The organism is Granulicella sp. dw_53, assembly GCF_018449545.1.
Lineage (GTDB): Bacteria > Acidobacteriota > Terriglobia > Terriglobales > Acidobacteriaceae > Edaphobacter.
The window spans coordinates 287,593-345,263 of sequence record NZ_JAAVUR010000006.1 but is presented as its reverse complement, the minus strand read 5'-3'; the positions used below and the strand labels follow the sequence as shown (position 1 = coordinate 345,263).

Annotated in this window: 49 protein-coding genes (1 of these 49 running past the window's edge); 17 read left to right on the top strand and 32 right to left on the bottom strand. The window is 60.1% G+C overall.

The genetic code is table 11. The annotated features are described in order from the left end of the window. Positions 1–190: the 5' end (the start) of an FMN-binding negative transcriptional regulator gene (locus tag HB393_RS12025; protein ID WP_213805409.1), read on the bottom strand. The gene continues 440 nt to the left of window position 1, outside the view; 190 of the gene's 630 nt are visible here — the first part of the coding sequence; it begins with the start codon at positions 188–190; its stop codon lies off the left edge, out of view. A 15-nt stretch (positions 191–205) separates the two neighbouring features. Further along, the gene (locus tag HB393_RS12020) at positions 206–469 is read right to left on the bottom strand and encodes a hypothetical protein (protein ID WP_213805408.1); all 264 of its coding nucleotides are present in this window, start codon (positions 467–469) and stop codon (positions 206–208) included. Between the two features lie 83 nt (positions 470–552). Between HB393_RS12020 and HB393_RS12015 the strand changes: the two genes are divergently transcribed. Next, positions 553–2,751, top strand: a complete 2,199-nt coding sequence (locus HB393_RS12015) for an acetylxylan esterase (RefSeq protein ID WP_213805407.1) — start codon at positions 553–555, stop codon at positions 2,749–2,751. A 127-nt stretch (positions 2,752–2,878) separates the two neighbouring features. On the opposite strand, the gene HB393_RS12010 is transcribed toward HB393_RS12015, so the two are convergent. Next, positions 2,879–3,559 (bottom strand): HNH endonuclease, encoded by a 681-nt coding sequence (locus tag HB393_RS12010; protein WP_213805406.1) that lies wholly within the window; start codon positions 3,557–3,559, stop codon positions 2,879–2,881. Between the two features lie 52 nt (positions 3,560–3,611). Further along, positions 3,612–4,427: a ComF family protein gene (locus HB393_RS12005; protein WP_213805405.1), complete on the bottom strand. Its 816-nt coding sequence runs from the start codon at positions 4,425–4,427 to the stop codon at positions 3,612–3,614. 342 nt (positions 4,428–4,769) lie between these two features. Between HB393_RS12005 and HB393_RS12000 the strand changes: the two genes are divergently transcribed. The 3 genes from HB393_RS12000 to HB393_RS11990 all read left to right on the top strand — a co-directional run bounded on the left by HB393_RS12000 (position 4,770) and on the right by HB393_RS11990 (position 8,114). Continuing rightward, positions 4,770–5,432: a pentapeptide repeat-containing protein gene (locus HB393_RS12000; protein WP_213805404.1), complete on the top strand. Its 663-nt coding sequence runs from the start codon at positions 4,770–4,772 to the stop codon at positions 5,430–5,432. Between the two features lie 192 nt (positions 5,433–5,624). Next, on the top strand, positions 5,625–6,899 hold the full coding sequence (locus tag HB393_RS11995) for a class I SAM-dependent rRNA methyltransferase (RefSeq protein WP_213805403.1): 1,275 nt from the start codon (positions 5,625–5,627) through the stop codon (positions 6,897–6,899). A gap of 15 nt (positions 6,900–6,914) precedes the next feature. After that, complete coding sequence (locus tag HB393_RS11990; RefSeq protein ID WP_213805402.1) at positions 6,915–8,114, top strand: NAD(P)/FAD-dependent oxidoreductase; 1,200 nt, start codon at positions 6,915–6,917, stop codon at positions 8,112–8,114. A gap of 2 nt (positions 8,115–8,116) precedes the next feature. On the opposite strand, the gene HB393_RS11985 is transcribed toward HB393_RS11990, so the two are convergent. Beyond that, complete coding sequence (locus HB393_RS11985; protein WP_255551010.1) at positions 8,117–12,703, bottom strand: choice-of-anchor D domain-containing protein; 4,587 nt, start codon at positions 12,701–12,703, stop codon at positions 8,117–8,119. A 383-nt stretch (positions 12,704–13,086) separates the two neighbouring features. Between HB393_RS11985 and HB393_RS11980 the strand changes: the two genes are divergently transcribed. The 4 genes from HB393_RS11980 to HB393_RS11965 all read left to right on the top strand — a co-directional run bounded on the left by HB393_RS11980 (position 13,087) and on the right by HB393_RS11965 (position 17,745). Continuing rightward, a complete protein-coding gene (locus tag HB393_RS11980; protein WP_213805401.1) occupies positions 13,087–13,536 on the top strand; it encodes a VOC family protein in 450 nt (149 codons plus the stop codon). A 12-nt stretch (positions 13,537–13,548) separates the two neighbouring features. Continuing rightward, positions 13,549–15,453, top strand: coding sequence for an HAD-IIIC family phosphatase (locus HB393_RS11975; protein WP_213805400.1), 1,905 nt, complete (start codon positions 13,549–13,551; stop codon positions 15,451–15,453). 87 nt (positions 15,454–15,540) lie between these two features. Further along, the gene (locus HB393_RS11970; protein WP_255551009.1) at positions 15,541–16,701 is read left to right on the top strand and encodes a TIGR03435 family protein; all 1,161 of its coding nucleotides are present in this window, start codon (positions 15,541–15,543) and stop codon (positions 16,699–16,701) included. Positions 16,702–16,977: 276 nt separating this feature from the next. Continuing rightward, the gene (locus HB393_RS11965; RefSeq protein ID WP_345945163.1) at positions 16,978–17,745 is read left to right on the top strand and encodes an alpha/beta hydrolase; all 768 of its coding nucleotides are present in this window, start codon (positions 16,978–16,980) and stop codon (positions 17,743–17,745) included. A gap of 707 nt (positions 17,746–18,452) precedes the next feature. Here HB393_RS11965 and HB393_RS11960 read toward each other — a convergent pair. From HB393_RS11960 to HB393_RS11900, 13 genes are all read right to left on the bottom strand, one after another. Next, entirely contained in the window at positions 18,453–19,904 is a 1,452-nt protein-coding gene (locus HB393_RS11960; protein WP_213805397.1) for a deoxyribodipyrimidine photo-lyase, read from the bottom strand. 95 nt (positions 19,905–19,999) lie between these two features. Continuing rightward, the gene (locus tag HB393_RS11955; protein WP_213805396.1) at positions 20,000–20,338 is read right to left on the bottom strand and encodes a cytochrome C oxidase subunit IV family protein; all 339 of its coding nucleotides are present in this window, start codon (positions 20,336–20,338) and stop codon (positions 20,000–20,002) included. 40 nt (positions 20,339–20,378) lie between these two features. Next, on the bottom strand, positions 20,379–21,155 hold the full coding sequence (locus tag HB393_RS11950) for a cytochrome c oxidase subunit 3 (protein ID WP_213805395.1): 777 nt from the start codon (positions 21,153–21,155) through the stop codon (positions 20,379–20,381). Next, entirely contained in the window at positions 21,148–22,821 is a 1,674-nt protein-coding gene (locus HB393_RS11945) for a cbb3-type cytochrome c oxidase subunit I (protein WP_213805394.1), read from the bottom strand. The genes HB393_RS11950 and HB393_RS11945 overlap by 8 nt, the downstream gene beginning before the upstream one ends. Next, positions 22,818–23,861: a cytochrome c oxidase subunit II gene (gene coxB / locus HB393_RS11940; protein WP_213805393.1), complete on the bottom strand. Its 1,044-nt coding sequence runs from the start codon at positions 23,859–23,861 to the stop codon at positions 22,818–22,820. Before coxB ends, HB393_RS11945 begins: the two co-directional genes overlap by 4 nt. Before the next feature lie 9 nt (positions 23,862–23,870). After that, positions 23,871–24,770 carry an SCO family protein gene (locus HB393_RS11935; RefSeq protein ID WP_213805392.1) on the bottom strand — a complete coding sequence of 300 codons (900 nt, stop codon included), beginning with the start codon at positions 24,768–24,770 and terminating at the stop codon, positions 23,871–23,873. A 45-nt stretch (positions 24,771–24,815) separates the two neighbouring features. After that, a complete protein-coding gene (locus HB393_RS11930) occupies positions 24,816–25,481 on the bottom strand; it encodes a hypothetical protein (RefSeq protein ID WP_213805391.1) in 666 nt (221 codons plus the stop codon). Further along, entirely contained in the window at positions 25,471–26,802 is a 1,332-nt protein-coding gene (locus HB393_RS11925; RefSeq protein ID WP_213805390.1) for a hypothetical protein, read from the bottom strand. Before HB393_RS11925 ends, HB393_RS11930 begins: the two co-directional genes overlap by 11 nt. Positions 26,803–26,833: 31 nt before the next feature. Further along, positions 26,834–27,943, bottom strand: coding sequence for a c-type cytochrome (locus HB393_RS11920; protein ID WP_213805389.1), 1,110 nt, complete (start codon positions 27,941–27,943; stop codon positions 26,834–26,836). After that, complete coding sequence (locus tag HB393_RS11915) at positions 27,943–28,485, bottom strand: DUF3341 domain-containing protein (RefSeq protein ID WP_213805388.1); 543 nt, start codon at positions 28,483–28,485, stop codon at positions 27,943–27,945. The genes HB393_RS11920 and HB393_RS11915 overlap by 1 nt, the downstream gene beginning before the upstream one ends. Beyond that, entirely contained in the window at positions 28,485–29,915 is a 1,431-nt protein-coding gene (nrfD, locus tag HB393_RS11910) for an NrfD/PsrC family molybdoenzyme membrane anchor subunit (RefSeq protein WP_213805387.1), read from the bottom strand. The genes HB393_RS11915 and nrfD overlap by 1 nt, the downstream gene beginning before the upstream one ends. Further along, entirely contained in the window at positions 29,915–33,094 is a 3,180-nt protein-coding gene (locus HB393_RS11905) for a TAT-variant-translocated molybdopterin oxidoreductase (RefSeq protein ID WP_213805386.1), read from the bottom strand. Before HB393_RS11905 ends, nrfD begins: the two co-directional genes overlap by 1 nt. After that, a complete protein-coding gene (locus HB393_RS11900) occupies positions 33,091–34,008 on the bottom strand; it encodes a cytochrome c3 family protein (RefSeq protein WP_213805385.1) in 918 nt (305 codons plus the stop codon). Before HB393_RS11900 ends, HB393_RS11905 begins: the two co-directional genes overlap by 4 nt. Before the next feature lie 505 nt (positions 34,009–34,513). Between HB393_RS11900 and HB393_RS11895 the strand changes: the two genes are divergently transcribed. The 5 genes from HB393_RS11895 (at position 34,514) to HB393_RS11875 (ending at position 42,377) form a co-directional block, all read left to right on the top strand. After that, positions 34,514–35,233: a DNA-3-methyladenine glycosylase 2 family protein gene (locus tag HB393_RS11895; RefSeq protein WP_213805384.1), complete on the top strand. Its 720-nt coding sequence runs from the start codon at positions 34,514–34,516 to the stop codon at positions 35,231–35,233. A gap of 105 nt (positions 35,234–35,338) precedes the next feature. Further along, on the top strand, positions 35,339–38,134 hold the full coding sequence (locus HB393_RS11890; protein ID WP_213805383.1) for a DUF3536 domain-containing protein: 2,796 nt from the start codon (positions 35,339–35,341) through the stop codon (positions 38,132–38,134). Positions 38,135–38,314: 180 nt separating this feature from the next. Continuing rightward, positions 38,315–39,811, top strand: coding sequence for an ATP-binding protein (locus HB393_RS25675; RefSeq protein ID WP_345945160.1), 1,497 nt, complete (start codon positions 38,315–38,317; stop codon positions 39,809–39,811). Between the two features lie 123 nt (positions 39,812–39,934). After that, complete coding sequence (locus HB393_RS11880; protein WP_213805382.1) at positions 39,935–41,185, top strand: cytochrome P450; 1,251 nt, start codon at positions 39,935–39,937, stop codon at positions 41,183–41,185. 307 nt (positions 41,186–41,492) lie between these two features. Continuing rightward, complete coding sequence (locus HB393_RS11875) at positions 41,493–42,377, top strand: aldo/keto reductase (protein WP_213805381.1); 885 nt, start codon at positions 41,493–41,495, stop codon at positions 42,375–42,377. A gap of 94 nt (positions 42,378–42,471) precedes the next feature. On the opposite strand, the gene HB393_RS11870 is transcribed toward HB393_RS11875, so the two are convergent. Next, complete coding sequence (locus tag HB393_RS11870) at positions 42,472–43,107, bottom strand: CDP-alcohol phosphatidyltransferase family protein (protein WP_213805380.1); 636 nt, start codon at positions 43,105–43,107, stop codon at positions 42,472–42,474. Positions 43,108–43,122: 15 nt separating this feature from the next. Continuing rightward, complete coding sequence (gene greA, locus HB393_RS11865) at positions 43,123–43,656, bottom strand: transcription elongation factor GreA (protein ID WP_213805379.1); 534 nt, start codon at positions 43,654–43,656, stop codon at positions 43,123–43,125. A 536-nt stretch (positions 43,657–44,192) separates the two neighbouring features. On the opposite strand from greA, the gene mltG reads away from it, so the two are divergent. Together mltG and HB393_RS11855 are read left to right on the top strand one after the other, a co-directional pair. Beyond that, positions 44,193–45,230 carry an endolytic transglycosylase MltG gene (gene mltG, locus HB393_RS11860; protein ID WP_213805378.1) on the top strand — a complete coding sequence of 346 codons (1,038 nt, stop codon included), beginning with the start codon at positions 44,193–44,195 and terminating at the stop codon, positions 45,228–45,230. 186 nt (positions 45,231–45,416) lie between these two features. Continuing rightward, positions 45,417–46,301 carry a hypothetical protein gene (locus tag HB393_RS11855; protein ID WP_218623941.1) on the top strand — a complete coding sequence of 295 codons (885 nt, stop codon included), beginning with the start codon at positions 45,417–45,419 and terminating at the stop codon, positions 46,299–46,301. 27 nt (positions 46,302–46,328) lie between these two features. Here HB393_RS11855 and HB393_RS11850 read toward each other — a convergent pair whose 3' ends face one another. The 8 genes from HB393_RS11850 to HB393_RS11815 all read right to left on the bottom strand — a co-directional run bounded on the left by HB393_RS11850 (position 46,329) and on the right by HB393_RS11815 (position 53,234). Next, positions 46,329–47,369 (bottom strand): Gfo/Idh/MocA family oxidoreductase, encoded by a 1,041-nt coding sequence (locus HB393_RS11850; RefSeq protein ID WP_255551005.1) that lies wholly within the window; start codon positions 47,367–47,369, stop codon positions 46,329–46,331. A gap of 17 nt (positions 47,370–47,386) precedes the next feature. Beyond that, complete coding sequence (locus HB393_RS11845; RefSeq protein WP_213805377.1) at positions 47,387–47,605, bottom strand: hypothetical protein; 219 nt, start codon at positions 47,603–47,605, stop codon at positions 47,387–47,389. Between the two features lie 101 nt (positions 47,606–47,706). Next, positions 47,707–48,657 (bottom strand): NAD-dependent epimerase/dehydratase family protein, encoded by a 951-nt coding sequence (locus HB393_RS11840; RefSeq protein ID WP_213805376.1) that lies wholly within the window; start codon positions 48,655–48,657, stop codon positions 47,707–47,709. Positions 48,658–48,711: 54 nt separating this feature from the next. Beyond that, on the bottom strand, positions 48,712–49,917 hold the full coding sequence (gene alr, locus HB393_RS11835) for an alanine racemase (RefSeq protein ID WP_213805375.1): 1,206 nt from the start codon (positions 49,915–49,917) through the stop codon (positions 48,712–48,714). 123 nt (positions 49,918–50,040) lie between these two features. Next, positions 50,041–50,742: a YafY family protein gene (locus HB393_RS11830; protein WP_213805374.1), complete on the bottom strand. Its 702-nt coding sequence runs from the start codon at positions 50,740–50,742 to the stop codon at positions 50,041–50,043. Between the two features lie 9 nt (positions 50,743–50,751). Then, entirely contained in the window at positions 50,752–51,135 is a 384-nt protein-coding gene (locus tag HB393_RS11825) for a VOC family protein (RefSeq protein ID WP_213805373.1), read from the bottom strand. Positions 51,136–51,322: 187 nt separating this feature from the next. Next, positions 51,323–52,705 carry a replicative DNA helicase gene (gene dnaB / locus HB393_RS11820; RefSeq protein WP_213805372.1) on the bottom strand — a complete coding sequence of 461 codons (1,383 nt, stop codon included), beginning with the start codon at positions 52,703–52,705 and terminating at the stop codon, positions 51,323–51,325. Positions 52,706–52,928: 223 nt separating this feature from the next. After that, positions 52,929–53,234, bottom strand: coding sequence for a hypothetical protein (locus HB393_RS11815; RefSeq protein WP_213805371.1), 306 nt, complete (start codon positions 53,232–53,234; stop codon positions 52,929–52,931). On the opposite strand from HB393_RS11815, the gene HB393_RS11810 reads away from it, so the two are divergent. Further along, on the top strand, positions 53,233–53,532 hold the full coding sequence (locus HB393_RS11810; protein ID WP_213805370.1) for a DUF5076 domain-containing protein: 300 nt from the start codon (positions 53,233–53,235) through the stop codon (positions 53,530–53,532). The two genes, HB393_RS11815 and HB393_RS11810, sit on opposite strands and share 2 nt — an antisense overlap. A 51-nt stretch (positions 53,533–53,583) precedes the next feature. Here the strand turns inward: HB393_RS11810 and hpnI are convergent, their stop codons facing one another. Beyond that, positions 53,584–54,759 carry a bacteriohopanetetrol glucosamine biosynthesis glycosyltransferase HpnI gene (gene hpnI / locus HB393_RS11805; RefSeq protein WP_213805369.1) on the bottom strand — a complete coding sequence of 392 codons (1,176 nt, stop codon included), beginning with the start codon at positions 54,757–54,759 and terminating at the stop codon, positions 53,584–53,586. A 72-nt stretch (positions 54,760–54,831) separates the two neighbouring features. Beyond that, the gene (locus HB393_RS11800) at positions 54,832–55,674 is read right to left on the bottom strand and encodes an alpha/beta hydrolase (protein ID WP_213805368.1); all 843 of its coding nucleotides are present in this window, start codon (positions 55,672–55,674) and stop codon (positions 54,832–54,834) included. A 478-nt stretch (positions 55,675–56,152) separates the two neighbouring features. Here HB393_RS11800 and HB393_RS11795 point away from each other — a divergent pair, with 478 nt between their 5' ends. Further along, complete coding sequence (locus HB393_RS11795; protein WP_213805367.1) at positions 56,153–56,599, top strand: hypothetical protein; 447 nt, start codon at positions 56,153–56,155, stop codon at positions 56,597–56,599. Here HB393_RS11795 and HB393_RS11790 read toward each other — a convergent pair. Next, entirely contained in the window at positions 56,570–56,833 is a 264-nt protein-coding gene (locus HB393_RS11790; RefSeq protein WP_213805366.1) for a zf-HC2 domain-containing protein, read from the bottom strand. The two genes, HB393_RS11795 and HB393_RS11790, sit on opposite strands and share 30 nt — an antisense overlap. Continuing rightward, on the bottom strand, positions 56,824–57,447 hold the full coding sequence (locus HB393_RS11785; RefSeq protein WP_213805365.1) for a sigma-70 family RNA polymerase sigma factor: 624 nt from the start codon (positions 57,445–57,447) through the stop codon (positions 56,824–56,826). Before HB393_RS11785 ends, HB393_RS11790 begins: the two co-directional genes overlap by 10 nt. Positions 57,448–57,671 lie beyond the last annotated feature (224 nt).

Sequence of the window (57,671 nt, the reverse complement as noted above, 5' to 3'; positions counted from 1 at the left end):
GGGTATTCGCCCGCGAGATGTGCCCCTTCAACACGCCGAACTCCGACCCATCCCGATCCAGCACCATCGGAAGGTGCGACCCAAACAAACCCGAGACACCCAGCGAGATCAACGACGCAAACGGCTGCGCCTCGATCAACTCCTGCATCACCGGAACCCGCGTCTCTTCATTGACCCTGGGAATATACAAAGCCGCCTCCTTGCCTTACGTCGAGCAATGAGCATCCGGGTCCTCATGCTGCTCGCTCATCCACCGGTCCATCAGCGTTCCTGCACATCGCGCTCCGCACAGATGCTTCACCCCCGCGGAGTGCGCATGCTTCACCTGCCAGCGCGTCAGCTTGATCAGCGGTTGGTCCTCCTCCGGCTTCTCTCCCTGAAAGCAGTCCACCCAGGCCAGCCACCAATCTCCCACTTCACCCTTCTGATTCCCGCACACATCGCATGTGTAACTCTCGCTATAGGCCATACGGTCTCCTGACGGTGAGAATACAACACCCATACCACGGTCATCTTGACCCATCCCACCCCACAGTGTAAGAAGGCATAGCCATGCCAACCCGTCTCTCAGTCGCACTCCTCCTCGCCGCCGCAACCCTCCTGCCTGCCCAAACTCCCGCAACCCCCTCACCGGCCGACCCCCACAACCCCGCCAACGCTGGCCGCCTCGAGCTCAACAACTACCTCGACGACATCGCTGCCCGCAACACCGAGGCCCGCCGCACCGCCGTCGCCGCGATCACCACCCGTGTCCAGGCCGAAGGCCGCCAACTCAAGGTCCGCAAACAGATCCTCTCCCTCATCGGCCCCCTGCCCAAGAAGACTCCCCTCAACGCCAAGGTCATGGGCACCACCCAGGCCGAGGGCTTCCGCATCGAGAAGATCCTCTTCTACAGCCAGCCCAACTTCCCCGTCACCGCGCTCCTCTACCTCCCCGACAACCCCCAGAACAAAAAACTCCCCGCCATCCTCATCGCTCCCGGCCACGGACGCACCGGCAAGACCAGTGACTACCCCTTCGCCTCCACCTTCGCCCGCAACGGCTTCGCCGTCCTCTCCTACGACCCCCTCGGCCAGGGCGAGCGCCTCCAGTACCCTGACCCCGCCCACCCCGATACCTCGCTTGCCCGCCAGCCCACCGGTGAGCACGGCGAAGCCGGCCTCCAGCCCGTCCTCATCGGCGAAGCCGTCGCCAAGTACTTCCTCTGGGACGCCATCCGTGGCATCGACTACCTCACCTCCCGCCCCGAGATCGACCCCACCCGCATCGGCGCATTCGGCTGCTCCGGCGGAGGCGTCATGACCGCCCTCGTCGCCGCCCTCGACCCCCGCGTCGCCACCGCCGGCGTCGCCTGCTACATTACCTCCTTCGACACCCTCCTCCCCTCCATCGGCCCCCAGGACGGCGAACAGTCCATCCCCGGCTTCCTCACCGCCGGACCCTCCGGCCCCGCGCTAGACTTCCCCGACTGGATCGAACTCGCCGCACCACGCCCCTACGCCATCATCTCCACCACCTCCGACATGTTCCCCTTCAGCGGAGCCCAGAAATCCGAGTCCGAAGCCCGCGGCTTCTACAAACTCTTCAACGCCGACCAGAACCTCGCCTTCCTCACCGGCCCCGGAGGCCACGGCAACCTCCGCCCCATCGCGCCGCAGATCCTCAGCTTCTTCGTCCAACACCTCCAACCCGGAGCCGACCTCACCAAACTCGTCCCCTACCCACCCGCCCCAAACCCCGGAAGCTCCATCCCCCCTCAAGCCACCACCAACAACCCAAGCGCTTCCTCAAACAATGCGGGGGCTCCATCAAAGAGCCCGGGTGCCCCATCCTTGGCAGTCTCATCGCCAAGGGTGGGAGGTACACCGCCCGGGCTACCACCTGAAACCTTCCAGGTCACACCAACCGGACAGGTCTCCACCAGCTATCCCAACTCCGAGACCGTCTTCAGCCTCAACCTGAAACACGCCAACCAACTCCTCCACCACCCACCCAAAAACCTCACCCTAACCCAAACCCAACAAGCCATCCGCGAAGTCACCCACGCCACCGCCATCCCCGGAGCACCCTCACCCGCCAGCATCCCCTCCTTCCCCACCGACGCCGACCACATCCGCCATCGCCTCAAGCTCACCACCGAACCCGGCATCTCCGTCGACATGGAGTTCTACCGTCCCACCTCCGAAGGCAAACATCCGTGCCTCCTCATCCTTCGTGACAGCCTCGACGCCTCCCTCGAGCCGCAGCGCACCGAAGACATCCAACACCTGCGCAGCCTCGCCCAGCAGGGAACCGCCGTCATCCTCGTCGCCCCCCGCCCTTCGCCTCCCGGCAGCGAAGAGGTCAAAGCCCCCATCATCGGCGACTTCTACCTCACCGGCCTCCGCGCCGAACTCGTCGGCAAGACCATCCTCGGCATGCGCATCGACGACGTCATCCGCACCATCGACTTCTTCTCCACCGGCTTCACCGAAGACCCCAACAACATCACCGCCCAGGCCAGCGGCCACCTGGGCCTCGTTCTGCTCCACGCCGCCGTCCTCGACCCCCGCCTCAAACACATCACCGTCGACCACACCCTGGCCAGCTACGACAGCCTGTTAAAAGCCCCACTCCCGCGCAACGCCCCCGAAGACATCCTTCCCGGCGTCCTCCACCACTACGACATCGACGCGCTCACCCACACCTTGGGCTCCCGCCTCACCCTAACCAACCCACTCACAGCCACCGAATACCCAACCACCCCATAAACAACCAACCAAAAAATCAATCAGCTCTTATCAACAGTCATCCCAATCATCACCGTTACGCCTTAAATTCGGTGCCCTTAAAAATCGGTGTCATCCGTGAAGATCGGTGTTAAGCCGTCCTAAGCCGCTAAGCAGCAGCGTCCGACTCAAAGTAAAGATACTTCCTCCAGGCAGCATCCGCACTCCCGATCATCCGCATAATATGCCGCGAAGTATGCAGACTGAACGGCCTCGGCTCCCGCAGCAGCTTCATATCCGTCAGCTCGTGCAGCATCTGGTTGCCCTTCCGCCGATTGCAGTTATGGCAACAGGCCACAAGGTTCTCCCACGTCGAAAGCCCGCCCCGCGACCGTGGAATCACATGATCCAGCGTCAACTCCCCAGCCGTCAGAACCACATTGCAGTACTGGCAGGCGTTCCTGTCCCGCAGCAAAATATTTTTCCTGCTCAGCGCCCGTGTCTGGTGCGGAATCCGCCGGTACTCCAGCAGACGAATCACGCTCGGCATCGCCACCCGCATTCGAGCCGCATGCAGAATCGCACCCTGCTCCTCCTCCGTCCTCGCCACACCCTTCAACACCAGCACCAAAGCCCGCCGTGCGCCGCAGATGTTGATCGGCTCATAGCTTGCATTCAGCACCAGCACCGGAGTCTGCATCGCCGGCTGACGAAACACTCCCGCCCGCACATCCACCTCGGTCGTCGGAGCCGCAGCACGTCCCGCTGTTCCCTTGCCGCCATGCTGCGACCCATATCCCGCGTGTCGATTGCCACTCAGCCTCTGCTTCCGCATCTTCCCCGATTGCATCTCAAAACCCTCCGGTTCCAACTACTGTTGCAATGCCCGTCCGAACTGCTCTTCAATCGAAACTCGTTCCCCACCTCGCCACCATCTCTGGCTGAGCCCGCGTAGCCGTCGCCACCCAGACCTTCACCGCTCCGGCCCGCCGCAGCACCCGCGCACACTCCCGCGCCGTCGCTCCCGTCGTATAAATGTCATCCACCAACATCACCTCGCGCCCCACAATTGGCGCACCCTCCGCCACCGCAAACGCGCCACGCAGATTCACCCGCCGCTGCCTCGGCGTCAGCGAAAACTGGCTCTCCGTATCCTTCACCCGCCGCAACACATCCGAAGCCAGCCGCAGCCCCCACTCCGGCCTCGTCTCCTTCAACTCCCGCACCGCAACCTTCGCCATCAGCTCCGCCTGGTTATACCCACGAGCCCGTTCCTTCGCTGGAAACAGCGGCACCGGCACCACCAGCAACTCCTTCGCCGCCACCCCATGCAACATCGCCATCGCCGCAGCCAACTTGCTCCCCAACGGCCGCGCCACCCCGCGCACCCGCTCGTACTTCAGCAGATGCACCATCTCCCGCAGCTCGTCTTCATACAAGCCATACGCCACCGCCCGCGCAAACTCCGGAGGCACCCTCCTGCACTCCGCGCACAGCAGACCCTCCGCCGGAACCCGCGCCCCTACAAAGCGCAGACCCTCCATATCGAGCGCCTCGCCACAGCACCCGCACAAAGCCATCGCATCGACAGCGTCAGATTGTCCAGAGATTCGCGCGATACATGCATCGCAAAGAGGAGAAAAAACAGGACCGAAGCCAGCGCCCACCAGCGCCCCACCACAGCTCCGGCAGTCCGCCGGAAAAACCGTTGCAACCAAATCCCCTACTACTGTCCGCGTCCACCTGCCCACCACAGGTACTGGACTTCTCAGAACGCGCACAACCGCACGCCATTCCAATCTACCCCCTGGATCCATCCCAGGCGGCCCACCGGGCGGAGCACCCGTGGTTCCTCCGAGCGTATTGTCATTCAAGCATTCGCTGAAGACACACCTCACTCGCTGGCGCTCCAGGTCAATCAGACCGCGCCATGAGCGCAGTATAGCCCCACACCCGCCTCCAATGCTAATCAATCTCCCGCGACAATCCCGAAGAAACACCGCCCTTCCACGGCAAAACTCCCTTGCCAGGATTGCAACCGCCGATGATAGCTTGAACCAATGACCCCCAAACCCAAGAAAGCAGAGCGCTCCCGCGAACACCCCCGCCAACTGCCCTCTCCCGGCGACTCCTCCGACACCACCCTCGACGTACTCCTGGAAGGTACTCCACTCGAAGACTCCGCCTTCGCCGACCTCGACCTCTCCAACCGCCGAATTCCCTCCCTCGCCGGCAGCAACCTCATCTTCGAGCGCGTCTCCTTCGCACACTGCGAGATCGGCTCCCTGCGCCTCTTCGACGTCCGCCTCGTAGACTGCGATCTCTCCAACACCATGCTCCGCGCCTTCGAGGCCACCCGCGTCGAGTTCATCGACTGCAAGCTCGTCGGCATGAACGCACTCGGCTGCCAGTGGCAGGACGTCCTCCTCGACCACTGCGACGCCCGCTTCGCCCAACTCAGCGAAGCCCGCATCCGCCGCTGCGAGATCCGCTCCACCCAGCTCCGCGAAGCCGCCCTCAGCCGCATCGACCTCGAAGCAACGCAACTCATCGACGTAGTTCTGCGCAAAGCCGAACTAGGCGAGACCAGACTCGCCGGCGTCGACCTCACCTCCTGCGACATCGAAGAGATCGCACTCCGCGTTGAAGACCTGCGCGGAGCCATCGTCAGCGCCCCTCAAGCAATGGAACTAGCCCGATTCCTCGAAGTCATCATCAAATAGCCCCAGCCCAAATGAAGCAGCACATCGCGGGTGCCCCATCCTTTTTGCAGCTTCATCGCAAATAGGGTGGGGTATCGTGCGAACCGGGGTCCCCGACGAGCGCTTTTGCTCGTTGGGGTGGGGAAGCACGACCGCACTCCCATCCCAGCCCCAAACACCCGAGCGAGAAACCGCCTGTGCGACCATAGAAGCATGTTGAGCAGGGGCCCAGATCGAATTGGACCGAGAGTAGGAGCGGCGCAGCCCTTTGGACCTGCCGCTACCATCACCCGGCGAGCCGCGGATCGGCTGCGGACCGGACACCTCTGGGTATACCGCTCCGACGTCGAAACCTTCATTCCTTTCACCGGCAGCACCGGCGTAGCCGCAGGTTCGCTCCTCACCGTAATGGATGGCCGCGGCATCCCCCTGGGAACCGCCCTATACAGCGACACCTCGCAGATCGCCCTGCGCGTGGTCTCGCCGAAGTCCGGACTACCCCGTGCTGAGTACCTAGCCGAAGTACGCGAACGGATCGGCATCGCCCTCGCTCTACGCGCAGAACTAGCCCCCGTATCCGATCACGACAACTCCTCCCGCCTGATCTTCTCCGAGGCCGACGCTCTGCCCGGCATAGTCGCCGACCGCTACAACGACCTCGTCATCCTGCAACTCCTCACCCAGGGAACCGCTCAGGACGATCTCCGCGCGGTAGTGACCGAAGCTCTCGTAGAGGGTCTCGGCGAAGACGTCACCATCTGGGAGCGCCCCGACGCCCGCGTCCGAGAGTTGGAGCGCCTTCAAGCGCCAGAGCCCGGTCCCCGCTTCGGCACGCCCGAGAAGACCAGCAGCATCTTCACCATCAATGGCCTCCGCCTCCACTTCGACGCAAGTTCAGGACAAAAGACCGGCGCCTTCCTCGATCAGCGTCTGAACTACGCCGCAGCGGCCCGCTACGCCCACGGTACGGCGTTGGACATCTGCACCTACCAGGGAGGCTTCGCGCTACATCTCGCCCAAACCTGCACCCACGTCACTGGAGTAGACGCCAGCCGCGCAGCCCTCGAGGTCGCCGACCGCAACCGCGAACTCAACCCCCATCTCCCAGCCGAGGTCGACTGGATCGAAGCAGACGCCTTTGAACTCCTACGCGACTTCGAGACCTCCGCCAAGCACTACGACACCATCGTCCTCGATCCCCCCGCCTTCGCCAAGACCAAGCGCGCAGCAGAGGGAGCCATGCGCGGCTACAAGGAGCTGAACCTCCGCGCCATGAAGATGCTCCGCTCTGGCGGCACCTTGATCACCTGCTCCTGCTCCCACCACGTTCCTCTCGTCGAGTTCACCGACGTCGTCACCGCAGCCGCAAGCGACGCCGGACGCCGCGTGCAGGTCCTGGAGATACGCGGCGCAGCTCCAGACCATCCCGCCATCCTCACCCTCCCCGAGACCAGCTACCTCAAGTGCCTCATCCTGCGCGTCAGCTAGAGGAACAACCAGCACATGCAGACTCACACGTCGCACACCGACGTCATCATTCTGGGAGCAGGCGCAGCCGGACTCATGTGCGCCATCGAAGCCGGCCGCCGTGGACGCCGCGTCCTCCTCCTCGACCACGCCGAAAAGGCCGGAAAGAAGATCCTCATCTCCGGCGGAGGCCGCTGTAACTTCACCAACCTCCACACCCGCCCCGAAAACTTCCTCTCCCAGAACCCCCACTTCGCCAAGTCCGCCCTCGCCCGCTACACCCCCGCGGACTTCATCGCCCTCGTCCAGCAACACGCCATCCCCTTCCACGAGAAGACCCTCGGCCAGCTCTTCTGCGACCGCTCCGCCCACGACATCGTCACCATGCTTGAGCGCGAGTGCACCCAGGCCAACGTCCGCACCCTCCTCGGCGCGAACATCCTCTCCGTCACACGCGACACCCACTTCCGCGTCGAAACCTCCGCTGGAACCTTCCACGCAGACTCCCTCGTCATCGCCACCGGCGGCCTCTCCATCCCCAAGATGGGAGCCACCGGCCTCGGCTACACCCTCGCCGAACAGTTCGGCCTCCGCATCGTCCCCTGCCGCCCCGCCCTCGTCCCCCTCGTCCTCTCCCCCGAAGACCGCGAGCGCTGGTGCGACCTCGCCGGCCTCTCCGCCGAGGTCATCGCCACCGCCATCCCTCGCACGAAAACCCGCACTACCATCCCCGCCTTCCGCGAAAAGCTCCTCATCACCCATCGAGGACTCAGCGGCCCCGCCGTCCTTCAAGCCTCCTCCTACTGGCACCCCGGCGATCCCGTCCACTTCGACCTCGCCCCCGGCCTCGACGTCACCGAACCCCTCCGCACCCCCAACGCCCGCCGCGATCCCAACGCCGCCATCCAGTCCCTCCGCGCCTTCCTCCCCACCCGCCTCGCCGAGCGCTGGTTCGCCCTTCATCCCCCACCCGACTGGACCAACCCCGGCCTCGCCGCCTTCGAACAAAACCTCCACACCTGGACCATCACTCCCGCGGGCACCGAAGGCTACACCAAGGCCGAAGTCACCGCCGGAGGCGTAGACACCGCCGAGCTAGACGCCAAGACCATGCAATCCAAAAAGGTCCCCGGCCTCTACTTCATCGGCGAAGTAGTCGACGTCACCGGCTGGCTCGGCGGCTACAACTTCCAATGGGCATGGGCCTCCGCCGCCAGTGCCGGACGCGCCATCTAGCCCTACTGCACCACCAACGTAAGATTCACACTCCGCGTCAACCCCGCACACTCCGCCGAAACCACCACGGTATAACTCCCCCCAGGAGTCCCCGGCCCACTCGTACCCGCTCCACTCCCATCCGTAGGAATCTGCCGCCCCGCCCCGCATCCCGCTAGCAGACACAGCAAGCCCAACCCAGCCAGTCGCCTCCCCCGTCGCAACACCAACCCCACCGGCATCAACCAGACCAGCCACACCCACGGCCTTCGCCCCAATCCCAAACTACCCGTAGTCGCTGCCACGCCCGTATTCACCGTCACCGAAACAGTCGTCACGCCTCCCAGCGGCACACTCGCCGGAGAGGCAACACACGTCGCATTCGCCGGTATCCCCGTGCATTTGAAGTTCGCCGTACCCACGACATCGGCAGCCGAGCTAAGCAGCAGCGGAAACACAGCGTTCTTCCCACTCGCCGCCGTCACACTGGTGCTCCCATTCGCCGCCAGAGAAAAATCCACGCCCGAACCACGCAGCGCCAACGTCTGCGGCGAACTCGAAGCATCATCTGTAACCGTAAGAGTACCAATTCGAAGCCCTCCAACAGTCGGAGCAAAGCTAACCTGCAAACTACACGCCGCGCCCACCACCACCGTACTTCCACACGGAGCACCGCCATCGGCTACAACAAAATCCCCCGTCACCTCGATCTTCGCAATCCTCAGCTCAGCCTGGCTGTTGTTCGTCAGCGTAACGCTCTGCGCAACCGACCGCGTCCCCACCCCCGCAGCCCCAAACACCATCGTCCCAAAGGGAGCAAGCGAGACCCCCGCAGGCGCAACCCCCACCCCACTCAAAGCCACCGTCTGGCTCCGGAACTGGTCCGACACCGTTAGCACTCCGCTCCTCGCTCCTACATCCTTCGGAACGAACCGCACCACAATCGCGCACGAAGAGTGCGCATTCAACGAGTTTCCGCATCCATTCACGGCGGTAAAGTCCCCGCCCGTCTCAACCCCAATCAGCGTCAGCGCTACATCGCCCACATTGGTCAGCGTTACCTGCTGCGCCGCACTCGTCGTATTCAACGTCTGCGCCGCAAAGTTCAAACTCAAGGGGCTCAACCCATCCGTCGCCGGAGAGGTCCCCGTCCCGCTCAACGCCGCCGTCTGCGTACCAACGTCGTCGACCACCGTAAGAACCCCACTTCTCACTCCCGATGCCGTCGGACGAAACGCAATCCTCACCGTGCATCCACTCTCTATCCCAAGCGACGAACCACACGTATTCGCCGCCAACACAAAATCCCCACTCACCGAGATCGCGCCTAGCGCCAGCGGCACACCACTCACATTCGAGATCGTCACATCCTGCCCGGCGCTCGTAGCACCCACCGTCGTAGCCCCAAAGCTCAGCGTCACCGGATCCAGCACGATCGCCCCGGCAGCCGTCCCCTCCCCCGCAAGCGACACCGTAGCCTGCCCACCCGCAACGTTCCCATACACCGTCAGCACGCCGCTCCGAGCCCCGGTCGCACCAGGTTGAAAACTCACCTGCACCGCGCAAGTCCCGCCCACAGCCACCGAAGCTCCAACACAAGTATCCGTCGCATGGAAGTCACTCGCACCCAGTCCGTTCGTCGTCACCGCCACCCGGCTCACCTGCAACGCCGCACTGCCCGTATTTGTAACCGTCACAGTCTGCGCCGCACTCGCCGTCCCCACACCCTGCGCCGGAAAGCTCAACGAGCTGGGGGCAACGCTCATCGTCGTCTGCGCCAAAATAGCCGTCACCAGCGGAATCTGCCAGATCCCTCGTCCATAGGTACCCGCCCTCAACTCACCCGTCCCACCTCCGATCGGCATATTCACCGCGACCGCAAGCTGCGTCACCGGAGAGTTCGGCAACCCCACGCCAAACACACTCCAGCAGTTCGTCGTCGAGCAACTTGCAACCTGCGTCGTTACGTAAACGCCCGTATCCAACGCCACATACAAAGTGTTCGCATCGTTCGGATCCACCACCACGCTACTCGCCGGAGCATTCGGCAGATTGCTGCTGATATTCACCCAATGCGCCCCACCGTCCGTCGACTGATACAGATGCGGAGCCTTCTTCCCATTCCCCGAGAATCCCATCACCGTCGCATACACTGTCTTCCCCGTGGCATCATGCGAGTCCACCACCACCGACGACACATCGAACCCACCCGGATTGAACGGGCTTCCCGCATCATTCAACACCGGCGACCGCGCCAGATCCGTCCAGGCCGTCATCGCATCCGCCACCCCGCCCGTGGCCGTCGAATACAAATGCCCCCCGGCACTTCCTCCACCATCCATCGCCCCCGCCATCCCCGCATACAACACCTGCGAACCACCCGCACCGCTCCCAGAATCAGCGACCCCGCCCGCCCCCAGCGACCGCACCATCGCATCGCTCCCCATACACGCAGACCCCGTCGCGCCTGCCAGCTTCGGACTAATCGCACTCCCTGAAGACCACGTCCCGCCATCCGCAGCCGGCCCGCGCCACACCCTGCAGGTCCCCACCAGCATCTTCTCCGGAGCCAGCGGATCCAGCATCCACGGCGCATCGATCAGCGAAGCATCCCCACCCACCTGCGCCACTCCAATCGTCGCTGCCCCCGTAAAATCCGCAGCCGTACAAGCCGACCCACTCACGCACGCCTTTACACTCACCCCCGCCCCGGTAGACCCATACCACAGCATCGGGTTCGCAGGATCGATCGCCACCACCCCGCCCTCGCCCGCGCTCAACTGCGGCCACGCGCTCGAGCCTGCACTCCCCGTCCCCGCCATCCCATTCACCCCCAACCCCACCAGCAACTGCCCAGGATCAGTCGGATGCTGCGCGAAGCTCACCACCTCCGCCAGCGATCCCAGCCCTCCATTCAGATTCTCAAAGTGCGCCGCATCGTCCGCCGAACAATCCGTCCCCTGCACATTCACCCCATCCGGCGACCGCCAAAGCCCTCCATCGTTCCCCAAAAACACCACCGGCGATCCAGCCGCGGCAAGAACCGCAATCGCATGCTGCGCCGGAGCCACCTTCCCCAGCCCCGCACACCGGGCCACCGCGTCGGTCGCATTGGTCGTATTCCGCAACACGCACCCCGCAGCCAGCGAGCACCGATACAAATCCTCCGTCCCCACATACAGCTCCGTATTGGCCACACCTCCACCCGTAGCCGCCACACTCACCGCCGCCAGCGAGAGGTTATAGTCCCCCTGTAGGATCTCCGCACTACCGTTCCCCACCTCCAGCGCAGCACCCCCCAGCCTCGTTCCAAAGGCCACTGCCCCGGCACAGCCCCCTCCACCCTTCGCACAGACATCCTGCCAAAGCCCCTGATCCAGGTTGCTCCGATCGACCGTCAGAGCGAACGTATCCCCACCCACCGGCTCTACCGCCAGCGCCCCACGAAACATCGGACAACTCGTATTCCCCGAAAGACAAGCCGCGCCCGCCAACCCACTCCCCGGCTGCGCCGCCAGCCGCGTCCAGTTCACCCCATCCGCCGACTCGTAGTACCCGTGATACCGCAGCGCCCCAAAGAACCTCTTTCGCACCGGATTCCACACCACCGCCGTCGCCGCAATTCCTCCCCGCGTGTTCGTGAAGAGCGGCCCTTGAATCACCTGGCTCCCATCCATCACCGTCGCCATCTGCCACGTCACACCCGCATCCGTCGAGTAGTACAACCCCGTCACCTGGCTCGACGCCACCCCTGCATTCACCAGCGTCCCCTCCGCCGCCTGCGACACCGCCGCCACCGCCAGCCCCTGCGTCTCGCTACTCCATGCAAAACCCGCAAACCCCAGCCCCACAAACGTGTGGTTCCCTCCCGTCCCATCCCGCGAGCCATCGATCAGCGTCCACGTCTGCCCTCCATCCGCCGACCGCAGAATCCCGCCCCCGTAGTACGAGTCCGTCGCATCGTTCGCATCCCCCGTCCCCGCCAGCACCACGCCGTCCTGCACACTCAACGCCCCAATGCTCAGCGAGGGAATCGCCCCGGATCCCGCGTTCGCGCCAAACGCCGGCAGCGTATCCGTAATCGGAACAAAGCTCACTGCTCCAGCCGCACCCGCCGCATTGACCGACTTCCACACCCCGCCGCCTGTACTCCCCACATACACCGTATTGCCCGTAGCATCCGCCGGATCGAGTGCCACCGCCGTCACCCTTCCGCTCACCAGCCCGTACGCCAACGACCCCACCGACGCTGGCCCCACCGCCTGCCACGCCGCGCTCAAGGGCGAATCCACCAGCCCCAAACTCTGCCTCGCCGCCACCATCTCCGCATGCTGCCGCCGTGCAACTCCCATCGCCAACGCAGCCGATCCACCAGAAGAAGAACCAGACGTAGATCCAACTCCCCCGCCCACCTCAGCCTGCCCCCGAACCACACCCCTCCCACCCAAAAACCGCCGCGCCCTAACCTCGGAAACAGAGCGACCCCCATCCGCAGTCAAAGAAACCAGAGAAGAAGAGGCCGAAGAAAGATCCTCCACCTGCGCCGCAGCCCCCATCGCCGCAACCACAGCCACACCCAACACCATCACCCCGCGCAAGGCGAGGCTCATCCCGCGAACTCGAAGACCAGTCAGACCCATAAAGTTGCTCTGTGAGGGCGCGACGCTACTCTGACCTTTCTACAAACTTCGCTCAGCCCAACACCACGACAGACCTGAAGCACCCTCCCACACCGAGAAGAGCCGCACACAAACCCGCGGGCGCAAAGCCTCGCGCAACCCAAGCCTTAAATCGGCCCACAACACAGCCAATTCGACGACCTTACCTGCTTACAAAATTGAATATTTACAAAGTGCGCTCCCAGTTTGCCTACTTAATGTTGCAAACGCAACATCGCGCCCATGAACTTACGAAGATATCCCCCACGACGCCACAAAGATCCCGAAGCTACACTCATAGAGTCGAGCAGTTTCTTCACCCTCGCCCAAACACCATGTCCGCGCCCACCTCACCTACGCTTCTCTTCGACCACATCGGCCTCGTCGTTGCAGACATAGACGCAGCGCGAGCCCATCTAACCACCACGCTGCAGATGGATCGTTGGACACACATCACCCACGACGCAGGCCTGGGCGTCTCCGTCCAGTTTGGACTTGGAGAAAACGGCACACCCTGCTTTGAACTCATAGCGCCCCTCGGCGAAGCAAGTCCCATCGCCCGCACCCTCGCACAGGGCCGCACCATCCTCAACCACATCGCCTACCGCGTAGACGATCTCGCCGCCGCCGCCGAACATCTGCGCGCCCAGGGATGCTTCCCCACCGGAGACCCCGCACCGGCCCAGGCCTACGGTCGACGCAACGTGCAGTTCTTCCTCTCCCCCCTTCGCTTTATCATCGAGTTGATCGAGGCCCCCGGGCATCGTCATCTCTTTCAGGAGTAACCTTCCGGCCGCGTGTCTCTTCCCATCTCCAATCCGAGCCAACGTCTAACCTGGCTCCCAGCCGCACCCGGCAACTGGAAGCAGCAGCTCCTCGATCTCCGCACCTCCGCTGATCCGTGGTCCACCCTCCTCGCGCTCTCCAACTTCCAGCTCGACTTCATCGCGACCTCCAAACTGGATCGCGAACTCACGCGCCTCCTGCAGTCAGACATCGACGCACCCGCGCACCTCTCCCCTCTGCGCCTCGCCATTCTTGCCTCCTCAACAACGCATCACCTTCTACCGTCGCTGCGCATCTCCGCTCTCCGCCGCGGCATATTGCTGGAGGTCTACGAAGGCGGCTACGGCCAATACATGCAGGAGCTCGCGGACCGCACATCCCCCCTCCACGCCTTCCATCCGCAGCTCATCCTCTTCGCTCTCGATGCGCATCATCTGGTCGAAGTCGCCGCCGCCGGAACAGACCCCATCGACCGCACCCGTCAAGCCTGGCAGCTCGCCCGGCAGAACACCGCGGCCACCCTCCTCCAGCAGACCGCGCTTCCTCTCTTCCCGCCGATGCTCGGCTCAAACGAACACCGCCTGCCCAGCTCACCGCAGAGCGTCCTCACCCACTTCAACCAAGCCATCCCACTCGCAGCCGACGAAGCCCGCGTCCATCTCCTCGACATCACAACTCCCGCCGCGCACGACGGCCTATCCCTGTGGCACGACCCCGCCCTCTGGCTCCGCGCCAAGCAGGAGGTGCATCCCACCGCCGCGCCCCTCTACAGCGAAGCCCTCGCCCCTCTACTCGCCGCTCATCTCGGCCTCACACGCAAATGCCTCGTGCTCGATCTCGACAACACCCTCTGGGGAGGAGTGATCGGCGACGATGGTCTCGAAGGAATCCATCTCGGCCTCGGCCACGCCGCCGGCGAAGCCTTCTTGGACTTTCAAGGCTACTGCCTGCGTCTGCGCGACCGTGGCATCCTCCTCGCCGTCTGCTCCAAGAACGAAGAAAGCACCGCCCTCCTGCCCTTCACCCAACACCCCGGGACCCTCCTTCGCCGCGAACACTTCGCCGCCTTCTTCGCCAACTGGCAGGACAAGCCCGCGAACCTCCGAGCCATCGCAGCGCAACTAAACATCGGTCTCGACGCCCTCGTCTTCGCCGACGACAACCCCTTCGAACGCAACCTCGTTCGCCGCGAAGCTCCCGAAGCCGCCGTTCCCGAGTTACCCGAAGACCCCGCGCTCTTCGCCTCTACCATCGCCCGCGCAGGCTACTTCGAAGCGCTCGCGCTCACCCCAGAGGACGTAGCCCGCGCCGCGCAGTATCAAGCAAACGCCGCACGCACCAGCCAACTCTCCTCCGCAACCGATCTCGACAGCTATCTGCAATCACTTCGCATGCAACTGCGCCATCGCCCCTTCGACGAAGCGAACCTCACGCGCATCGCCCAGCTCATCGGAAAGACAAACCAGTTCAACGTAACCACCCGCCGCCGCCGCGCCGACGACCTTCGCCACCTCCTCGCCAAAGAAGCCAAAGAAGATGAAGACATAGTCACCCTGCAACTCGCACTAAGCGACTCCTTCGGAGACAGCGGCACTATCGCCGCCCTCATCGCACGCGCACAAGAGCACGATCTCGTCATCGACACCTGGCTCATGAGCTGCCGCGTCCTCGCCCGCCGCGTAGAAGAGGCAACCCTCGCCCTGCTCGTACAAGCAGCCCGCCAACGCGGCCTCACCCGCATCCTCGGCGAACTAATCCCCACCCCCAAAAACCTTCCAGTGCGAGACCTCTACATCCGCCTCGGCTTCACCCCCATCACCCCACCCAAAGACGCAGACCCAAACGCACAATGGTTCGCACTCGACCTCTCCACCTTCGAAGAAAAAGAACTCCCCTTCACACTGCTAGAAGGTTGAAAAAGAGACCAGAAGCTCAATCAAAGACCGAGAGACTCAGTCTTATCTCCTATAGACTTCCGTTACGGAAATTTTAGGGCACGACACATGCGGCGTTTATCTACGATCCTGGTTTGGACAACCGTGGTAACCACTCTCCACTCGCAAACGAGGGTGGGAGAAACAGCTCCCACCTTGTCGCTCCATAGGGTCGTGCAAGGAGAGCATCAACTTCCAAAGCCCGGCCATGCAGTGCTGATTGAGTTCTGGGCGACGTGGTGTGGTCCTTGTATCGAAAGCATGCCACGGTTGAACTCGCTCGCCGAACAGTTCCGAACTCGCAATATCGATTTCCTTTGGCTCAGCGCCGAACCGTTGGAGAAGATCAAACCTTTTCTCGCGCGCCATCCAATGAAGGGAACCGTAGCGCTCGATCGAGATGGGGCGTTGTGGAGAGCCTTCGGGGGCAATGGCCTGCCAACGACAGTTCTAATTGACAGCAGCGGCAAAGTCGCTGCGATCACGCGAGCTGAGTTTGTCAATGCAACCGTACTCACCGCACTCTCTGAGCAGAAGACACTTCCTCTCAAGCCGCTTGAGATCGACAATCGTCTCGTCAATCACACTTCCCTCACGGAAGAGAAGCTAAGCGATTCAGACGCAGGCACTCGGGTCGTTGTGAGGCGAGTAAACGAGGCCGGGCATTCGATAGTTAGCTCCGGACAAATCGATGCCAAAGGCAGCACATTGAAAGATCTGCTTGCGGATGCCTATGGTGTCTCTCCCAATTTGATCGACATCCCCACTTACCTTAATCAGATCTATGCTGTCCAAGCCTGGGTGCCATATGGTCGTCCTGAAACGCTCGGCCCATTGATGCAGGCAGCCTTGAGTTCGGCAGCGGGCGTCCATGTCTTTCACGAAAGACGAACGGCGCATGTGCTCGTACTGTCCGGACTATCCGGCCATCTTAGATCGGTACCAAACTCTAGGCTGGAGGAAGGAGGATCGCCGACACCTGGAACGATGGAGTGGAAGGCGGCCAGCGCCGAGACCATACGATCCTCGATTGAGCGAGCTGCCGGTCAACCTGTCGTTCTAGATCGACCAATCTCTGGCAAATTTATGTTTGTTCTCAAATGGGATTCATCGAAGCCCGCCTCTCTTAAAGAGGCGCTTGAGCAACAGGGGCTTACTCTCATTCCTCAGATTAAAACCGTGCCCACTCTAGTGATCGAGTCCTTGGAAAACAAACCGAAGCCGCAGTAGCTTGCCGCTCCTTGCGTAAACGTTCGTTTGTACAAGCCGAACAACCGTCTTCCAGTCACCCCATCACCCAAACTCCGCTAAGACGACTTGTCGTTACTAACGCAATTACCAATCCGTGTACGAGGAGGAGTTCTGGGACGGCCACGATATCGCTTATGGCTTAAAGTAGAAATCATGCGTCTTGGTCTTCTCACGGCTACTTTTATCCTCTTTTGCGGAACACTCTTGCACGCGCATCAAATCAAAGACGTTCATCCAGCAGAGAGCTTCTCTCGCGTGAACGGGGTGCCGTACACGCAAGGTAAGTCCGCTCCGTTATTGGCTAATATGTACGTCCCCAAGGGAGTGAGTATGGCCCCAGCCATCATCTTTATTCATGGCGGTGGTTGGACGGCGGGAACAAGGGATTTCTCGGACAAAGTGATTGTTCCACTCATTGAACATGGGTATGTCGGTATGACGATTGACTATGACCTGAGCCCTGGAGTCCGCTTTCCAATAGCGCTGGAAGAGTGCAAGGCAGCCGTACGCTGGCTTCGCGCTCATGCGGCCGAGTACCATGTCGATCCAGATCGTATTGCCGTGGCAGGGTATTCTGCGGGCGGTGAGCTCGCAGCGCTCGTTGCATTAACGGGCGACGACCCGCGCTACGACGGGATAGGCGATTTCACGACACTGAGCTCAAGAGTAAAAGCGGCAATCCTCTGGAGTTCAGATCTTGACCTGACGACCTTCTCTGAAAAGGATCAGTCCATCACTGCCTATCTTGGAGGTTCCTGTTCGGAGCATAAAGACCTCTGCTTGCAGGCGTCTCCTCAGCACAACCTTGGTGGCAAACTTCCGCCGATCTTCATCGGGCATGGCAATGCCGATGAAGATGTCCCTTACCCACAGTTCACAAACTTTGTTGCCGCCTATAAGCTAGCTCACGGGTCTATCACCACGTTCACAGCAGAACAAGGACAGCATGACTACGTGGTGCAACCTAAGTGGTTTCGAGCAAGTATGGACGCGACGCTGAATTTTCTTAAGAAGAACCTATGACAGGTGGCAACTGCGACGCCCGCAAGATTCCGCCCGGTTGATTGCACTCACCCGCTGGCAATCACTCACGCTTTGTGACAACTTAAGCCTGCCATGTACCGGGCTTTTCAGGCGGGCCACTTTCGAAATGGAGACAGCTTGGCGCCCGCCGGCGCAAGCGGTAGCAAGGCCTGAATGGTTAGCCCGAGTTGGACCTATCATCGACCAACTCGGTAAATCCAGTGGAGATTCCGATCCTGCCCACCGCATCCGCACTAACATGATCTCTATCTCAGCGGCATGCCACTAGTTACAACCTCCTATCGAAAATTTCCCAGTAAAACACGCTGTCAAGCCCCAAAACAACCTAACTCAAGCTCAGTCAACAAGATAAAAGTGGCACTGGAGTTATGGTCCACTTAGTAAAATAGAAGTAGAAGTAATAACTGGAAACACCAATCAACTCACCGCTCAGTGCGGAGAGAAACAAGGTCCTTGCCAACCCATAGCCCTCGGCCCGCCGACACGGAGAGCAGCGCACGCTTGTACTGCACCTTAAGACATCGTCTTCCAAAAGGTCTCCTACAAACGCCCCTCCAAAAGTCCAAGGCCAAACCAAATGAAAAGAAGATTTTGCGCAAAAAAGGGGGGGTCCAGCAAGGACCTACCTCAAGGGGTGCCCCAGGACCTACTAGACCCATGAGAACGGCCCCGACATAGGCAGCCCATTAGGTCTCCGGGAAGAGAGACTCCGTCTGGCCACCATCCGCCAACTCCCGCATCTGCCGGATATATCGCTTCGAATCGAACTTCTTCCCCGTCGAAGCCCCGGACATATACCGTATCTTCCCAAAGATAGGCCGCTCAAACCAAGCCCGGTCGAACTTGCCCAGCACCGCCCAGGCAATTCCGGCATATCCATTCGGGTCGCGCCCATCCAGAAAATACTTATCGTTCAGATAGACGCAATACTTCACGGCAGTAGCCGCATCCGGCGTCCACTCCAGGATCTTCTTGGCCCAATACATCCGGAGGTAGTTGTGCATCCACCCATGCTGCACCATCTGGATCTGCGCCGCATTCCAAAGCTCATCGTAAGTCGCGCCGCGCTCTAACTGCTTCAACGTATAAAGATGCTCGCGCTCATCCCGCGCATGCGCCGCAATCGTCAGCTTCGCCCACTTCTCCGCGCAGTCAGCCGTATCGTAGTTCGGCGTGGACTTCACGAAGTTCACCGCCAGCTCCCGCCACGCGATGAGCTCGTTGAAGTAACTCTCCCGGGCACTCTTCAGGCTGGGATCCTTCTTCACCGCCGCATCGACAGCCAGCGCAATCGTCATCGGCCCGACATGCCCATAATGTAGATAAGGCGACAGCGCCGAGGTGCCATCCACCTCCGGACGATTCCTCCGAACCTCATAACTCTTCAACATGCTCCCCGAGAACAGCTTCAACCGCGTCATCGCCACATGCGTCCCGCCCGTCCAGGCCTCCACCGGCCCAACGCTTCGGTCAAGGTCCTTCCACCCCCGCGTGATGTCCTCATGCACCGAATCCGACACGAACCCAGCCGGCCGCTTCCACTCATGCGCCGCCTTCAAATTCTCATAAGGATGTAAATACTCCGGCAGCAGCCGATAGAGTCGCGGACGAATCGTATACGCTCCATACTGCGCCTTCTCGATCAGCTTCGACGGAACCACCACATCCGTATCCACCGTCCAAAACGGAACCCGCAGACGCTCCGCCAACTCTCGCCGCCACCGCTCCGGCTCCCGCATCGGATTCTCGTCACCGATCACCATCGCCGCACCGACATCCGCAAACATCCGCTCGTGCGACTCCCGCGGGGCGCGCCGCATCACGAACGCAATATTCCGCTCCGCAAGATCCTCCTCCACATCCGGCAATCCCTGATTCAGGAAGACATAGTGCCGCAGATTCGCAGAAGGAAAGTTCGAGATCCCCGCAAAGTACACCACCAGCGGCAAACCCAATAGATTCGCGACCTTCACCCCAAGATCCACCGCATGATTGTCGACTCCACGCTGCGCCCGCTGCATCCAGTACACAACACAGCGCCCATCAGCGGCAGGCGCTCCACCTCGCCGAACCGTGACCCGCGCATCCTCCGCCAACTCGCGAAGCTCTTCCGGAGCCGCAGCGTCCTTCTCACTCATCCAGCAAGTGTACGGCGAGCTGTCAACTCACCTTCGCCCAACGAAAAATGCGGCCCGAAGGCCGCACTCTCGTCAAACACATTACCTTCCAGCCCTTACCAAAGACCCCAGGCGCGGCTCATGTAGTCGCTCAACGTCATCGTAATCAACACAATAAAGGTGAAGAACCCAGCGCCAACCGTCATCTTGATCAGCTTGGACTGATACTTCACATGCATGAAGAAGAGGATGACAATGACAGCCTTGGTACAGGCAATCCCAAGCGCAATCACAGGATTCAACACCCCGAGATCGATATCGGCAGCCAGCACCGTAACAAGCGTTCCGATCAACAGTGCGCCAAAGACCATGCAGTACTGAAGCGGCGTCACAATGTGATGGTCAGCGTGCTCCGGATTCGTTACGTTCGATGGATCGTGATATGCGTCAGACATTAACCTGGTCCTTCATGCCGCAGTAGCGGCTGGAATTCAGCTATTTCAGCGGGTGCCGATTGATAAGGTAGAGCAGCGGAAACAGAAATAGCCACACGATATCGACGAAATGCCAATACAGTCCGAAGTTCTCGATCGGCGCAACATATCCGCTCGAAAACTCACCGTAATAAGCTCGCCAAGTCAGCCAGAACAACAGCACAATGCCGATGATCATGTGGACAGCGTGCATTCCGGTCATAGCGAAGTACAGCGAGAAGAATACCTGCGTCTTCTGAGCCATATCAGGCGCTAGAGGCTTCTCTGAGGCCTTGCCGGTCTTCGCATCGATTGGAGGATTTACAAACTCCGAGATATCGAAGTGCTCGCCCGGAATGTGATGCTTCTCCCACTTCTCGTGGTACTCCACATACTTGATCCCGAGGAACGCGAATCCTAATACGGTTGTAAGCACGAGGAACAGAACCAGCAAACTCCGCTTCCGAACCTCTGCCGCCCAAACGCCCAGCGCCATAAAGAAGCCTGAGCCGATCAGGATGACCGTGTTGATCGCTCCCAGAGTAACGTTGAGCTGATTGGAAGCCGACACAAAGGCGTCGTAGTACCAGTTCCTATACAGCAGGTAGGCGAAGAAGAGCCCACCGAAGAACATGATTTCAGTCAACAGGAACAGCCACATGCCGAACGTACCGGCCTCGCGCTGCTGCTCTTCGGTCTCGAAGTGATGACGATGCTGCGGAAGCGCCACATGGTGGTGCTCCTCATGCACGGCCGTCTCGTGGGTGTGCGGATGCGTAACTACAACGGCGTTATCCAACGGTCGTCACCTCTTGTTGCGTCTTGTGAGCAAGCCACTCATAGTCGTACGCTTCATGGTCGACGATGGGGGTCTCGATAAAGTTTTCGGTCAGCGGTGGAGACTGAATCTGCCACTCCAGTCCCGTTGCCTGCCAAGGATTGTTGCCGGCGATCGCGCCATACCTCAGCGACCAAGTCAGGTACAGCAATGGCAGCAGGAAGCCGACACCAAGGACCGTTGCACCAGCAGTGGAGAGCACGTTCAACACCTGATATTCAGCCGGATACGCATGGTATCGTCGCGGCATCCCCAGATAACCGAGGATAAACTGAGGCATGAAGGTCAGGTTAAACCCGATAAAGCTGGTCACGGCCGAGAGCTTCGAGAACGACTCCGGATACATCCGGCCCGTCATCTTCGGCCACCAAAAGTGGATACCACCAAGAAATGCCATCAACATGCCGCCCACCATTACGTAGTGGAAGTGCGCCACGATGAAGTAGGTCTCGGTCAGATGAATGTCCATACCCAAAGCGCCCAGGAACACGCCCGTCATTCCGCCGATCGTAAACAGACCGAAGAAGGCAAAGGCGTAAAGCATCGGAGTCTCAAAGGTAATCGACCCCTTCTGCAACGTAAACGCCCAGTTGAAGATCTTGATCGCAGAAGGAACAGCGACCAGCATCGTCAGCAGCGAGAACACCAGCGCCGAGTAGTTGGACACGCCCATGATGAACATATGGTGCGCCCAAACGAAGAATCCGAACAGCGCGATCGCCACTGAAGAGAACGCCACCGCCGTATAGCCGAAGACACGCTTGCGGCTAAACGTACTGACGATCTCTGAGATCACTCCCATGCCAGGAAGAATCATGATGTAGACGGCAGGGTGCGAGTAGAACCAGAAGAGATGTTGAAATAGGAGAGGATCGCCGCCCTTGGTCGGATCGAAGACGCCGATGCCGATCGTCCTCTCCAGCGCAACCAGAACGATCGTGATCGCGAGAACCGGGGTTCCAAGAACCATCAATACAGAGGCAGCGTAGTGTGCCCAAACAAACAGCGGCATCCGGAACCAAGTCATGCCCGGTGCACGCATGCGGTGAATCGTCACGATAAAGTTCAAGCCCGTAAAGATCGACGAGAAACCCGCGATGAAGATCGCCGTCGCAGCCGTCACCACGTTCGTATTCAGATAGTGGGTCGACAACGGAGTTGTGAACGTCCAACCGGTATCGACACCGCCAAAGATCAGCGCGGCCAGCGTGAACGTTCCGCCTGCAAGATACAGGTACCAACTCAGCAGATTGATCTTCGGAAAGGCCAGATCCCTGGTACCCAGCATGATCGGAATCAGGAAGTTACCCAGCGTCGCAGGGACCGATGGAACCAGAAACAGGAAGATCATCACGATGCCGTGCATCGAGAACATCTTGTTGTAGGTATCCGAAGCCATCAAGTCTGGTTGAGGCGTCAGCAGCTCCAAGCGAATCAGACCAGCGAACACACCGCCGATAAAGAAGAAGAACGTAATCGAGATCAGGTACAGAATCGCGATCCGTTTGTGATCGCCTGTCAACAGCCAGCTCAGTAGCCCGTGCTCGTTGTTGAGGTAGTTCCGCTTCGGAAGCGTAGCAGTACGCTGGTCTGGCAGGTTGATGATTGTTGAACTGGTTGTACTCATGGCTTCACCATCCCCGGCGTTGTCGGCGCCACTTGGTTGGACTGTGATGTGGTCAGCGTCTGCTGCACACGGTAGTTAGTCTGTAGACCTTTGATGTATTCGACCAGGTCGATCAGGCCGTCTTCGCTTACCTGACCCTGGTAGGTCGGCATAATCGGCGCAAAGCCCGCCGTAACATGCTGTGACGGATTCAGAATCGCATCCCGCAGGTAGGCCTCGTTCACCAGAACCTCAGACCCGTTCGCGAGTTGAAGCTTCGAACCGTAGACCCCAGCGAGATTCGGGCCGCGAGCCGCCGCATTGCCCGAGTGGCACGAGTTGCAACCCATGCTCGCAAACAGCCGCTCGCCGTTCTGTGCCAGCGACATGCCGCTGGTCGAACCCTGCGTCCAGCGCTGGTAGTCATCGGGAGTCAAAACCGTGACCTCTCCGATCATCTCCGAGTGCTTCGTTCCACAGTACTGCGTGCAGAAGATGTGATAGGTCCCCGGCGTCGTTGCCTCGAACCAGACCGTCGTATAGCGTCCGGGAATTACCTCTCGCTTCACGCGGAAGTCCGGAATCGAGAAGCTGTGGAAGACGTCCTGCGAGATCATCGTCAACTGCACAGGCCGACCCATGGGAACGTGCAATGCATTGATCTCATGCTGGCCACCTGGGTGCTCGGCCTTCCACATCCACTGCTTGCCCACGACATAGATATTCATCGAATTGACCGGTGGATTGTAGATGCGGAAGTACAAAAGAGCGCCCCAGACAAAGACGACCAGAAATAGCGCCAGCGGAATGATCGTCCACGTCGCTTCCAGCAGCGTCGAGCCTTCGACCTGGATCGCGACTGGATGCCGCTCCTTGCGATAGCGGATCGAAAACCCAAAGACGAGAATCCCGACAATGACCATGCCCACCGCTGTGATTGTCAGCAGGAAGAAGTAAAGCGCGTCAGTGTAAGGCGCGATGGTCGATGCCTCGCTCGGGAAGAGCGCGGAAGCGTGGAGCCATTTCACCAAAAATTGCCACAGGACTGGACTGATATGCATCGTTACCCTTTATCCGTTATCTTTCTTCATCAGGTCGTGGTCGCGTCCCAGTTTGAGATCTCGCCGAAACATCAAAAACATAAATCCGCCTAGCCCAGCCATCGTTACCATCCCGCCAAACTGAACCACTCGAGCGACGATCAGAGAATGCTTGTTCGTCTCGGGATCGTAGTGATAGCAGTAGGTAAGAATGTTGGCAACCGGCGAACCGATCTTATTATTGGAAGCCTCGATCAACCCCAGAAGCATGTCCTTCGGCGAATACTCTACGCCCAGGTAGTACTGCGCCAGCTTTCCATCGGTCGTCACAATCTCCAACGAACTCGCATGAGCAAACTGCGTAAGCTTCCCATCCGGTCCCGGAACGCGGACATAGCCAAATCCAACAGCGTCCGTTACCGCATCGATAGCCGGCTTCTGGCCTGTAAGGTAATGCCAACCTGCCGCGGTCTCTGGCCGCCCGTAGCGCTTCAGGTAGAAAGCCTTCTTCTTCGCCGCCATCTCTGGGGTCTCGCTTGGGTCGATACTGATAATAATGACGTCGAAGTCCTTACCGGGGGTAAGCTTCACCATCTCCAGGGCACCGGTCATGCCATCGAGCTCCTCTGAGCACAACAGCGGGCACTCGTAATACACCAGGGAGAGCAGCGCCGGGTGCTTGCCGAAGTAGTCACCCAGCACTACCGACTTACCCGTCTCATCCACGAAAGCCGCATCCATCGGAAGCTTTTGGTTCAGATGTTGAGTGACGGCGACCTTCTGCAGCACCTTGGGAAGTTGATCCCCGGTATTTTCGCCGCCCTGTTTGTCCCCGTAACTCGAGACCTGCGCCAGACCTGTCGAACCAAGCAGAGCGCAGCAAAGAGCCGCCGCCTGCCATCCTGCCCGAATTGTCTTTCCGCTCGTCATCTCAGTTCACCTGATACTTATCTTAAATCCCGCTGCGCCCTGCTGTTACTTCGCGGCACCCGGCTCCTCGTGGGTGCCGGCTTCTGCCTTAGCAAAGCTCATCTTCTGCTTGCGTGCTTCAATCACATCCAACTCGTAACCAGTACGCGCAAAACCTGTCGTTAGAGGAGCTTGCACCTCGGGCTTCACATCGCCCGCAAGCTGAGGCGAGGCCGTGGATGCGGCATTCACCGGTAAGCCACGTTGTGCGATTAGCTCCATCGCCCGGGTAATCGGAATTCGGATCTCTCCGGTCGAGCCCGCCACGCTGTAGTGATCCAGGAAGAGATCTTCGCGCGCATGCAGGTCTGCGGTTGCCTGGTTGCCGTCGTCGATGTCGAGGCGCGGCGAAGGAAAGCTGTTCGTGATCTTCTGCAGCTCCCTCTGTTGCATCTCCGGGTTGCTGGCGAGATTCTCGCGCTGGCCCTTCGCGACCGGACCGCCGTTCCACTTGGTCGGTTCTCCGTCCTGCTTCGTGATCTGGTTGTTAATAACGCGGCCCAGAAAGAAGCAGACACCAAAGAAGATAAGGACGAACCCAAACAGGCCTGCGAGAAACACCGCAACGCCGCCGACGTTGGCGTCGGTCGTCTCGTAGCCGGGAGAATCGGCGTTGCGCTCATGAGAAACGGGCTTCGGATGTTGGCTTGCCAGATCGTCATTAGTGGGCATGTTCAGGCTCCAGAATCTCTTCGAGGTGCGGGTCGTTCACGACGACCAGAGGACGCGCCATCAGTTGCGTCAGGTAGTACGCCACCCACACTCCCAGCACCGCAAGCGGCACGGTAATGTAGGCGAGAATGCCAATATTGCCAGCGAGGTGAAGATTGCCAGCGGCATCTGGGAAGTTTGGCTCAATGATCCAGAAGAGGTCGATGCAGCGCGCCAGAATCATAAAGCACGTCAGCCAGACCATCTTCTTCTTGTTTCGCTTCAGGTCTCGCGATAGGAGCAGGCAGAACGGGATGAGCCAATGGCAACAAAAATCCAAGGTGCAGATGTACCACCAGCCTCCACGGATGCGGCTCAGGTACCAGGGAATCTCTTCCGGCACGTTACCAGACCACATGATCAGGAACTCGCCGAAGGTCAGATAGATATTCAACATGACGAAGGCAAACAGGAACTTGCCCAGATCGTGCTGCTCCGTCGTCCTCAGGATCGTCTTGATCGGCTCAAACTTGGACAACAGGATTACCGACAGCACACTCAACGCGAGAACTGCATATCCTTGCCCAACCAGAAACTTGAAGCCCCATACCGATGAGTACCAGGTGATATCGAGGGCCATCACCCAATCGATAATCAGCACTGTCATCAGGATCACGTAAATCAGGATGCCGATACCGCTAAGATTCTCGAATTTGACGCGCCAGTAATCGAAGCTCTGTTCCGTTCCACGCGCTACATCCGCATCGCGTTGAAGAGACCACTTGTTGAGGAGATACATGAAGGTCAGCATTACCGCGAAGACGAATATCGTCTGCACCAGAACGCTGCCCGGGCTCAACATAGGCCGCTTGTAGTTGATCGAATGAGCCTGCGCTTCATTGATCACATGATTGAGGAGCCCTTGTTCGGTCATTTCGCTGTTCGGAAAGGCCGCCCACAAGTAAAGCTTCTTAGCCAACAGTGCCAGAGGAATGAACATCGCCACAACCAGCGGCAACGTGCGCGTCATCGCCTCCAGCGGACGACGTAGCAGCAATCCCCATTTACCGCCCGACACATACTGCAGCATCAACAGCACCAATCCGCCGCCCGCAAAGCCGAACGAAAGAATGACACCCAGTAGATATCCGCGCAGCATGTGCGTCTTGCCGCCGGGAACCATGACGAAGAGAAGCGACAGTACCGTCGCGACAACCGCCACGATGAGTGCCCGCATCCGCCAGGCCGACAGTACCTCAGGAGCTGCTAGTGATGCTGGCAGCGTCCGCGGCCCGTGGTGGGCGTGATCGGCGTGTCCGTGTTGTTCGTGTCCTTGTGCCATTCGTATGCGCCTTCGATCCTCAAATTCCAGTTCAGTTACTTGGCGGAGCCGAGCTACCCGCCTTCGACGGGGTCGTGAGATACGCGACCAATTGGTCCAGTTCTTTCCCGGCAATCTGCGGGAACGCTGGCATGGGAGGTGCGCCGTGTTGAATGTTGCCCCTTACATGCCCCTCACCGAGTCGCTGGACGACGCCCACCAAAGAAGGAAAGGTAGGCGGCCGCCCGGTAAGCTGCGCGGTATGGCATACCTGACAGTTCTTGGAGTAGATCAACTGACCAGCTTTCACGTCGGCGATGCTGACCTCCTGCTTCACCGGCTTGGCCGGCAGAGCAGCTGCGGGTGTTGCCGTCGAGGTCGTGGAAGGTGTCCCTGCAGCAGCAGGTGCGGGGCTGGCCGGCTTCGCTCCAACCGGCGCTGTTGAGGGCGCCGACATCGTCTTGGACGAGCCCGACCCCGGCATCTCAGCCGGTGAGGCTACATCCCACTCTGCGGCAAAGCTCTCCGGAAGACCTTCGGAAGCCGCGATCGACGCGAGGGGCTTTACCTCTGCTCCGGCAGGCACATCGGACCGCTGCGCATTCTGGCTTAGCTGAAGAGCGCGAATATAACCTGCGATCGCCCAGCGATCTGCCGGAGTCAACTGCGACGCGTAATCCGGCATCGAGCCGTAGCCATTGGTCATGACATTGAAGAAATGTCCCAACCCGACTGCACGCAACTTGCCACCTTGAAAGTTTCCCGCTGGAGAGTAGCCGCGCTGGACGATCATGCCGGCGCCGTTGCCCACTCGCGAGTGGCATGGCGTGCAATACACGTTGTAGCGTTCCTGTCCCTTCGCCAGCACCTGGAGGGTCACAGGAAAAGGCAATCCATCGCCCTCTTTGCCGTCGACCATACCGGTGTAGAAGTAGCTCTCGGTGTGAAGCTGATTTCGTCCGACCGTATTGGCAACCTGCGGACGGACCGATCGGCCGTCTGTATAAAACGCAGTACCACGCTGCGGATAGAACTTTGGCTGGTCGTGCATATCCTGGCGGCAACCGGCCAGCAGGCCGACCCCAGCGAGGACGCCCAGCGTTACGATCTGGTTCACACGTCCCATCGTCTTGCTCTTCCCAATCTGCTCGAATCCCTGCATTAGTGTTCCACCTCCACCACGGAGACCGCAGGGAATTGTTCAAGAAACGCCCGCGTCTCGGTCAGGGAAAACTTCGGATCCGCTGCTTCGAGGCAAAGGAAGAATTTGTCGGTCGTCGCGCCATTGCGGAAGTTCGGCGCATTGAAGACCGGATGATATAGCTGCGGTAACCCATTCAGAGCGATCATGCCGAACGCCGCTGAAAGACCTGCAAACAAAATCGTCCACTCATACGCCGGAATGATGAACGCCGGCCAGGAGAACAGCGGTCTGCCCGCGATATTCAGGGGATACGCCCACACGTTGATCCATGTCTCCATCAGACCAGCAGTGGTTACGCCCATGACTCCGCCCAGCAGGCATACCAGCGGCACACGCGTCTTGTGAAAGTGCAGCGCCTCGGCTGCCTCCTCCACGGGATAGGGTGTGTAGCACTCCATCCTCCGATAGCCTGCCGCACGCGCCTGTTCGGTCGCGTACACCAGTTCCGAGGGGGTATTGAACTCGGCGATTAGCCCGTAGGTTCCTTCACGCGGCGGCATCAGGCGGTCTCCTCAATTACAGTCTCGGCTTCCGGCCCACCACGCTTCACCTTCGTCTGCGGCAGCATCATCCGGATCTCGGACATCGGGATCATCGGCAGGAAGCGCACGAACAGGAAGAAGAGGAAGGTAAACAGACCCATAGTTCCGACATAAATCATGTAGTCCCACTTCGTCGCGCGGTAGGTGCCCCAGCTCGACGGCAGGAAGTCGCGGTACAAGCTCGTCACGACGATGACGAAGCGCTCAAACCACATACCCGTGTTGATCACGAAGGAAAGGAAGAACAGATAGCCGACGTTCACGCGAAGCTTGCGGCTCCACAGCGTCGTCAGCGGAATCGCGATGTTCGTCAGAATCAGGATCCAGTAGCCCCAGCCCATCGGCCCGAACATACGGTTCCACATCATGAAGAACTCCCAGTGGCTGGCCGAGTACCACGCCATGAAGACCTCCATGCCGTAGCCGTACGCCACAATCGAACCGGTCGCCAACATGACCTTCGCCATATTGTCCAGATGACGCAGCGTCACCAGGTCTTCCAGGTGGTAGAACTTACGGATCGGAATCGCCAACGTAATAACCATTGCGAATCCGGAGTACACCGCGCCCGCCACGAAGTACGGCGGGAAGATGGTTGTATGCCAGCCCGGCAGCGAAGCCACTGCGAAGTCGAAGCTGATGACGGTATGCACCGAAAGCACCAGCGGCGTCGAAAGACCCGCCAGCAGTAGTGAAGCCGACTCGTACCGGATCCAGTGCCGCGTCGATCCGCGCCAGCCCAGCGATAGCATTCCGTAGACATACTTCGCGAGCGGCAACGTCGCGCGGTCGCGCATCGTGCCGAAATCCGGAATCATGCCGACATACCAGAACACGATCGAGATCGTGGCATATGTCGAAACCGCGAACACGTCCCAGGCCAGGGGGCTGCGGAACTGCGGCCACATGTTCATCGTGTTCGGGTAGGGGAAGAGCCAGTACGCCAGCCACGGACGCCCAACGTGAATCAGGGGGAAGGTACCCGCGCAGACCACGGCGAAGATTGTCATCGCTTCGGCGAACCGGTTGATCGAGTTACGCCATGTCTGCTTGAACAGCAACAGAATCGCCGAGATCAAAGTACCCGCGTGGCCGATACCGATCCACCACACGAAGTTGATAATGGCGAAGCCCCAGGCTCCCGGGATCGTGACACCCCAGATTCCGACGCCCTTCAGAAACAGCCAGGTGCAGCCGATCACCAGGAACGTCGCGACGCCGCCGCCCACCAGCAGTCCGAAGAACCAACCCAACGGGGTGTTCGACGTCAGCACAATGCCCGCGATCTTCTGCGTCACCGATTTGAAGTTATGGCCCGGCGCGATGACCGCGTACTCGCCGGTACGCGGGTCGATCATCGGGTCTTCAATGGGGTTTTTGGTCGCCATTATGCCAGCTCCGGATTCGGGTTGATGACGCCAGCCGTGTAGCTGGTGCGAGGACGGAAGTTAAGGTCGGCCAGTACCTGATAGTTGCGCTCTTCGGCCTTGCGCTTCGCTACCTTGCTGTCCTTGTCGTTGATATTGCCGAAGACGATGGCGCCGGTCGGGCAGGCCTGCTGGCATGCCGTGACCACATCGCCGTCGCGAACCTCGCGATTTTCCTTGTCAGCGGTGATCTTTGCCGACTCAATCCGCTGCACGCAGTAGCTGCACTTCTCCATCACGCCGCGCGAACGGACGCTGACATCCGGATTGCGCATGAACTTCAAGCTCTCCGTCTCGTAGTCCGAGTACAGCAGGAAGTTGAAGCGGCGAACCTTATATGGGCAGTTGTTCGAGCAGTAACGAGTGCCGACGCAACGGTTGTAAACCATCGTGTTCAAGCCCTCAGGCGTATGCACCGTCGCGCCTACCGGGCAGACCTGTTCGCAGCCTGCATTCTCGCAGTGCTGGCAGGCCATCGGCTGGAAGTGCGCCTTCGGAGCATGCAGGTCGCCCTCGAAGTAGGTATCGATGCGCAGCCATTGCATGTTGCGACCAATCTTCACCTGTTCGCGTCCTACCACCGGAATGTTGTTCTCCGCGTAGCAGCTTACGATGCAGGCATTGCAGCCGATGCAGCTATTCAGATCGATCGACATGCCCCATGCGTTCTGAATCTTCAGCGAGGATGGGTCGGTCTTCTTGTAGTTCCAGGCATCCGGGAAGAAGCTCGTCTCATGCTCCGGGGTCTCGCGCAACGGCGAGCCCTCATGCGCAAATCCAGGGGTCTTCTTCGCCTCTTCGACCGTAGCGTAGCGGATGACGCCGCGCTCTTCAGCCTCATGGCCCGGCAGCGAGAATGTCCCCTCGGTGTCCAGCTCCGGCTTGTTCAGATCGCTCTGCGCGAGCTTGCCGCGATGCTCGATCGAGTGAACCTTGGTCACACAGAGGTCATACGTTCCCGGCTGCTTGGTTAGCTTCGCGCCGGAGGAGGAGAGCAAGCCGCCCGTGGTCCGCAGCAGATAAGCGTTGAAGCCAACGCCCGCGCCCACGCGTCCTACTTCGACCCTGCGGCCCAGACCCAGATGGATCGTTACCACTCCATCGGCATGGCCAGGGACCATCAGCGCTGGAGCGACGACCTTGCGGCCATTCAATTCAATCTCTACTGGATCGTTCTCTTCGAGCTTCTGGGCCTCCATGGTCGCGAGGCTCATCAGAGCCGCGTTATCCCAGCTCAAGTTCGTCACCTGCTTGGGAAGCTCCTGCAACCAGCCCACATTGGCAAACCGTCCGTCGTACAGCGAAGGATCTGGCTTGAACGAGATCTCCAGGCCGCCCGTCGATGACGGAGCAGGGAACGATCCCGCGCTCGGAGCACCGCCGCCAGTCTTCGGCGAGAACGCCGTGCCCTCAACCCAACCATCGTGCAGCGCCTTCCGCCAACCAGCCGCGAAGTCGCCCTTGATGTAGTTCTTGGCGTTCGCCTGCACCACGTCATAGGCAGAGGCTTGCGGATTTTCAAGCAGCGCCTGGAAGACATCGTGGGCGCTCTTGCCGCCATACAGCGGATCGATCATAGGCTGAATGATCGTCAACGTGCCGTCATACGCCCGTGCGTCCGACCACATCTCCAGATAGTGAGCCTTGTTGATGTGCCAGGTCGAAAGCGAACCAGTCTCGTCGACGTGCGTTCCCAGGTGAACCGTCACAGGAACCTTGTCGAACGCCGCCCGGAACTCCAGATCCATCGGAGCCGAATACAGCGGATTCACGCCCAGCATGACCAGCCACTGCACCTTGCCCGCGTAGATGTCGCTCACCAAAGACTTCAGATCAGCAGTTTGGTCGCTCGGCAGCGGGTTCACGGTCTCCGTATAAACCACCGTCTTGCCCACATTGCCTAGTTGCGCGTTCAACGAATAGGCAGCCGCATGAACCGCCGGCGAAGCCTGCTCGCCCGGAATCACAACGCACTTGCCGCCGCTCTTCTTCAGGTCTGCGCTCAGCGCGGCGAAGAACTTCTGCTCCTCGGCAGTAGCGCCAACGGGAGAGCTTCCGCTCGCCAGGGCCTGCGCAAATGCGGCAATCGCGCTCGGCTTCAACGCCAACCGGTGCTCCGCCTTGAAGCCCGTCACCGTCGGCATGCTCTCGATAACGTACAGCCGATTCGGCGTCTTGCCCTCTTCGTAACGATGCCGCTCAGCATACCCGGCTGCCAAGGTCAGGAATCCCGGATGAGCGATGCCAGAGAGGAAGTCTGCGTCCAGCGACAGAATAACGTCTGCCTCTTCCAGCTTGTACTGCGCGTCCGTATAGCTTCCAAACGCCGCCTTCGAAGCTGCGCGCGAGGAGTCCTGATTCACCGGCTCCCACTGCACCAGCTTGGCTGCGGGATAGGCCTTCTGCAACTGCTGCCACTGCACTGCCAACGTCGGGGACGTGATCGTCTCGCTCAGGAAGTAGATTCCCTTGCCGTCGCCTGTCTGCTTTGCAGCCGTAGCAAAGGCTGACTGGAACCGCGCCCAGGCCACATTCTCTCCGCGATACGTCACATGCTGCGAGCGGTCTGGATCGTACATCTCCAGAAGCGTCGCCTGGGTATAGGCATCGGACTTACCCTTCGCCATGGGATGGTCCGGGTTGCCCTCGATCTTGATCGGACGGAACGCATCCGACTTCACCAGCACAGGAATCGCCCCGGTCGGGAAGGGATACGCCGTTGCAAAGTACATCGGCTTGCCGAGGACAAGGTCCTCCGGCTGCTTTACGTAGGGGTAGATCGGCTCATCCGGCTGCTTCGTGCAACCCGCCAGACCGGCCATCGCCAGCGAAGCTCCCATCACCTTGAGGAAGCCGCGGCGGCTTACCGCATCGACCCACTCTCCAGCTCCGGACTGCCGCGGAAACTCCTCGCGCATCAACTCCTGAAACTCCGGCTTGTCCGCCAGTTCGTCAAGATTCTTCCAGAATCGTCGGCCCGTCTGGCCATCCAGCTTCGCCCTTACCTCAGCCAGTGTCAGCTTGGCGGGAGCGATCTGCGTGACCACCTGCGCCTGCGCGGTCACCGGTTGCGCTGCGTCCAACTTCATATCAGCCATCGCGTCGTCTGTTCCTGTCCTATTGATCCCGGTCGTCTTCATCGGTGGCACGTCTCGCAGCTCGAAAGCTCGTTCGGTGTGCGGATGTGGTACTGCGAAGTTAGATACTTGCCCAGCTCGATCTGACTCGTGAACTTCTCGTAGCTGGCGGGCATCAGTACGCCCATCGCAGGTCCATCGCTCACCGTCTTGCCGTCGCCGGTCGTCGGATGTGGCTGCATGTTCGTCCCCGACTGCGGCTTGCTCATGCCACTCGCCTCGGGAGCCTGCAGTTGAAGCATCGCAACCTCAGGTCCGCTGCTGTTCGGGTTGGTCGTCGTGCAGCTCACATTCTGAGCCGTCGCACCACCCTTGATCGTGCTCGAGCACCACACCGGCTTGTCCGTCGAAGGACCGGACCACGCCATGTTGTAGATCTCGCTTACCGGCCGCAGGTTGACCGCAGGATTGCGGTGGCAGTTCAAACACCACTCCATCTGCAGCGTGTTCTGCTGATACATCAGCGGCATCTCGTCGACGCGGCCATGACAGCTCGCGCAGCCGATTCCCTTGTTCACATGAATGTCGTGATTGAAATAGACGTAGTCCGGAAGGTCGTGCACCCGAATCCACTGGATCGACGCCCCCGTCGCCCAGCTCTGTCGCACCGGCTCCAACAGATCGGCGTTCGTCCAGATCTGCGCATGGCAGTTAATACAAGTCTTTGTGGGAGGGATTCCGGCATAGGCCGCCTTCTCTACCTGTACGTGACAGTATTGGCACTGTAGACCCAGGCCCTCGACGTGGTGCTTGTGGCTGAACGGGATCGGCTGGTCCGGCCGTTGGCCCTGCTTCGTCACCCACGGGGAACGCTGCAACTGGTCCAGGGCTACTCCGAGCGAGATGACGATCAGACCCGTCAATACCAGGCTGAATCGAGCCAGCGCGTTCGAACTGCGGTCAAAAACTTGCGCCATGAGTGCGTCCTGCTTCTTCTGTCAAAACTGACGAAGCTTGAAATGTGGCCTTCGATCGCTTGATGCGTCTAAAGATTCAGTCAGGCGGATCAGCCAGCGGTTCAGTGGTTTTGGGCACAACGACAGACGTGCCCGGAATAGAGCCAAGCCTTGAAAGGTCGAGTATAACAGTCTGAATTGCTTTCAAGAATTCTCGTCCGAATACCGTTATTAAATTTCATCAGACCTTGATCTCTTCTAAAACCAACGGCATGCAGCCCACACTACATATCGCGTTCACCCGCGCCATCACTGCTAATTTCACACAACATGTTTGATCTTGCCGCCCGAATCTGACTTAGCAACAAAGCAACCAACTCATCGCGAAATGTAACTCGGACTGAGTTAGTCCGAGTTACATTGCCGTGCTACTGGCGTACTACTTCTGTCTCCGCAACTACACCCGCTCGGCTCCGGCATCTTTAATCCTTACTGGGACATCCCGCTTCCCGCATACTGTCTCTTCATGCCCCGCCCTCTCACCAGCCCTCGCCCGCCCCGCTACGACGTCGCTCTCGCCCTTCGCGAGCTCTCCGCCGCAGACCCTAAACTCGGCAAACTCATCGAGCGCGCCGGTCCCTTCACTCTCCGCGTCTCGAGCACCTCATCCCCCTTCGAGGCTCTAACCGAGTCCATCATCTATCAGCAGCTCCACGGCAAGGCCGCCGCCACCATCCACCGGCGCATGCTGGAGTCCTTCTTCCCCGTTTGCGGCATCGACATACACCCTAGCGCCCAGCATCTCCTCGACTGCCCTAACGAGCAGCTCCGCTCCGCCGGCCTCTCTCACAACAAAGCCCTCGCCCTCCGCGACCTCGCCGCCAAGACCCTCGACGGCACCGTCCCCACCCTCGCCCGTATCCGCCGCATGTCCGACGAGGCCATCATCGAGCACCTTACCCAGGTCCGAGGCATCGGCCGCTGGACCGTCGAGATGCTCCTCATGTTCCGTCTCGGCCGCCCCAACGTTCTGCCGGTCAGCGATTACGGCGTCCGCAAAGGCTTCGCCCTCACCTTCGGCAAACTCAAGCCCACAGATAAGGTCACCCCCTCCGACCTGCCTAAACCCGACGTCATGAAGCGGCGCGCCCTCCGCTGGCAGCCCTGGTGCTCCGTCGCCAGTTGGTACCTTTGGAGAGCCTGTGACCTGGCGGCGAAAAAGCTGGAGCCATCTTCTACTCCCTAAGAACGCGACGCAGGCAAACCGCGACTCGCTAAATGAATCGTATGGACTGAGACCTTCGCTGCATTCCAGCCGGTCGTCCCCCGAGATACTCTGTTACTACCTCTTATGGCAAAAACCCGAACGTCCTCAAAGAGCACCTCCCCCGCATCCACTGAAGCTCCCCAGCACTTCGTCTGTATCCACGGTCACTTCTACCAGCCGCCTCGGGAAAACCCCTGGCTGGAGGTCGTCGAGGTCCAGGACTCCGCCGCGCCCTACCACGACTGGAACGACCGTATCACCGCCGAGTGTTATGCCCCCAACGGCGCCTCCCGCATCACCGACCTCGAAAACCGCATCATCCGCATCGTCAACAACTACGCCCGCATCAGCTTCAACTTCGGCCCCACCCTCCTCAGTTGGCTCAACGATAAAGCCCCCCGTACCTACCGGATGATCCTCGACGCCGACAAGGCCAGCGCTCTGCGCTACTCCGGCCACGGCTCGGCCATGGCCCAGGTCTACAACCACATCATCATGCCCCTCGCCAGCGAGCGCGACGCCCTCACCCAGATCCGCTGGGGCATCGCGGACTTCGAAGCCCGTTTCGACCGCAAGCCCGAGGGCATGTGGCTCGCCGAGACCGCCGTCAATCGCAAAGTGCTTGACCTCATGGCTCAGGAGGGCATCAAGTTCACCGTCCTCGCCCCCATCCAATGCGCCCGCGTTCGAAAGATACAGGCAGCCTCAAATCCCGGCGCCACCGTTCTTAAGACATCCGAGCAAAAGGCGCCAGAAAAAGCCGGGGCCGCCGTTCCGAGCCCTGAGCCCGCGCCTCTTCCCTGGACCGATACCTCCAACGCCACCGCCGACCCCACCCATCCCTACACCGTCGCCTTGGACGAAGGCCGCAGCATCGCCGTCTTCTTCTACGACGGCCCTGGCTCCCGCGCCATCGCCTTCGAAGGTCTGCTGAACAGCGGCGAAGAGTTCGGTCGCCGCCTCCTCGGAGGTCTCCACCCCGGTGAACCTGACGTTCCTCAACTCTCCCACGTCGCCACCGATGGCGAGAGCTACGGACACCATCACAAGCACGGTGAGATGGCCCTCTCCTACGCAATGCACTGGATAGAGGAAGGCAAGCAGGCTCGCCTCACAAACTACGGCGAGTTCCTCGAGAAATTTCCTCCCCAGTGGGAGGCCGAGGTCGCCGAAGACACCTCCTGGAGCTGCGCTCACGGCATCGAACGATGGCGCTCCAACTGTGGCTGCAACGGCGGCAAGGCGGGCTGGAATCAGGAGTGGCGCGCTCCCCTCCGCAACTCCCTTGACCTCCTCCGCGACGCTACAGCACCCATGGCCGAAGCACTCGCCGCAGGTCTGTTGAAAGACCTCTGGGCCGCCCGCGACGGCTACATCCGCGTCGTCATGGATCGTTCCTGCATCGACGCCTTCTTCGCGGAGCACGCCAGCCACGAGCTCTCCCCTGCGGAGCGCACCACCGCCCTCGAACTCCTTGAGCTCGAACGCCACACTCAGCTTATGTACACCTCCTGCGGCTGGTTCTTCGACGAGATCTCCGGCATCGAGACCGTTCAGATCATCGCCTACGCGGGCCGCGTCCTCCAACTGGCCGCCAAGCTCTTCGGAGAACCCGGCATCGCCCTCGAGAAACAGTTCCTCGATATCCTCGCCACCGCCAAGAGCAACGTACCCGAACTGGGCGACGGAGCCGAGATCTATCGCCGCTACGTCACCGGCATGAAGATCGGCCTCGAGGCCGTCGGCGCCCACTACGCTATCAGCTCCATCTTCCGCTCCTATCCCGAAGACGGCGATCTCTTCTGCTTCGATCTCCACCGCGACTCGCACGAGGTCTTCTCCTCCGGGCGAGGCCGCGTAGCCTTGGGCCGTGCTCTCATCCGCTCCCGCGTCACCGAGGAGGCCGAGACCATCTGCTTCGCCGTCCTTCACCTGGGCGACCAGAACCTCTCCGCCGCCGTAAAACGCTACAACCCCGCTGATCCCGTCGAGGTCGAAGCCTTCGCGACCTTCTCCACCGACATCGGCGTCGCCATCCGCCGCGCCAACCTTCCCGAGGTCATCCGCCTCATCGACCGCTTCTTCACTCCCTCCGCCGAAGCTCCGCCGGCAACTCCCTCGGTCCCACACATCACCCTCAACCCGACCCAGCCCGAGCCCGGCCAAGCTGAGTCCGTCGTCGGAGCCGTTCCAGCGGGCCTCGCCCATACCCAGGCAACGCCGCCGCCGCTCGCCGATCCTACTGCAGCGGTAGCCGCCACCGACGCCACACCTATCGCCTACTCCCTCACCTCCCTCTTCGCCGACGAGCAGCACCGCATCCTCAGCACCATCCTCAACCGCACCCTCGCCGAGATGGAAGACTCCCTCCGGAAGATCTACGAGGATCACGCCTCCCTCATGCACTTCCTTACCGAGTCCGGCATGTCGCCTCCGCCGGCCCTCGCCCTGGCCGCCAGCTTCGCCATTAATGCCAGCCTCCGCCGGCACCTCGAAGAGGCGAACCCCTTCGATCCCGTCGAGGTCGAAGCTCTCCTCTCCCGCGCCGCCGCCGATCAGATCCCTCTCGAAACCACCCTCCTCAGCTACACCGCCGGCCAGCGTATGAAGCGCGCCATGATCCAACTCGAAGCCGCCGCCGCTGGAGAGAGTCCCGCCACCCAGGCCGTCACCAGCGCCGTCACCATCGCTGAGACCCTCCACAAGATGCCCTTCGAGGTCAACCTCTGGCAAGCCCAGAACATCTGGAACGATCTGCTCCGCCGCAGCGACAAAGAGTACTGGTCCGACGAGTGGAAGGAAGGCTTCCGCAAACTCGGCATGACCCTCAACATCGACGTAGATCGCCTGGTCATCGAAGAGGGCGTCACCGCCTTTTGAAATCCTACGGAAAATCAGGAAGCGCACCGACTGCGGTTTATTCCTGACTTTCTTCACAGAGCGTGCGTTCCGACGCCGACAGATCAACGCCGACCTTAACCAAGGCCTGATAGCCTAACTTCAGATGGGCCTCCACAGGCCCGTCTAGCTATCCTCACGCGCTGAACTCCGGAGACAAACGTGCCCATCGAAACCCGAACCGATGACATCCGGCCCTCCCTTTATCCGGAGACCGTCTACGCCACGCTACCCTCCCAGCCCTCTTCGCTCGCCGACAGGGTCGTCGCCCTCCGCGCCCTCCCTCAGCTCGACGACCTCACCGAAGACGAGTTCACCTGGCTCGCCACGCACTGCACCGAGCGCGTCGCTCCCGACGGAGCCTCGATCTTCATCCAGAACGAACCCTCCCATCACCTCCACTTCATCCTCCAGGGAGAGGTGCACGTACACCGCCGTAACGTCGGACCCACCACCCTCTTCATCGGACGAACCAGTCCGGTCACCGGCAAACTCCCCTTCTCTCGCATGAAGACCTGGGGCGCGGACGGCTACTCCTTCGGCGCCGTCTGGACCCTTGATCTCCACGAAGATCTCTTCCCCGCCATGCTCCTCGCCATTCCCTCGATGGCCCAACGCTGCGTCTCGTTACTGCTCGACCGTGTCCGCGACTTCACCCGCGCCGACGAGCAGGCCGCCAAGCTCGTCGCTCTTGGCAAACTCGCCGCCAACCTCGCCCACGAACTCAACAACCCCGCCTCCGCCGCCCAGCGTGCCGCCGCCACCCTCTCGCACAATCTGTCCGAAGAGGACGACGCCAAGTACACTCTCGGACGTCTTTGCAGCTCCCAGTCTGAGCTCGACGCCTATCGCGCCTGGATCACCCAGGCCCGCGAGTGGATCTCCACCAACGCAATCAACCGTTCCATCCTCTCCAGCCCCTTGGCCGCAACCGACCGCGAAGACGAACTCCTCGCCTGGCTCGAGGCCCGCAACATCCCCAACTCCTGGGCCATTGCGCCAGTCCTCGCCGAATCCGCCTTCCCTACCACCATGCTCGACGCCTTGGCTGCCGAAGTGACCTCCGCAGTTCTACCCCTCGCCATCTCCAACTTCGCTGCTCTCATCCGCAGCGCCCGCGCCTCCAGCACCATTGTCGGATCCACCAAACGCATCTTCGACATCATCGCGGCCATCAAGGACTACTCCTATATGGATCAGGTGCCCATTCAGGACGTCAATCTCGCGCACTCTCTCGAACGTACCCTCGCCATGCTTCAGTCGCGCCTCGGACACGTCATCGTGGAACGCGAATTCGATCTGACCCTCCCCTCCATCCGCGCCTACGGCAGCGAGCTCAACCAGGTATGGACCGCTCTCATCGAAAACGCCTTGGACGCCATGCAAGACCGCGGCACCCTCGGCCTCTCCACCCGCATCAAGGCCCAGTTCGCCTTCGTGGAGATCCGCGACGACGGCCCCGGCATCGACCCTGCCATTAAGGAACGCATCTTCGAACCCTTCTTCACCACCAAGCCCCTTGGCACAGCCTTAGGCCTCGGCCTCGACGCCGTACAACGCATCGTAGCCAAACACTTCGGCTCCGTGAACGTCGAGTCCACCCCTAACTTCACCTGCTTCCAGGTCCGCCTCCCCCTCGACCGAACCCTCGTCTACTAAACCATCGACACCATATCGTTCGGAATAAGTTTGCCCTCTTGGGTGTTCTTTCAGAGAACCGCGTAAAAAGATAGTGGCTGTATCCGCTCTACGCCAGTTCATCGTGCCCCGGAGACAACGAGAATGGCGACTATAGATACCGTCGAATTGAGCGATGCAGCGCGATACAACATATTCGCGCCGGCGAACATACAAGAACCCTTCGGACTATTCACCCGGCTGCGGGAAGAGAAGCCGGTGCATTGGCATGAGAAGCCGCTCTCCTTCTGGTCGATATCGCGATACGAAGACGTAAGAACCGCTCTCCGGGACTCGCAACGCTTCTCTTCGAACAACGGCTCCCAAATGGCGCGCCGCGCCGAGAAGCTGCCCGCCAGTGTCCACGGGTCCTTTGAGACCGCCTGGCGGATTCTCATGAACAATGTTCAGCGGTTGGACGCCCCCGCACATACGATACAACGACAATCGGTCGTAAAAGCTTTTATGGCTCTCGTCACAGGCGCCTTCAAGAAGACTCTGGAGAAACGTGTCTCCCGGCAACTGGACAAGTTAGAGAGCAGTGCCACATGCGACTTCGTCGAAGACTTTGCCTACCCATTACCTTCTCAGGCAATCTTCGATCTTCTCGGTGTACCCGAGGAACATCGGGAACTGATTCGTGATACTTCAAACCTGAGTGCGAAGCTCGTCGTCGCTATCTACAACAACGATGTTCCGCTGCTGGAGCGGATTACGGAACAAGCGGTACGAACCGAGGCCGTTCTGCTGGCGTTATTCGAGAAGAGGCGTCGTGAGCCAGAGGAGGACCTGATCTCTGTCCTTGTAAGCACCGACAGTGAAATGCCAGACCTCGAGATCTCTTCTCTTTGCATCTTCCTCTTAGCTGCCGGGGACGGTACGACGGCGAATCTGATCAGTGGGTCCCTGCGATACATGCTGACGGACAGACGGCAATGGAACCATCTGCTGAATGCGCCCGAGTTGATCCCGAGCGCGATAGAGGAGCTGTTGCGGTTCGTAAGCCCCGTCGTATGGCTGCAACGAGTTGCCACCGAGGATATTGAAGTGCAAGGCCACATCATTCGAAGAGGCGATGAGGTTCGGCTGGGCCTGGGCGCGGCCAATCGCGATCCCGAGAAGTTTGCAGATCCCGATGTACTCGACGTCACCAGGAAGAATGTAACCTCACTCTCTTTTGGATATGGGATGCACACCTGCCTGGGTGCCGCCATGGCCCGGATGCAGACCGAGGCAGCACTGTCTCAGCTTCTGCAACGCATGCCTCAGATAGAACTTGCAACCGATCACTTCGAGTACCAGCCGGTCTACTATCTGCGTTCTCTCAAGTCCCTTCCGGTCAAGGTTCGAGATTAAGGTTCGAGGCAGCTCCCTCTAGCGGCGAATGTCAGATGTGCTGTCGCATCGTTTAGCTTTGCTCGTCTCTGACTACAAGCTAAAAGTTCCCTCCGCCGCGCTGCTTTATCCCACCATCGCTGTTGGGCCACATCCTCGCCTGCGCTCGCGGTACTTCATCCAATGAAATGCAACATCCCGTCAGGAGCTTGGACCCTGAATCGCAGCCTCGAACAGGCTCATCTGAGCTACGGGTGAAGAAGAAACACAAAGCTTCGCCTGTCGCGAAATACGCTGGTCCATCTCTTCCATCCGGAGCAATTCGTCCATGAGCAAAACACTTACTCTTCCCGCTGCAGCAGCGGGCACTTTCACTATCGGCGGAGATCTCACCGTCAATCGCATCGGCTACGGCGCCCTGAAGATCCTTGGAAAGGGCGACTGGGGACTTCCTCCAGACAAAGCCTCCGCCCTCGCAACCTTGCGGCGCGTTACCGAGCTTGGAATCAACCTCATTGACACAGCCGACTCCTATGGCCCCGGCACCTCAGAAGAGTTAATCGCCGAAGCCCTGCATCCCTATCCCGCCGGTCTCGTGATCGCGACCAAGGCTGGCTTCGAGCGCCCCGGGCCCGGCATATGGACCTTGAATGGCAGCCCCAAACACCTCACGGAAGCGGTGGAAGGAAGCCTCAAACGACTTCGCCTGGAGCGCATCGATCTCTATCAGTTCCACATCCCTGACAACGAAAGCTCCTTCGAGGGCTCTGTAGGAGCGCTCGCCAGGCTGCGCGAGCAGGGCAAGATCCGCCACGTCGGGCTCTCTAACGTCACGCTCGAGCATATCGAGCGCGCCCTCAAAATCGTTCCCATCGTCTCGGTACAGAACCGCTATAACTTCGCCGACCGCGAGTCCGATTACATCGTCGACTTTTGCGAAAAGAAGGACATCGCCTTCATGCCCTGGGCTCCCGTCGCCCATGGGAACGCCCACGATGCGATCGCGAAGGTCGCCAAAGAGCTCGGAGCAACTCCGTTGCAGGTCTCGTTGGCCTGGTTGATCAAGCGGTCAAAGGTGATCTTGCCCATCCCGGGAACCTCGTCGATTCCCCACCTCGAAGAAAACGTCGCCGCTCTGAAGATTCAACTGCCCCAGGCGGCATACGACGAGCTCGCCGCGATAAGTCACGCCCCCGTAAGTCACCGCGGCTAAGTCGAAAAAGAGTTAGGAAGTTATAACTGGATTGGCGCTGGCTGCGGGAGCATCCTCCCGCAGCCGCACTCTTGAAGAACAAAACCAAGGGATATTACTGAGCTGCTGCGAGCGTCTTCTGGCGCTCCGTCTCCACATATGTATAGCGAATGCGGTGGATCACCGTGATGGTCGAGAAGAAAGCCAGCACCCACAGCGCTGGAGCCATCATCCCCCAACGATTGAACAGCGCCCCCAGGATCACGCACACGATGCGCTCCGGGCGCTCCATAAAGCCTACCTTGCAGGTCCCGATCAGCGCCTCTGCCCTGGCTCGCGTATAGCTCACCATCAGCGAGGCCGTCATCACGAACGCTACCAGCCCAACGTAGAACAGACGGTTGCCGCGAGCGTAGTACACCAGCAGGCCGAAGAAGATCGCAACATCGGAGTACCGGTCCATCACCGAGTCGAAGAACGCGCCGAAGACCGAGACCTGATTCGTCTGCCGTGCCACGCGTCCGTCGACCATGTCGAAGACACCGGCTCCGATGATGATCAACCCGGCGTAAAGAAACATCCGGTCCGCATGCGGAGCCCGTGCAAACCCAAAGAAGAACGCTGCCACCACGTTGATCAGCAGCCCAATGAACGTCAGCGTATTCGGCGAGATCCGCGACAAAGCGAGTCCGTTAACGATCTTCTGCAGCAGCCAGCCGCTGCCTCTTCCGAATGCGCTTGTCCAGGTCATGAGGTCTTCTAGAACCTACTCCGCAGCCGACTTGGAGTCCGCTGCTGCCTTCGTCTCTGCAGCTAGTTCGAGCGCCGCATCGGCAGCATCGTGAATGGTGCTTAACTTCAAGATCTCCAACTCGCGTTTCCCATTTGGCGTCACGACTTGAGCGGTCTCACCGATCTTCTTGCCCAGCAACGCGCGACCAATGGGCGAGGTGGTGGAGATCAAGCCCTTCGATACATCCGACTCTTCGCTCGTCACCAGCTGGTACTGAATCTCTTCGTTCTTGCTCGAGTCGAATACCGTCACCGTCGCGCCGAAGCCAACCTTGTCATGGGGAATGTTGGTCAGGTTGACCATCGCGAGTTCACCCATCCGCTTCTTCAACTGACCCAGGCGCGCATTTACGAAGACCTGGCGCTGCTTCGCCATGTGGTACTCGGCGTTCTCGCTCAGGTCGCCTAGCGCGACCGCCTTCTTGATCTCGGCCGGAAGCTCAGTCGTCAGCTCATATTCGAGCAGCTTGATTTCTTCGGCGAGTCGTTTCATCACTTGTTCTGGCATGGGGCCTTCCGGATAATACTGGCGTACCCGTAAATAACTTGCTGCGGCTTCGCCGTTGCTTTCAAACCTCGATTATACGATGCGGACTCTGCTAACCCCAGCCCGCCTGTCCCTATTCGTCCCGTCCGTCCGGCTCCCGCTCCATCCGGTTTGCGCGGGCCTGTAAAAATGCTTGCAAAATCAACACCGCCGCCACCTGATCAATAATTCCCTTCCGCCCGCCAGGTCCAGGACTGAAGCCATGACCTGCATCGTCCAGATATTGGTTTGCTCTGTCGTCGTTAGCCGTTCATCCCATAAATGAACCGTAATGCCAAACGCAGTCCGCAGCTCCTCTGCGAACGGTTGCGCCGTAAGCCCGAAGGTTCGGAGATAGCCAGCCCGATCCGCCGGCCTCCCACATCGAACCCCACCACCCGCGGCACCAGCCCAACTGAATCCATACTCTGAGTACACGGCGGTGAGAAGCAAACGTATCACCCGTAAAATGAACACAGGCCTTCCCAGAAGAGGCCGTCAGAAGAAGGAGTCTCAGCTTGAAGTTCATCGCCACCCTGCTTCTGCTTGTTCTACTCTTCGTCGCCTGCGCCGCTGCCCTGGTCTTCCTCCCCTCCGGTCCATCGACAGAGACCTTCGTCGACATCGCCCCCGGCACCAGCACCGAAGCCATCGCGACCCAGCTCGAAGCCTCCGGCATCATCCGCACCCGCTACGCCTTCGACCTTCTGCGGGCCTATCAGGGCATCTCCGGCCACTCCGGAACCCTCAAAGCGGGCGAGTATCGCTTCGATCACCCCGCCTCTGTCAAAGACATCTATGCCCGCCTCCTCCGTGGAGACGTCTACACCCGCACCTTAACCATCCCCGAGGGCTTCAATATCTTCGATATCGCCCAAGCCATTGAAGCAGCAGGGCTTGGGTCCGGCGCCAACTTCCTCGCGGCGGCCCGCCAGCACGTCGAGCTCATCGCCGCCTATCGTCCGGAGGGCTCCGCCCCGCCCGCGTCGTTAGAGGGCTATCTCTTCCCCGACACTTACCACTTCTCGCGCCACACCACGCCCACCCAGATGCTCACCGCAATGGTCCACCGCTTCGGACAAGCCCTCACCCAGCTCCAGGCCACCGGCGACACCCCGACGGACATCCCCCGAACGGTACTCATGGCCTCCCTCGTCGAAAAAGAGGTCTCCCAGGACTCAGAACGCCCCCTCGTCGCGGGTGTCTTCACCAACCGCCTGGCCCAGGGAATGCCTCTGGCTACCGACCCCACCGTCATCTACGCCGCACTGCTGGAAGGCCGCTGGAGGGGTACGATCTACGCCTCCGATCTACAGAACCCCTCTACCTACAACACATACCGCCACCCAGGCCTGCCGCCCGGCCCCATCTGCAACCCCGGCATGGCTGCGCTCCGAGCCGCCATCCACCCCGCCCAGACCGATTACCTCTACTTCGTCGCCGACGCCGCAGGCCATAGCCGCTTCTCCGCCGGCCTCAAGGAGCACGCCGCCCAGGTCCAGACCTACCGGAACTCCCTGAAATTCCCCCACCCAACCCCGAAGGCAGGCCGCTAAATCGAACAAATCGCCGCCGCTCGCGTAAATGTACCTTGATGGTCCGGATTTCCTGCCAACTCGAAGAAGCGTAAGCCCGTCGAGTAACATCCTATAAGTCATAGCCACACAGGACGAAAACATAGGATTCAACGAGCATCCCTCCGGGAGAGCCTCCACGGAAAGATATACTCAAAGTTTGTGCCGATGAGGATTAGAAAAGCGTTCGCGGTGATGTGCTTCAGCCTGGCTCCGGCCCTGACTGGCTGCCTCACCCACACCTATAGCGTCCCCAAGACACGCCCCGCCGAAGTCGTCCTCGACGCCACGCTGGGCCAGCTCGTCCAGCAGGTCGAATCTCGCTACAACGCCATCCAGACCATGACCGCCACGGTCGAGATTGAGGCCACCACCGGTGGCAGCCATCAGGGCAAAGCCACCGACTCTCCCTCGTTCAGCGGCTATATCTTCATGCGCAAACCCGCCGACATGCGGGTTCTCCTCAAACTTCCGGTCCTCGGCTCCAAAGCGCTCGACATGGTCACCGACGGCAAGACCTTCAAACTCATCATTCCGCCTCGGAACAAGGCCATCGTCGGCTCCAACAGCGTCACCACTCCTTCGAAGAACGGACTCGAGAACATTCGCCCCGCCGTCTTCTTTGACTCCCTTATGGTCCGCGGCGTCCAGCCCACGGAACTGATGTCGCTCAGCTCCGACCTGCGCGTCATCGAGAACCCAAAGAAAAAGAAAGACCTCATCGAAGAGCCGGACTACGACCTCGAGATCCTGAGCCAGCCTCAGAATCAGGTCACCCGCATCCTGCGCGTCATCCACATCAGCCGCGCCAACCTGCTGCCCTACCAGCAGGATCTCTATAACGAGCAGGGCCAGATCGTCACCCGGGCCTTCTACAGCGACTACCAGAAGTTCGGCGACATCGACTTCCCCAGCCACATCATCATCCGCCGTCCGCTCGACGAGCTAAGCCTCAGCGTGATCATCACCAAACTGGTGCTCAACCAAAAGCTGGAAGACGATCAGTTCGAGCTGAAGATCCCCGACAACATCCCCGTCCAAACCATGAATTAGCTCTGCTCCACGCAGAATCGCAGTGCCTTACAGCCCGGTCCGCAGCGCATGCGCTGCCATCGCCTCGTGAATCTCCAGCGCCAGGGCCAGCGCAGCCCGCCCATCCTCACCCGAGACCAACGGCACCGACCGCTCCCGCACCGCCGTCAGAAAAGCCTCGATCTCCAGCCGCAGCGGCTCCCCAGGCTCCACCGGCGCCTTCTTCAACGACAACCCCGCCGAAGGATGCCCTCCGCTTGCCACAGCCATCTGCGACATCGCGGCCAGTTGCGCTATATCCATCCCCGCCGCCCCCGTCACATCGATCATTAGGAGATCCTGTCGCGCGAAGTCCAGCGACAGGTACTGATGAGGCTGAAAGAACCGCAGCTTCCGTACCCGCTCCGTACTGACCCTGCTCGCCGTGAAGTTCGCAATACACCCGTTCTCGAACTCCAGCCGCACATTCGCGATATCCACCTTCTTCGAGAGCACCGGCAACCCCACCGCCCGCACCTCGCGCACCGGCGACTTCACCAGGCTCAGCACGATATCCAGATCGTGGATCATCAGATCCAGCACCACATCCACATCCAGCGAACGCGGCGTAAACACACTCAGCCTGTGCGACTCAAAGAACATCGGACGATGGAGATATTGACGCGCCGTCGTCACAGCCGGATTGAACCGCTCCAGATGGCCCACCTGCACGATCCGGCCATACCTGCGAGCCGCCTCCACGATGCGGTCCGCATCCGCCAGACTTCCCGCCAGTGGCTTCTCCACCAGCACATCCGCTCCCGCCGCCAGCAACAGCTCCGCGGCATCCGCATGATGCACCGTTGGAACACAGACCGAAGCAGCATCCAGCGTCGTAGCCGCCAGACACTCCTCGATGCTCTTAAACCAGGGAACTCCAAACGCGGCCCCGGCCTCCGCCGCCACCTGGACGTTGGCGTCCACTACCGCCACTAGTTCGACGGGCTGCCCCGCCGTCTGCAGCTCGCGATACACCCGCAGATGGTTCTTCCCAAAGGCTCCCGCCCCGATCACACCCACCCGCAACGCAGCCCGGCCTGTCTCGTGCAAATCGTTCTCTCCGAGCACTACTTCGCCAGCGGAGCCTCAACCGCCTGTCTGCACTTCGCATACAGCTCCAGCAGATGCGTTACCTGGTCGTCAGACTTCGGCGCCGTAGGCAGACCGAAGCCTGTCGTGGCTCCCGAGGCCTTGCTTCCGACGTTCGCCTGTGCCGCAACAAACTTTAGCAGATCGAGCGCGATATCTTCCGTGCGCCGTGCAGTTCCCGTAGCTTCCGTTGCCATTCCGTTGTTCCTCTCAGTTCCAGTACCAATAGCCTCGATGTTAATGGCCGCACGCCTCACGCGCAAATGCCCGGCAAATACCCGCCCGAATCCGCCCGCTTCTAGTCGGCAGCCGCACGGTACGACTCCAGCGTCAGCCGGATGCCATCCGCATACGAAGTCTTGTGAACCGTGCCCAGCAGAGTCACCAGCGCGTGGTCGTCCATCAGCACAGGGCTCGTAACTAAGTAATGCATCTCCACCATCTCCCGTACGAAGGGCTTGAAGAGACCGATCAGCCGCAGCATCATCTTGCCCGCCACACGAATCTTCACCTTATGCCCCACCATCGAGGACACCTGGTTCACAATCGTCTGCTGCGTGATCGTGCCCGCCCCGGCAAAGTTCCACCAGTCCCCATACGCCTCGGTCTTCTCCGCCAGATCCAGCAGCACCGGTCCCACATCTGGCACGAACATGAACTCGTGGGGACGATCGATCGGCCCCACCATATCCGCCTTCCCACCCTTCGCCGCCACCCGAAACAGCGAGTCAAGATAGCTCTTCTCCACCCCAGGTCCGTAAAAATCCGGCAGCCGGAGAATGGTCCCCTCGATCTCCCCATCCTCATGCGCCTTCAGCAGAAGGTCCTCCTGCGCCTTGCGCATCCGCCCTTTGAATGTGTTCGGGTTGCGAGGATGCGTCTCCGTCACGGTCGGCGTTATCGGCAACCCATAGGGATACACCGTTCCGACCAGCACCATCCGCTTCACTCCTTCGGCGATCGCGCCATCCAGCGTCTTCTGCATCACCTCCGGATGCAACTCGAAGTGGTCGTAAGGAACGCCCACCAGGTACACCAGCGTATCGATATCCCGCGCCGCCGCCCGCACCGACTCCGGATCGTCAGGATTCCATGTGACGATCTCCGCCAGCGGATCGCCGCCAAAGGTCTGTTGTAGATGTTGTGCATTGCGTCCCACCACACGGTAGGTCCGCCCCCGGCTACGCAGAGCATCCGCGATGCTCCGTCCTATCGCTCCCGCAGCTCCGAAAAGTGCAATTCGCTCCATCGCTGAAACCGTCCGTTCCTTGAATTTGACAGCTATTCTGAATCAGCTCCTTGGCTACGACCGAGGTTTGTGGCGCTCTACCGCACGCACCCCGCACAAAATCTCATATACGATTGTTCCCGCCAGACGGGCATGATCCTCTGCACTGACGCCCTCTCCCAGCAACACTGCCTCATCTCCAACCAAAACTCCATCGATGCCGCTTACATCCACAGTCGTCAGATTCATCGAGATCCTGCCGACAATCGGAGCCCGTTGTCCCCGCAACATGACCCAACCACCCTCCCGCGTATTCGTGCTGGAGAGCTCCCGCCGCAGGCCGTCCGCGTATCCAGCGGGCACCAGCGCCAGGCGCATGGGTCGCTCCGCAACAAAGATGCCGTTGTACCCCACCGCCGCTCCGGCAGAGACCTCCTCCAACCCGATGACCTTAGTCTTCCACGTCATCACCGGCTCCAACTGGTCTCCAAGCCGCGACTCCGCCTGTACCTCGCCTTCGGCCTCCACCGCCAGACGATAGCCGTAGAGCCCCAACCCCGGCCGCACCATCGATCTTGCTCCCATCCCTCGGGCCAGCCGCGAGACCCAGCTCGTCAGATCCTCCGCGCCATCCGTTACATCGACCCCCGAAGTGTTTCCCGCGCTGATCCACGCGGGAGACATTCCCACCGCCACCACCTCCGCCAGCGCCTCTTCGAACCGCGCCTTCTGCTCCGCCGTCTGCCGCGACCCCGCCGCCTCTGCCGATGCGAACTGCGTCATCACTCCATCGAGCTGAACTCCATGCGTCTCACGAATCGCCTGCAGCACCTGCTCCAACTCCGCTCCCGGCCTCGCCCCCTGGCGCGTCATGCCGCTATCGACCTCGACGTGCACGGAGACGGTTCTGCCCGCCCGCCTCGCAGCCGCACCCAGCCAGCCAACCTGCTGCGCCGTCCAAACCACCGGCGTCAGCGTCTCCTGGACCACCCCATCCGCATCCTCCTCCGAGAGGCCGCACATCATCAGCACCCGCGGCTGTGCCTCTACGGCCATCCCCACAGCCGACAACGCCCGCCGTGCATCGGCGCCTTCCTCAACCCCGTTTACCCCAAGCCAATAGGCGCCCGCTGCTGCCAGTATCTGCGCGCAGTGCTCCAGCCCATGTCCATATCCATTAGCTTTTATCACCGCCAATACAGTTGCAGGCGCGGCCGCCTCCGCCAAAACCCGATAGTTTGCCCGCAACCGCTGCTCTGAAATCTCTAACCAACTCGTCAATCCACACCGCCCACCTTATCCTATCGTCGAATATCCACCCCACCAATACCGGCATCCCGGCTTATATTTCCAGTTAACCCCCGGAATTTCCCACCATCCGAAACAAACAAGCAACTGTTCCAGTCACAAAGTCCTGGACGGATCCCCTGGCGGCTTGACCTTCTTCATGAAGTCCTCCAGCCGCTGCCCCCGCCTCGGCTCGAAACTTCCCTCCAGCACTCGCAACTCGTCCATGCGGTCGATCCGAAACGACCGAAAGTCCTTCCGCAGCTCGCACCACGCAGCCAGCGTCCAAACGCCGCTCCAAAACGCCAGAGCCAGCGGACGAACCGTGCGCTCGCTCTTCTCCCCATCCTCACGCGCATAGCAGAAGAGAATCGCACGCCTCCCCAGGCACGCTCCATGCAGCACATCCAGCCGCTCCCGCAACGGCTGCGGCATCATATAACCCGGCGCATACAGCAGAATCGCGTCCAGCTCATCGCGCATCTCGGCGGGTACTACAGCCTCAATCCGCTGCAGTGCATGGCCCGCGGCGATAACGTTCTCCGCCCCACCCCACGCCTTCACCAACCGCGCTCCCAGAACCAACGCCGTCAACTCGCCCCGCGTGAACATCAATGGTGGCAGGTCACTATCCCGCCGCAACGTATATCCCACCCCCGCCTCGCCCTCGATCGGCATCCCCGAGAGTTGCAGATCCCGCACATCCCTATAGATCGTGCGCTGCGACACCTGCAGCTTCGCCGCCAGCTTCTGCGCCGTCAGCATTCGCCCCAGGCGCAGAAACTGCACGATTCGAAACAGCCGGTCCGCTCGTCGCATGCAGGAATCCTAAACCGAGTGCAGTCCGACGTGGTTGCCTTCCGTATCCCGCAAGCAGGCATAGAAGCCGTTGCCGCCCTCAATCGCCGTCTTAGGCAGCAGCATCAACCCTCCGGCTCCCCCTACCCGTTCTATGACCTTGTCGAGCCTTCCATTGCAGTTCAGGTAGACCATCGTCCCGTTCGGCCCTGGCTTCCGTCGCGACCGCTTCACCAGCGTCCCACCGGTACCGCCGTTGGCATAAGGAAAGATCGCCATCGGATCGCCGAACGTGGCCCGCATCAGCTTCGTCTCCAGCAACGTCTCGTAAAAATTAGCCGCACGTTCCAGATCTTCACAAGGAATCTCGAACCAGTGGATCGGCGTCTCGGGTATTGCCTTTGTATCGCTCATCGTCACTCCTGAAGGATAAAAATCATCAACTACAGGACGAAGCATAACGACACCCTGCTGACAGCATTGTGTCAGCAGCCTTTACCAATCTTCGAATCGATAAGAAAGCCTGACCGCATGCATCGGCGAAGCAGCGCCTCGCCAACAGAACGCAGTTACCCACTACAGAACCAGTAGCCGCCCCTGACTAGTACCCACCATCCCCACCGCCATTGGCGAGGTTCTCGAAACGAGTGTAGTCCGCCAGGTAAGCCAACTGCACGCTTCCGGTCGGCCCATTTCTCTGCTTCGCGATGATGATCTCTGCCTTGCCCTTCAGATCCTCATTCTCGCGGTCGTAGTACTCCTCACGATGGATGAAGCACACCACGTCTGCGTCCTGCTCAATCGAGCCCGACTCGCGCAGATCGCTCAGCAGCGGCTTCTTATCTCCACCACGCTGCTCACTCGAACGCGAGAGCTGGCTCAGCGCCACCACCGGAACCTTCATCTCCTTCGCCAGTGCCTTCAAACCACGCGAGATCGCCGACACCTCCTGCGTCCGGTTCTCGAAGCCCTTCTGTGCCGCTCCCACCGACCCCGTCATCAACTGCAGATAGTCGATCACGATCAGATCCAGCGATCCCTGCTGCTGCTTCAACCGCCGCGCCTTCGCTCGCATCTCCGCCAGCGTAATTCCCGGCGTATCGTCGATGAACATCTTCGACTCCATCAGCCGCTCCAGCCCCTTCACCAGCTTGCCCCGGTCGTCCTTCATCAACATACCCGTCTGGATGGCCTTGGAGTTCACCATCGCCTGCGAGGCCAGCATTCTGCGCAGCAGGCTGGCCTTGCTCATCTCGAGCGAGAACACCGCCACCACCTTACCGCTCTTCACCGCAGCATTCTCAGCAATATTGATCGCCCAGGCCGTCTTGCCCATCGAAGGCCGCGCCGCAATGATGATCAGCTCCGACTCCTGCAACCCGCTCGTCATCCGGTCGAAGTCGATATAGTGCGTCTCAAGCCCCGTAATCTCCTTGCCCTGCTCGTACAGCGCATCGATCGATCCAAACGACTCCTTCACAATCGCCGAAATATCCGAAAGCCCCTTTGTGATGGCCCTTTCAGAGATGGCGATAAGTCTGCCACTAACATCGTTCAGAACTTGAAGAGCGTCCGACGCCTGATCTGCTGCCTGCATCATTCCAATGTCGCAAACCGTCATCAACTGCCGCAGCAAGCTCTTATCGCGAACCATACTCACGTAGGTCTCGATACTCAACTTGCGTGGCAGCTTTTCGGTTAACTCCGCGACGTACTCCCGGCCCCCTACTGAGTCGAGCTCTTTCTTCTGGCTGAGCACCTCGCAGACCGTCACATAGTCGACGCCATGACCCGTCTCTGCGAGTTGAATAATGGCGCCATAGATACTGCGATGCGACGCAAGCGCGAAGTCTTCCGCAGTGAGATACATCGTCGCGTCCGTAATTGCGACGGGATCCACCATCATGCCACCCAGAATCGTCTTTTCAACGTGGACCGACTCAGGGTTGTGCTGCTCAGTTACGATATGGGGATAGGTTGCCAAAGAGGGTGCTTTCAGGGGAAAAGTTGGCCCTTGTCAAGGGCTATATGCTTAAACGTACACAAAGAGTACCTATGCAAAACGCCTACAAACTGTGGACAAGCGCAACTTAACTCTACACGCGCACTCCACCCGGCGGAAGAATGCACAACCATCAGGAACACTATGGTTAATCATCCTTAGATTGGATTCACAAGAGAAAACCTCAGAACAAATGGCTGACCACTCAATCTTCTCCAGTCATTCGTCGAATGTCTTCTGCGGTCGGTATTCCGGGCATCTTGGTCAAGCTCGAAGGCTCAGCGATAATCCCCTCGATACGTCGCAGCCGCGCATGTTCCGCATCGAGCATCTTCGCAAGCACACGCTTTTCTTTATACGCATCGACCAACATGTCGGTCAGTTGTGAAATGTCGAATTCTGCAAGCTTGACTCTTAAGCCCTCTTCGTCGAACTCTGGAATGTATTTATCGAGGTTGTGACTCATTTGTGCGATTCTAGCAACAGCTTCAAGAGACGAAAAGGGAAACATGGCCGCCGATAAGTTCCTCGATCTACCTCCCGCCGCCCAGCGCGACAAAGCCGCCTTCGAGGTCCTGCGCGTCTGGATCGCCGAGCAGGGCCAACACGTCAGCATCCGCAGCGGAGCCTGGGAAGACCCCTTCGCCTGGGGAATCGTCCTCGCCGACCTCGCCCGCCACATCGCCCTGTCCCATGAGATCCAAAACAAGAGCACCGACAAAGACGCCTTCCTCGAACGCCTCCTCGAGGGCTTCCACGCCGAGATCGACAACCCCACCGACGAGCCCGAGGGCGAAGTCACGCAATAGCCATACCCACCCAAAGCCCGCTGGCGCTCCAGTCACGCCAGCGGCGTCCGGCTAAACCCGCTCCAACCGCCCATCTCGTAGCCGAAACCGCTCGCCCCGCCACACCACCGTATCTCCCGCAAAACTCCACGCCCACACCGCCAGCCCGAAGAGATCCCGCACTGGCAGCAGCCACAGATCCCGCAACACCTGGCCGTCCCGTAGCACCCCAACCCCAACGCTAAGCGCCACCGCCACACGCGCTAATAGCACCAGACTCAGCAGCGAAAGGCTCCACAACGCGAATCCGCTCGCCAGCATTGTTGCAAGCGCCCACGGAACCGCATACGTCACCCCCAGCCCGGCATACCCCCACTTGCGCGAGTCCCGCGTCGACCGCGCCCATCGCATCTGGTGCTCCCAGCAACCGCGAAAGTCATACGCCGGAACCGTCGTCTCCACCACCTCATCGGAGAGCTCCACCCGCAGCCCCGCCGCGGCAATTCGCGCGCCCATCTCATAGTCGTCGGCCAGGGACTCCACCAGCCCCTCCAGCCCACCGATCTTTGCCAGCGCCGTCTTCGTGGTCGCTAACGTCGAACCCAGCCCAAACCGTATCCCACCCTCCAGCATCCGCGCCGTCAACACACCCGGCACAAAGTCCGTCGAGATTCCCAGCGCCTCCAGCCGCGACCAAACAGTGACCCCACTCTTCCCAGCGAGCGTTCGCCCCACATACGGAGCCGTCACCATCCCTACGCGCTCCTCCGCGAAGCAAGCCATCACGCGCGCCAGATACCGCGGCCCTACAAAGATATCGCTGTCATTGATCAGCACATGCTCATAGCGCGCCTCGCGCAGCATCTGTACCAGGTTGCTCACCTTGCCGCTCGTACCCAGCCGCTCCGGACACTCCACCAGCCGGATCGCGCAATCCGGAAACTCACCTCGCAGCCGCTCCACCTCGGCGACCGCCGGATCGTCCAACGAGCTCACCCCAAACAAGAGCTCGAACTGCCCCGCATACTCCTGCACACAGTGGCTGACGAACCCTGCATACATCCGCTCATCCGCCCCCTTCACCGGCTTCAGAATTGAGACCGAAGGCGCAAAAGCCACACCCTCCCCAACCGCACGCCTCCGCCGCCAAAAGTGCGCAAAGCTCCGCGCCCCCCAAAGCGCAATCAAGAGGTACGCCAACCCGCTCAGCGTCAATAAAACAAAAACTATCTCAATCCCGGTAGACACATCCACCAGTCTACCGAGGAAGCACCTGAAGTACGGAACTACAAATAACCCCGCCGCCCGCTAGCCAATACCTCACAAACCCCGAGCCGCCATCCCGCTCTCAACATCCCGCAAAAAACGCTCGAAGATAGGATTGAACGCATCCGGCGCCTTCCAGAACGGGGCATGCCCCACTCCGGCAAGCCGATAACACTGTCCCTCCCACAAGTTCGCATAAACAACGGTATCGAAGTAATCGAGCTTGATGATGGCATCGGTAGCACCATTAATCACCGCGAGTGGGACCGGGCTGCTCTCCACCGTCCGGCGCTGATCAACACCTTCTCCCGCCCGTGCGGCCTCAAAGAGCCTCTTGCGGAATCGGCCATCCGCGCGCGCCACAGCATCGCGAAGGAACGGCTCAGCCGACTCTCCGAAGATCCCTTGCACGAAAGCATTAATCTCCGCCTCCGACAGATCCTGCTTACCCGCCACTCCCATCTGCGGCGAGGAGTTGAACCCTTGCCCCATATTGTTGGCCGCCACCGGAGGGGAACCGGTAATCAGCAGTCCCGGCATCCCGGGAAATCTGGAGACCATCTCGATCCCGATATGCCCACCAAGCGACCAGCCAAACACGACAGCCTCAGTCACCCCCAACTTATCGAGTAACTCGACAGCAGCATCCGCCAGGCCGGGCCGCGTATAACTCCGCGTAGGATCGGGCGAGTCACTCGACTCGCCATGACCCGGCAGATCGAAGGCGATCAGGCGATACTCGTCGCCGAGCCGTCCTTGCATCTGATGGCGGAAGACACCACGGCTAAACGAATTTCCGTGAATCATGAGCACCGGAATACCACCCCCACCACTCTCCTCGACTGCGAGAGTTCCATGAGACGTGACAACACTATGCTGCCGAGTAGAGACGCTCATGCCAGCACCTTCCCTTCGAAATGTGATGGAAAAGGTTTCATATTCGCATTCACACCATCAACCCGCATCTGCCCAACAGTCAAAGTACCGGCATTCATGCAGCTGCCTCCTTCATCATCGGATTGTCTCCGTCAAAGGCACAGGGCTCTTCAAAGTGACGTAGAGAGCGAAGCCCGCATCCGTTTATACAGGAATCAGATTTCAAGAAGGAAGAGAACTATTGACCGCATCAAGGTCAAAATGACGCCACCAAAAATAAAAGGAAGCCGCTAAGAAATCAGCTTACCCATCTATCTCCTCTCTGATGCGCAGCCAGCATTTTTCTAAGTAGCAAACTAGAAGAATCCCTAAGAACATAAGGGCAAATCGAGCGTCCACCTTAGACTCCGGCCTCGCTCACCATGGCGATTTCGTTGTGGTAGCATCTCAAATCGAGACGAACAACGAATCCAAAACGTACCGCGAAGGATGTTGAAGCGTGCCCCTTGCCACAGAACCACAACGACTCACCAAGCGGCGATCATGGATCGTCGGCCTCACCAGCCTCCTGTTCATCCTGCTGCAGAGCGCCTGTACCGTCGTCATGGCGATCAGTGGTGTGCGCCTGGTCATCGGTCTAGGCGCTCTCGCGGCCGCCACCACCTTGCATCCTCCGCCAACCGGATGGCACCGCGATGCAATCCGCATTCCGATGATGATCCTCGCCATCGGCGGCTCCATCGTCAATCTCTACGTCATCTGGCGCATCCGCAGCCTGCGCTCTCGCCCATCCTCACAATGGAGAGCACAGCCCGTACCGCCCAAGCAACTACGCGCGGAGAGGTTCCAGATCACAGTTGCAATCCTCACCCTGGTCCTTGTCGCAGCCGAATACGCATCCCATGTGACCATGCACCTAGGTCTCGGATTTCTCCGGGGGCGCTAAACCCGAGAGTTCCTTATCGAGACGCGCATGCAGCCGCTCACTGAAGCCCAGCGGTAACTCATAGACACGGTCATCCGCAGTCAAAATCAGAATGTTGCGTGTGGAGTCGAGAATAGCGGAGCAGATCTCGCAGTGCTCCAAATGCTTCTGTACCTGCATCTGCACCTCGCTATCCAGCGTTCCATCAAGATAACCCGAGATGTGTTCCCACACATGCTTGCACTCTAGGACCATGGGAACCACCTCCTCTTGGAGTTCATCTGCTTCAACTGCGGAGCCAGACTCTTCTGCAGCATCATCCGCGCCCGGTGCAGCCGTACCTTCACCGAGACCGCCGTAATCTTCAGAACCTGCGCCGCCTCCGCGATACTCAGCTCTTCGACATCCCGCAGCAGAAACGTCTCTCGATAGATCGGAGGTAGCGAACCGATGGCCTCCTGCAATAAATGACGTACCTCCTGCCGCTCCAGCGACTCCGAAGGAATCTCGCGCCAGTCGCGCAGCAGCGCCGGCGACACATGACCATCCTCACCAGTTGGCTCGTCCAGCGACTCAATCTTGACCGCATTCTTCCGCCGGATGCGGCTCCGAGCCTCATTCAGTGTGATGCTGATAAGCCAGGTCCCGAACTTGGAATCCCCCCGAAAGCTGGACAGATTGCGGTAAGCCTTCAGGAACGCCTCTTGAGCGGTATCTTCTGCGTCAGCCTCATTATGAAGAAACGAAAGCGCCATCACATACACGCTGCGCTCATAGGGCCGAATCAACTCATGGAACAGATGCGTCTCGCCGCCAAGGATCGAGGTGATCATCTGGAGTTCATTCCGCAACTCGGTAGCTTCGGCCATGGCAATGCCATTCTATTACTTCGGCTTCGCTAAGAGCGCACCGACGCAGATAAGGCCGGCCCACAGAGAAGATCCATAGGCCAAGCCAGAAGAAATCGATCCCCAACCACCCCTCGAAACTACCCCAGCAACAAATCCTCATAACGTCTCTTCACGAGTTAGACTTCTACCGGGTAGGAGCGGGAAAGCCAGTCTTACTCACATTAGAGCCCTCAGCCTCCAAA

What these genes read in the sequence shown, in the direction of transcription:
- HB393_RS12020 (WP_213805408.1), bottom strand. Translation starts at nt 469, where the DNA reads ATGGCCTATAGCGAGAGTTACACATGCGATGTGTGCGGGAATCAGAAG.
- HB393_RS12015 (WP_213805407.1), top strand. Translation starts at nt 553, where the DNA reads ATGCCAACCCGTCTCTCAGTCGCACTCCTCCTCGCCGCCGCAACCCTC.
- HB393_RS12010 (WP_213805406.1), bottom strand. Translation starts at nt 3,559, where the DNA reads ATGCAATCGGGGAAGATGCGGAAGCAGAGGCTGAGTGGCAATCGACAC.
- HB393_RS12000 (WP_213805404.1), top strand. Translation starts at nt 4,770, where the DNA reads ATGACCCCCAAACCCAAGAAAGCAGAGCGCTCCCGCGAACACCCCCGC.
- HB393_RS11995 (WP_213805403.1), top strand. Translation starts at nt 5,625, where the DNA reads ATGTTGAGCAGGGGCCCAGATCGAATTGGACCGAGAGTAGGAGCGGCG.
- HB393_RS11990 (WP_213805402.1), top strand. Translation starts at nt 6,915, where the DNA reads ATGCAGACTCACACGTCGCACACCGACGTCATCATTCTGGGAGCAGGC.
- HB393_RS11985 (WP_255551010.1), bottom strand. Translation starts at nt 12,703, where the DNA reads ATGAGCCTCGCCTTGCGCGGGGTGATGGTGTTGGGTGTGGCTGTGGTT.
- HB393_RS11980 (WP_213805401.1), top strand. Translation starts at nt 13,087, where the DNA reads ATGTCCGCGCCCACCTCACCTACGCTTCTCTTCGACCACATCGGCCTC.
- HB393_RS11970 (WP_255551009.1), top strand. Translation starts at nt 15,541, where the DNA reads ATGCGGCGTTTATCTACGATCCTGGTTTGGACAACCGTGGTAACCACT.
- HB393_RS11960 (WP_213805397.1), bottom strand. Translation starts at nt 19,904, where the DNA reads ATGAGTGAGAAGGACGCTGCGGCTCCGGAAGAGCTTCGCGAGTTGGCG.
- HB393_RS11955 (WP_213805396.1), bottom strand. Translation starts at nt 20,338, where the DNA reads ATGTCTGACGCATATCACGATCCATCGAACGTAACGAATCCGGAGCAC.
- HB393_RS11945 (WP_213805394.1), bottom strand. Translation starts at nt 22,821, where the DNA reads ATGAGTACAACCAGTTCAACAATCATCAACCTGCCAGACCAGCGTACT.
- coxB (WP_213805393.1), bottom strand. Translation starts at nt 23,861, where the DNA reads ATGCATATCAGTCCAGTCCTGTGGCAATTTTTGGTGAAATGGCTCCAC.
- HB393_RS11935 (WP_213805392.1), bottom strand. Translation starts at nt 24,770, where the DNA reads ATGACGAGCGGAAAGACAATTCGGGCAGGATGGCAGGCGGCGGCTCTT.
- HB393_RS11930 (WP_213805391.1), bottom strand. Translation starts at nt 25,481, where the DNA reads ATGCCCACTAATGACGATCTGGCAAGCCAACATCCGAAGCCCGTTTCT.
- HB393_RS11925 (WP_213805390.1), bottom strand. Translation starts at nt 26,802, where the DNA reads ATGGCACAAGGACACGAACAACACGGACACGCCGATCACGCCCACCAC.
- HB393_RS11920 (WP_213805389.1), bottom strand. Translation starts at nt 27,943, where the DNA reads ATGCAGGGATTCGAGCAGATTGGGAAGAGCAAGACGATGGGACGTGTG.
- HB393_RS11915 (WP_213805388.1), bottom strand. Translation starts at nt 28,485, where the DNA reads ATGCCGCCGCGTGAAGGAACCTACGGGCTAATCGCCGAGTTCAATACC.
- nrfD (WP_213805387.1), bottom strand. Translation starts at nt 29,915, where the DNA reads ATGGCGACCAAAAACCCCATTGAAGACCCGATGATCGACCCGCGTACC.
- HB393_RS11905 (WP_213805386.1), bottom strand. Translation starts at nt 33,094, where the DNA reads ATGAAGACGACCGGGATCAATAGGACAGGAACAGACGACGCGATGGCT.
- HB393_RS11900 (WP_213805385.1), bottom strand. Translation starts at nt 34,008, where the DNA reads ATGGCGCAAGTTTTTGACCGCAGTTCGAACGCGCTGGCTCGATTCAGC.
- HB393_RS11895 (WP_213805384.1), top strand. Translation starts at nt 34,514, where the DNA reads ATGCCCCGCCCTCTCACCAGCCCTCGCCCGCCCCGCTACGACGTCGCT.
- HB393_RS11890 (WP_213805383.1), top strand. Translation starts at nt 35,339, where the DNA reads ATGGCAAAAACCCGAACGTCCTCAAAGAGCACCTCCCCCGCATCCACT.
- HB393_RS11880 (WP_213805382.1), top strand. Translation starts at nt 39,935, where the DNA reads ATGGCGACTATAGATACCGTCGAATTGAGCGATGCAGCGCGATACAAC.
- HB393_RS11875 (WP_213805381.1), top strand. Translation starts at nt 41,493, where the DNA reads ATGAGCAAAACACTTACTCTTCCCGCTGCAGCAGCGGGCACTTTCACT.
- HB393_RS11870 (WP_213805380.1), bottom strand. Translation starts at nt 43,107, where the DNA reads ATGACCTGGACAAGCGCATTCGGAAGAGGCAGCGGCTGGCTGCTGCAG.
- greA (WP_213805379.1), bottom strand. Translation starts at nt 43,656, where the DNA reads ATGCCAGAACAAGTGATGAAACGACTCGCCGAAGAAATCAAGCTGCTC.
- HB393_RS11855 (WP_218623941.1), top strand. Translation starts at nt 45,417, where the DNA reads ATGAGGATTAGAAAAGCGTTCGCGGTGATGTGCTTCAGCCTGGCTCCG.
- HB393_RS11845 (WP_213805377.1), bottom strand. Translation starts at nt 47,605, where the DNA reads ATGGCAACGGAAGCTACGGGAACTGCACGGCGCACGGAAGATATCGCG.
- HB393_RS11840 (WP_213805376.1), bottom strand. Translation starts at nt 48,657, where the DNA reads ATGGAGCGAATTGCACTTTTCGGAGCTGCGGGAGCGATAGGACGGAGC.
- HB393_RS11830 (WP_213805374.1), bottom strand. Translation starts at nt 50,742, where the DNA reads ATGCGACGAGCGGACCGGCTGTTTCGAATCGTGCAGTTTCTGCGCCTG.
- HB393_RS11825 (WP_213805373.1), bottom strand. Translation starts at nt 51,135, where the DNA reads ATGAGCGATACAAAGGCAATACCCGAGACGCCGATCCACTGGTTCGAG.
- HB393_RS11810 (WP_213805370.1), top strand. Translation starts at nt 53,233, where the DNA reads ATGGCCGCCGATAAGTTCCTCGATCTACCTCCCGCCGCCCAGCGCGAC.
- HB393_RS11815 (WP_213805371.1), bottom strand. Translation starts at nt 53,234, where the DNA reads ATGTTTCCCTTTTCGTCTCTTGAAGCTGTTGCTAGAATCGCACAAATG.
- HB393_RS11800 (WP_213805368.1), bottom strand. Translation starts at nt 55,674, where the DNA reads ATGAGCGTCTCTACTCGGCAGCATAGTGTTGTCACGTCTCATGGAACT.
- HB393_RS11790 (WP_213805366.1), bottom strand. Translation starts at nt 56,833, where the DNA reads ATGGTCCTAGAGTGCAAGCATGTGTGGGAACACATCTCGGGTTATCTT.
- HB393_RS11785 (WP_213805365.1), bottom strand. Translation starts at nt 57,447, where the DNA reads ATGGCCGAAGCTACCGAGTTGCGGAATGAACTCCAGATGATCACCTCG.